This is a genomic window from Acidobacteriota bacterium, from assembly GCA_003225175.1.
In the GTDB taxonomy this organism is placed as follows: domain Bacteria; phylum Acidobacteriota; class Terriglobia; order Terriglobales; family Acidobacteriaceae; genus Gp1-AA112.
On record QIBA01000062.1, the window covers coordinates 1 to 57,671 of the forward strand.

Genomic DNA, 57,671 nt, shown 5'->3' on the forward strand with positions numbered 1-57,671 from the left:
GTGAGGATTACGTGTGAATCGAACGTGCTGCCGAAGAGCTTTTCCAGTTTGCCCAAGCCGTGTTCCACCTGCTTGCGCACCGCGGGAGTGACTTCATACTGCCTTCCGGTGTACTCGACGTTCATTAACTCCCTCCTGAATACGTTGGTCCTCGTGGATCGAAAGGCTTTGCTGCGCTCTGTTACATGTGTCTGTAGGTTCCAGTTCCTCCTCTCGTAGAGATGCGCAGCACGCTGCGTCTCCACTTTGTGCACGGACAAACAGTCAGTTTCGTCTTTCCTGCTTGCATCGACAGACGCAGCATGCTGCGTCTCTACCAGTTCTGCAACCGTCAAAATCGCCAGTTCTAATCCTTCACGCGTCTCTGATGCGTGCTGGGAATTTTCATATCCTCACGATACTTGGCTACGGTGCGCCGTGTCACGTTGATTCCTTGCGATTGCAGAATGCGCGTGATTTGCTCGTCGGTGAGCGGACGGCGCGAATCTTCTTCTTCGATCAGCTTCTTCACCCGCCGCTTCAGGATCATCAGCGATGTGCCGCCGCCTTCGGGGCCATTCACGCTTTCGCTGAAGAAGTAGCGCAGCTCGTAGACACCCTGCGGCGTGTGCACATACTTGTTGGCAACCGCTCGGCTCACGGTGGAAGGATGCACGCCAATTTCCTCGGCCACTTCCTTGATCATCATTGGTTTTAGCTGGTCGATGCCAAGGTCGAGGAACTCGCGCTGGCGTCCGATGATCGCGTAGCAGGTCTTCAGGATTGTCTGCTTGCGTTGCTCGATGTTCTTCATGAGCTGAATAGCAGATTTATACCGCTCTTTCACATAATTGCGAACATCTTTTTCGGCGGCATCACGGTTGAGCAACTTTTTGTAGCCGGGATTCAGGCGAAGCACAGGAACGTCGTCTTCGTTCATCAGCACGAAGTACTCATCGCCCTGTTTCACGAAGGCAACGTCGGGCTCGATCAGCCGCGGCTCTACCTGGTTGTAGCGCTGACCCGGTTTGGGATCCAGTGTCTTGATGAAGTTCAGCGCATCCATCACCGACTCCAGCGGTCGTTGAATGGCGCGCGCAATATCCTTGTACTGCCGGTTTTGTACGTTGCGCAGTTGGGTTTCAACAATCGCGGTTGTTGTTTGAATCTGTGCGAGGTGCTGGTTTTGGACCTCGGAATCACCGTTCAGAACGCGATTGTTTACCTGATGCTCTAGATCCCGCAATTGCAGAAGCAGGCACTCGCGAAGATCACGAGCAGCGACTCCGACCGGATCCATTTGGCGTATAAGGTCGATTCCCTCGCGCAGATCTTCAATCGTGAAAGGAGCTTCAACCGGTTTCGCGCGCTCGACGCGGCTTACCGACGCCGGATTTGGTGCGACCGAAGGTTTGAGAGCCGGCGATGCAGCCGTCGCCATTGGCTTGGCGCCGACGTAGCTCCCAACCAGAACTTCCGCGGCTTCTTCAACGAAGGGATCGTCGTCCTCAGTATCAAGCGCAGCAGGAGCGGCAGAGCCTGTTCCGTTGACCGTCGGTGCCGGCGGAGCAATCTCGGATCCGGACGTCTCAAGTTCAATGCTTTCGCCGCGGGAAGCAGCCATCAGCTCTTCATCGGAGGCGACAAGATAACCGTCATCGTTCAAGTTGCCAATGACGAGTTCGGCCGCAGCGCGAACTTCCGGACTCACACTCATTGCTCCGAGCTGCCACATCAGGTGATCGGTCAAATTGCCTGGCTTGGAGAGAAAATTCTCAAACGAAGGACGATCGGAGCTTTCAAAGTCCTGTGGACTGCGGAATCCAGGATCGAGGTAGTCCTTGAAGTAAGTGCCGAAATCGATCTCATCGAACGGATCTTTTTTCTCACCAGCCTGCTCTCCCGCCGTAAGCGGTGGCTGTTCAGGAGCTTCCGCGCGCTCGCGATCAGCTTCGCGGCCTGCAACTTGATCGATTAGCGGAATATTGGATTCGAGTTCCTCCAGAACAGGATTCTCGACGATCTCTGCATTGATCATCTCCTTGAGCTCGAGTTTGTTCAGCGCAAGGACGCTGACCATCTGCACGAGCCCCGGTGTGAGGATCTGCTTCTGAGAGACCTTGAGATTAAGTTTGTTCTGAAGTAGGACCATTAGCCTTGAACGAGTGCTCCCGATCTGAATCTACGTGCTCTGCCCATTCGCTCTAATCACTGTTGTCCTGAGCCGAGGGCTCAGGATGACGGTTTTTAGGACTTGCAACAAAGTCGATACACCTCACACCAAAGAGAAGCTCTCTCCCAGATAAATTCTCTTTACCTCAGGATCATTGCCTAACTGTTCCGGCGTCCCCGAGCGGAAGATCTTGCCTTGATTGATGATGTAAGCGCGATCGGTCACCGACAGCGTCTCTCGTACGTTGTGGTCCGTGATCAGCACTCCAATTCCACTGGCCTTTAGATCAAAAATGATCTTCTGCAGGTCCAGCACGGCGATCGGATCAATTCCGGAAAACGGCTCGTCCAGCAGAATGAACGTCGGGCGAATGCAGAGGCATCTCGCGATTTCCACTCGCCGTCTTTCGCCGCCTGACAGCGCATACCCCCGCGTCTTCCGGATATGTCCGAGTCCGAGCTGTTCGATCAGGGTCTCCATGCGGCTGCGCCGGTTCTCCCAGGAGAGCGGCTGGGCCTCAAGGATGGCCATAATGTTTTCCTCGACCGTCAGCTTGCGGAAGACCGAGGGCTCCTGCGGAAGGTAGCTAATGCCGTAGTTGCGTGCCCGCAAGTACATTGGGACATCAGTGATGTCCGCCCCATCGATCGCAATTCGGCCCGTATCCGGCGCCACCAGCCCGACGATCATGTAGAAGCTTGTTGTCTTGCCAGCCCCATTCGGGCCTAACAAGCCCACTACCTCACCCTGATTTATGTGGAGAGTGACCCCGTTCACTACCCTCCGACCTCTGTAGGCTTTGCCTATCTGGTCGGTCGAGAGGGTTTGTTGCATCATTTCTTGAACCGAGTCTGAGTTATGGACGTTGAATTGCTACTATCCACGAGAACTCTACCATCGCGGTTAAAGAAGGTCAACGAAACTCCCGTAACTTGACCGTGTTCGGCATCAAAAATGCTAGGCGGAACGCCGGGCGATCCGGTTAGCACGAATTTCCCTTCATCGGCGGTATATATAAGGTGTGCGCCTAGAGCCTTTCGACCGGGTTGCTCGAGATGGATATCGCCCTCCGCATCAATCGTTTGCACTTCGCTTGGGGCACCTTGATCCGACGCTTTAGGAGTTCGCGCTTTCGCGTCTTCGGCTCCGGTCCGCGGCTTCAACGTGATGACGGCTTTGTTCGCGCGAAGCGTCGAATCGGCGCTGCGGACGAGAATGGAACCCTCGAAAATTGCTTTTCTTTGCGCGTCTTCATAATGCAGATGGTCCGCTTTCACCTCGACCGGAACGTCTTTCCCATTCTTGTCTGGCTGTACAAAAACTGTGGAAACCGGCTCACTGCTCTGGGTCCGGGCATCCAATGTTCGCCCATTTCGATTGAACTCCAAAACGGGAGCCTGGACGATGTTTCCACCCTGCCAGAGACGCGCGCGCCCTGAATATCGAGCGGAACCGGTGGAGTTCCTGGCAACCATCTGCTCGGCTGTCGCGTGAACCGCCTGGGAGGCGGAGAGCATCCCTCCTGACTCCGGTGTTTTTTGCTCGGCATATGTTGTTTTTACGTCTCCACTGGCCGAGGTTTCGCCGGTCGTACGATTCAGAATCAAACTGTTGCTGGTAAGTGCAGAGCCCGTGGACTCGTCCTTGTAACGGACATTGCCTTTGAGGCTCATAGAATCGGCAGCCTGGCTGTAGGTAGCTTGATCGGCCGTAGCGATTCTCTTGCCCTCCTGAATTTGCACGTTGCCGGTTTGAATCACATCTTCGAGGGTCTGAGTTTTGCCCTTGGTGAATGTCGCCAACATGTCCTGGCTCTGGCTAATTCGGTCGGGTTGGCCAGGCGTGCTGGAAATGATTTTTACCGGCGAGCTCCCGGCAAGGGTGGAAATGCGATTGTCGTCAGAGAATTTAACCTCAAGACGGCTGGCCGTGATCGTTGTCTTCCCGCTCTGGGGCTGAGAGCCAGTTTGGCCCGATTTCTGCACGGTAGGTAGCGCGATTTGGGCAGTTCCCACGCTGGTCGCTGTCTGCAGCCGGGTCCCATTGAGGATAACGAGATCAAGCCCATCACCGCGAAACTGTGTTCCCCGAGGCGCGAGTGCTTCTTGTTGCGCGACCGTGGTCGTGTTTGGCTGCTTGTCCACGAGCGACATATTTTTTCGCATTTCCGATTCTTGTTTGCCATTCTGGGATGCGGGAACCTGAACGAGATCGACGTTATCTCTGAGTTCCGCCGATTTAACCTGATTATCTGATCCGAAGCTAAGTATTATCCGTCCGGCATTTCCTCGCGATGCCGTCGAACCACTCGTTTCCCATGTGACGCCTCCGAAGAGATGTCCGCTGCTTGCCTGATTCTGCGGACCAAACGTGAAACTCGCTTGAGCGGTATGAAGCTGAGCCCGCCGCAATCCGCGAACGAGCGCATCGACTCCGCCGCCGGCATCAGCGCGCTCAACTGTCTTGTCGTCGCGCAGGTGCAACACAACATTCTGTGCCTGGAGTTTGCGAATAGCCGACTCGGCCCGAAGATCTTTTAGCCTCAATTCCTGTGATTCCTGAGCATAGAGAGCGCTGCCGGCTTGCAGCTTCGTTGGCTTTGGCCCATTAGTGAGGAGGTGGATGTCGGAGTGAAGCTGAAAAATGTTCTGCTTCGAATCATAAGTAGCGCCCAGCGCCGACCCAGTTCCTTGTGGCAAGGAGAAGTTTATTTTCTGAGTCGTCTTCGCAATGCCGCTGTTCTTGTTGAATGTCAGTCCGCTGGTTTCGAGGTGAAGGGGACTTCCGACCTTTTTGGGACTGGAGCCTGGAGCTGAGGTCGCCGGCTGCACTGCCTGAAGTTCAATCGAGACCCTTCCCTTGGCGGTGATGTCTCCGCTTTGCGCGTCATATTCAAAGTCGTCGCCCGAGATCTCATCCAGACGGTCCGATTGGCGCCCATATGACAGGATTTTGACCTTGTGTAATTCGGCTCTTCCGCCTTGCTTGTATCGAATCGCGTTAGCCGCACTCACGGAAAAGATCGTGTGCCCGCCAGCAGCCTGCGAATAAGTGAAACCCTCGGTGTTCTGCTGAATGTTCACCCCTAATTTTGTCGGGAGGTCATGGATTGCCCTCTGTACGCGATACCGCGCATAGATGTAGAAGCCGGCGACCACTGCGACCATGAGCAGCGCCGAGAATCCTAACCAAAATCGCAGACGGGTGAAAATTGAGGGCACCAGATGAGGTTACAGGTTACAGAGAACAGGGTACAGCGCGCGGAATGAGAGAGTCTCTAATTGAGGTACTATTCGTTTGTTCTTTGCTGTTCGGAGAATCGATGCGAGGCGCAAGCATGACTCAGTCAGATGTCCGCGAATACAAAGCTCAGGCAGGTTCAACCGGGATTTTTGGGCGAGTAATCGGTAGTGCACGGCATCATCATTTCGTTGTAGACGGACCGGTGCAGAATGGCTGCCCCGGCGAGGCAATTACTCCCGCAGAACTATTCCTTTCCGGTGTAGCTGCTTGCGGCGTCGAGTTGGTGCAAGTGCTCGCGAAGTCGGAGGCTATCCCAGTGAAGGGAATTGCCGTTGATATCCGGGGCACTATTGATCGCTCTCGCCCGCCACGCAAGGACGTCTCGCTCTTCAACTCGGTGAAACTGAGTTTCCGAATGAAAGGTATAAGCGAGCAGCAAGGCCGGCGTTTGGTCGATCTGTTCAAGGGCAGATGACCGCTCTATGGCACGGTCGCAGTTGCGACCGAAGACGTCCAAGTCAACCTCATTGTCGAAGCTTAACGGCCAACAATGCTTTTCGGGAAGACGCGTATGTGCCGCTGGTGATTTATCCTTCCCCGCATGTTCAAAGGATCTACTGCCTTCCTGATCTCTATGTTCGCAATCTGCAGCGCTATTGCGCAGAATGCGCCTCAAGCCGCTCGGGAGTGGACCGCCGCTCATCGTCAGCAGATTCAGGATCAATTTACCAACCTGTTGGCCATTCCAAACATTGCCAGTGATACTGCGAATATTCGCCGCAACGCTGAGACTCTTGTCGGAATGCTTAAGGAGCGCGATGTCGACGCGCGGCTTTTATCCATCCCGGACGCTCCTCCGGTTGTGTACGGAGAGATTCATGTCCCTAAGGCGCAGCACATGATCGTCTTCTATGCGCACTATGATGGCCAGCCAGTGACGCCGGCCGACTGGGTGGGCGGAAATCCATTCAAACCTGCATTCCGCCTCGAGAATGGCGAGACCCGCATTTACGCGCGATCTGCCTCCGACGATAAAGCCGCGATCCTCGCGCAATTGACGGCCATTGATGCCCTTCACGCAGCTCACATTCCGCTAAAGTCGAGCATTCGCTTCGTGTGGGAAGGGGAAGAGGAGGCCGGATCACCTCATCTCGAGCAAATTCTCGACGCGAATCGCAATCTGATCGCTGGAGACGTGTGGCTGGTCTGTGATGGTCCTGTCGATCAGAGTGGCGCGCAGTCTGTGGTCTTTGGAGCGCGTGGGGATACGCATCTCGAAATTACTGTGTATGGCCCGCGGCGCGAATTGCATAGTGGACATTACGGCAATTGGGCTCCGAACCCCGCAATGATGCTCGCGCAACTGCTCGCGGGCATGAAAGATGACGGTGGTCGAGTTCTGATTCCTCACTTCTACGACGGGATTACTGCGCTAAGCCCGCTCGAACAGGACGCGATCGCAAGGGCGCCAAAGAATGACGAGAAGCTAAAGCAGGAACTCTGGCTAGGTCACGTGGATGGCGGAGGCAAGCCCCTGCTCGAAGTGCTGAACTATCCCACGCTGAACATCAACGGAATTTCTTCTGGACGCACCGGTCCGCGGGCCAACAACATCATTCCCGCTACGGCTACTGTCGATCTGGATCTGCGTCTGGTAGTGGGAATCGATTGGCACGAACAGCAGGATCGCGTGATTGATTACATCCGGTCGCAGGGATACTACGTCACCGATCGCGAACCCGACGCGCAGACTTTGATGACGCATCGTAGAGTGGCATTCGTAAAACGTGACTCCGGCTACAACGCCGTGCGCACACCCATGGATTTACCGATTGCTAAAGAAGTGATCAAGGCGGTCGAAACCGCCGACCAACCGGTTGTCCTCTGGCCAACGATGGGAGGCAGCGTCCCCTTAGGAGCAATCGAACGCGCAGCCTCGACGCACACAATTACCGTCCCCATCGCAAACTACGATAACAATCAGCACAGCGCGAACGAGAATATCCGCCTGCAGAACTTATGGGACGGAATCGAGACAATGGCTGCGTTGATGGCGATGGATTAGCTGGACCTAATTCCAGGAACAACTGTGGCTGCGTCTACTGCGTCACTGTGAGGTTCAACTTTACCGTGTGCTGAATGGATCCAGAGATTCCGGTAATGGTAACGCTGAAGTTCCCGGTCGCCGCAGTCGGAGTGTTGGTTGTACCCCCTGTACCGCCGGTTACGGGGGAGCCCGAAGATCCCGAGAGCGTTGGGGAACTCCCACCGCCTCCGCAACCGAGGAACAATGTAAAGAGAAGCAGCAGCAATCCTAGTGTCATGTGCTTGTGAAGTCTTCTTACGGGCCTTGGCAGTGCGACAAGCAGCAATCCCACTATGGGAACTACCGTCGCGAGTGAGGCGCTCAGAGGCAGCGCCATGGAGGACGAGGATGCGGCTTTTGCAGTGAAGGTCATCATGGCGAATCCGCCCGCTAAGATCCTCCCGGGATCGAAGCTGCAGGTTACACTCGCCGGAAGCCCGCTGCACGAGAGCGTGATACCGGCCTGGAACGCCGGATTGGGATACGCGTAGATCGTCGCCGTAGTGGATTGCCCAATCTTCACCGTTCCAGTCGAAGCGGAGGCGCTAAGGGCAAAATCTGGCGTATTGATCGGAAATGTAATTGGCTGAGCAGGACCTCCCCCAGGAGCTCCGTTGAAGACCGACATCTGCAATGTCGTGCCTGCCGTAATCAGGTTGGAAGCGGGTACTTCGAGTATCAAGTCGGTTGAACTGAAGACAAACGTCGGCACCGGCGCTCCATTTACCAGTCCAATTGCTGTGTAATTGAACTGTTTGCCGGTCAGCTCCACATAAATGTCGGAAATATCCGTGACCCAGGATTTTGGAGACACTGCGGTTATGCTTGGCACAAGGTTCGTCAGCAGCGTCGATTTCCAGGTTACAGCCGAGTTCGACGTCAGACTCGGGGACTTGAAGCTGAGCTGCTGCGCGACTTTCGCCGTGGCCTGCACTCCAACGCCGGCTGTGGCTCCGTTATCGCTCGCTGTGCAGCTTCCTCCGAATGCCGTTTGGGCATAGTTGAACAGCAGATCGGTGGTGTTCTCAAAAAACAGTACTTCGAACGACACAGTTTCGGTTCCGTCCGTTTTGCAGCCGGCATGGGCCATGTTGCGCCATTCAATCACCAGTTCCCGATTCGGAGCCGTTCCATTCACCGTCCAAAAAACGTTTCCCGTGGCGGTTGGGACGAGGTTGTCCCAATATGGAGCAATCAGAGTGTTTGCATAAGCATAAGGCAAAGCTAATGGAGCTGAAGGAGCATAGCTGTCGAGGCTGAGCCAACCATTGTCGCTGACTAACACGCCCTCGTAAGCTCCCCCGGCAAAAGAAATCGGAAACGGTGACTGCACAAATGCAAGGCTCTCGTCGGTCAGCTTCAAACTCGTTCCAGTGAAGGAGCGGTATTGAAACGGTGTTGACGCGAAGGCGTATGGATCCGCGGCCACCTGGATTTGCTGGCCGCCGGGAAATGCCACGGTGTACACGCCAGCCTGGTTGGGCGTGAACTGGCCGGAAAAGATACCATCGCCAGGGTCCTGGTCAGGCGCAGTGCCATCATCATGCAAGCTAACCTGCTGGCCTGTCGGAGTCACGGCTAATGCCACTGGGCCGGCCGGTGATGCGCAACTGATGTTTAACAGTGCGATGTCGACCGGCTGTCCTGAACTGGCAAGAACGTTGGCCGATTGCGGTTTTAAGGGAGCGCTCACGGTGCGGCCCTGACAAGTAAGAGAATTCAGCGCGTTCAACCTGCTCTGGGTGACGCTCGCCGCCACCGTCGACAGCTTGTCACCGCCGGCAAGGATCAGATTGCGGATCGCCTTCCAGTCCCGAGTTGGGTCTTGGGCTTTCAGCAACGCGGCAACTCCGGTCACATGCGGCGTTGCCATGGAAGTGCCGCTGAAGACGCTGTAAGTATTGTCGGGCGTCGTGCTCAGAATCTCATCGCCGGGAGCAGAAATCGATACAGAATGTGCCCCAAAGCTGGAGTAATAGCTTTGAGTGTCGGTAAAGTCGTTGGCCGCAACCGCGATGATATTGTCGAGGGCAAAGGTGGCGGGATACAACGGATATATTCCGTCGTTGTCGCTGTTGGAATTTCCGGCCGCGGCGATCACGAGGATTCCGCGCTTGCGGACTCCGTCAATGGCGTCGTAGAGCGCCTGAGAATATCCGTATCCTCCCCAACTATTACTGGTGGCGATAATATTCACGCCACGATCCCTCATCATGGCCATGTAGTTGAAACATCCGATCGCGCCCGCATCGGTACCGCCATTCAACCCCAGGAACTTGCAGGTGAGAATTTTTGCCTTCCAATTCACCCCTGCGACGCCACGTCCGTTGTTGCCGGCTGCACCTAGAATGCCGGCAACGTGTGTACCGTGATGCACGATGTCGGTAAGGTCGCTGTTATTATCGAGAGTGTTGATCCCGTTGCAGTCGTCAACGTAGCCATTGCCGTCATCGTCGATTCCGTTGTTGTTGCAATCGGCTTCGTTTCGATACACATTGGCGCTGAGGTCCTCGTGGTTGATATCCAGTCCGGTATCGATGAGGCCGATAACAAGGTCACTGCTCCCGGTCGTAATGCTCCATGCTTCGAGCGCGTGAATATCCGCACCCGGCTTTCCCGATGTGGGACCTTGAAAAAATGGGTAAGGAAACAAAATCGGCTGCCCGGTATTGTGCATGTTCCACAGGTCGTGAAAATACGGGTCATTCGGCGGACCATCGAGCGCCTTGCGGATGTAGTTCGGCTCGGCATACAGCACAGATGGATCGCTTCGGTAAGAGCCCAGTGCCGAATTGAAATCGACTCCGGGAGCGAGCTGTACAAGCTGCAACCCGGGGAGCGTCGTGAAACTGCCCATCACCTTACCGGCAGCAGTCGCACGCGATTGCGAACTGGACATCTGCGCTGTCGATGGGCGATACCGAACCAGAAGCTGGTTGGGAACGTACTGCGGTGTGCGATCCCGCATGCCGCTTCCAGCGAGATCCGCCTGTTGCGCCGCTACATTGATAGAGAACGCTACGAGAAGAGAAGAAAAGACAATCCGAGGAGTGGGGCGCATGGGGAGGACTCCTGACAAACGTGCCAGGAAGGCACGTCAACAAGCCGGAGATAATATCGAAAGATTTGAGCGAAGGTCAAAGGTTACTGTTTAGTAATAGTTCCAGTTTAGAACAAACTCTGTGCTCTACAAGCGCAAAGATTAAAATGGGATTAAGATTCCGCAGTTAGAAGCACTCTATGTGGGCTATGCATGCCTTGCCTTGGCTATCGGTACGATCGAGTCAGCCACAAAACCAACGAGAGAAGCATGAACGTCCGAGGCCTTTGCTTCCGGTTCCCATCTTGGTTTTGCTTGAATCGACGCAAAATCAGGTAGCCTGTTTTCGTGCCGAAGGAAGCAGCCAAAGAAGTGCTCTCTCTCGAGGGGCATGAAGTCACTATAAGCAATCCGGATAAGCTGTATTTTTCATCGCAGGCGCGAGTCTCTAAGTTCGACCTCGTAGGTTACTACCTGTCGGTTGCACCCGGTGCGCTCGCCGGCATTCGGGATCGCCCGATTGTGCTCAAACGATTCGTGAATGGAGCCGAGGCGGAGGCGTTTTATCAGAAGCGCGCACCCGCTCAGCGGCCCTCCTGGCTGCGAACCGTTACGCTATCGTTCCCTTCCGGCCGAACTGCAGAAGAGATTGTCGTAGATGATGCGGCTGGCCTCGTCTGGATCGTGAATCTCGGGTGCATCGAGCTACACCCACATGCGATTCGCTCCAGCACTCTTGAACATCCGGATGAATTGCGCATCGATCTCGATCCGGTGCCGGGCGTGAGCTGGGCCGATGTGTGCCGCGTCGCTCTCGAAGCACAGGCCTTGCTCGAAGAGGTGGGACTTCGCGGCTGGCCGAAGACGAGCGGTTCACGCGGGATGCATGTAAATGTACGCATTGAACCGCGCTGGACGTTCACTGAAGTACGGCGCGCGGCGGTCGCATTGTCGCGCGCAGTGGAGCGGCGTGCGCCCGCTCTGGCCAGTTCGAAGTGGTGGAAAGAAGAGCGACATGGCGTCTTCCTTGATTACAACCAGAATGCGAAGGACCGGACCACCTGCTCGGCATATTCGGTACGTCCGCTTCCCGACGCTCGTGTCTCGACTCCGCTTCATTGGCACGAAGTCCCAAATTGCGACCCCGCCGACTTCACGATATTCACTGTTCCGGAGCGCTTCGCGAAAATCGGCAATCCACATGTGGAGATGGATGCCACAGCTGGTTCGCTTGAAAAACTACTCGAACTCGCGGAACGCGACGAAGCCGCCGGCCTCGGCGACGCACCCTGGCCGCCGCACTTTCGCAAGACGGCAGGGGAAGCATCTCGAGTAGCTCCGTCCCGCGCTAAATCAGCTGTAAAGAAGCCGCGCATCAAGATGCCTCTTATCGTTGTTGCGAATTCGCCAGATAAGACCTCCGCCCTCGCGGGTCTCGAAAGGTGGAAGGCGAAACACGCCCAGATAGCCGGTTTTCTCGCGATCGACGACGTCCTAGTCGACTCGATGCGAGGCCGGTCATCAACCTGGACGCGCATCCGAATTAACTTGCGCCATGTACCGGAAACGCTTCGGCCGCCGCAGGAAACTCCCGACCCCGATGATGATCCCACACGGGATTGGCGCGAATTGCGCAAACATGGCTAAGCGGTCAGCACGCAGCAATCAGCGCCCGTGCGGGAAGATCTCTGCCAGTTCTTGCGGTGGAACCACTTCGAGCTGGGCATATGTGCAGTCGCTCGGCTTTTTGTCAGTTCGCCATCGGCGGAACTGCGCGATATGGCGGAAGCGGTTGCCTTGCATGTGATCGTAGGCAACTTCGACTACCAATTCGGGACGCACTGGTTCCCACGACAAGTCCTTTCCTTGGCTCCAGCGACTCTGGCCGCCAGGCATGCGCTTCGGGACCTCGACTCCGCTTTCCCCAGGATCGCTTGCAAACTCCGCCCAGTCCTTCCATGGATGGGACGCGAGCGCCTCGATGCGATAAGGATCGAGAAATTTAGCCAGTTCCCGGCGCTTCTCAGCGCTGAAGCTGGAACAAACTCCGACGTGCTGCAAGGAGCCGCCATGGTCAAAGAGTCCCAGGAGCAACGAGCCGATGAGAGTGCGATCACCCTTCTTGTACCAGCGAAATCCTGCCACGACACAGTCGCAGTCGCGCTCGTGCTTCACCTTAAGCATCACGCGTTTGTTGGGTTCGTACGTTCCTGAAACGGGCTTGGCTATCACGCCGTCCAGACCTGCGCCCTCAAAGCGACCGAACCAGTCGGATGCGATGCGGTGATCCGAAGTCGCCGGTGTCAGGTGAATCGGTGGAGGCGCAGATGAAATTAGGGACTCCAGTTCGCGCCGTCGGGTCTGGAATGGCTCGCCTCGCAGATCCCGGTTATCCCGGCACAGCAGATCGAAAAAAACAAACGACGCGGGAGTCTTTCTGGAAAGAAGATTCACACGGGAAGCGGCTGGATGCAGGCGCAGCTGCAAGGCGTCGAAGTCAAGACCGTCATTCTTAACAATGACAATCTCCCCATCAAGGACAGACCGAGAGGGCAACGCAGAGCGCAACGGCTCAAGCAGCTCGGGAAAATACCGGTTAAGCGGTTTTTCGTCGCGGCTCTGGATCAGGATCTCATCGCCATCGCGAAACACGAGCGCGCGAAAGCCATCCCACTTCGGCTCGAAAATCCAGTCTCCGTCGGCGGGTAATTCACTCACCCGCTTCGCAAGCATCGGCAATACCGGCGGATTTACAGGAAGGTTCACGCCTAATGGTATTCCGCGCAAACCAGCTTGCGCTTGATGAAGCTTGAGCTTTTTTAGAGGCTCGAAGTTGAGCCCTGAAAAGGGGCCTTCTTAGCCCTGGCCACTTCCGGTTCAATCGTCAAAAGTCGGACGCGCGGCGGTTCCGCATGAGCGACTGGTCTCTCCCATAAGAAAAAGGTGAACTCAGGATCCGCCTACTCGAAGCGCAGTGCTTCCATCGGATCCACGCGCAGCGCGCGATGCGCTGGGATGGCTGCGGCAATCAGCGTGATGATGATGGTGAACACACCAGCCAGGCTGTAGACCAGCGGATCAGTCGGGCTTACTGCGACCAGGACTGACGAAACTACGCGAGCCAACGCGGAAGCGACCAACGCGCCGACGAACAACCCCGCAACAGCGAATCCCATACCTTGCCGGATTACCATCTGCATGATGTCGCGTGGTTGGGCTCCGAGCGTTACCCGGATGCCGATCTCACTCGTTCTCTGCGCCACCGAGTAGGCCATCACACCATAGAGACCGATCGTTGCCAGCAGTAGTCCTAATCCGCTGAGCACGCTCAGGAGACTTGCGGCGATCTTTGCGCCAAAAAGCGACGCGGAGATGTACTCAGTCATCGGCTCGGCGTCGAAGATGGTGAGCCCTGGGTCGATGCCTGCCGCTTCACGTCGCACTGCGGCAATAGCTTCGTTCACTGATCCAGTGGTGCGCACATGGAAGGTAAGACCATACTCCGGGCGGAAGATCTGGCGGATAGGAATATAGAAATATGGCTGCGGATTCTCAGTGACGCGATGGTATTTGCTGTTCTTCACCACGCCGACAATGGTGAACCACTGGCCCCAGCCACGCACTTTGTGTCCGAGAGCATCGCGGTTGGCGAGGAAGCGGCGCACGAACTCCTGGTTGACGATCATCACTTTCAGAGAGGTGGGATCGTCGCGCAAATCAAAATCGCGGCCTTCGATCAGCGGAATCTTCATCGAGTTGAAGAAGCCTGGCGAGACCAGATCGCGATAGATCTTCATGTTCTCGCTTGGAGCCTGTATAAAACCTTCCACTTCGAGGCCTTCCCAGTTCCCGCCGCTGAAGCCCAAGGGCACTGAGTCGTCGTAGCTGACTGCGGTGACTCCAGGCTGTTGTTCCAGCCGCTCGCGCAGTCGGAGGCAAAAAGCGTCGATCTGTTGTGCGTTGTAATTTGCGGTGGAGAAATCGAATTGCGCGAGAGCGACTCCATCGGGGGAGAATCCCGGATCCATGGCGCGCGCGGTCTGAAAGCTCTTAAGGAAGAGTCCGGCTCCGACCAGGGCAACTACGGCGAGCGCTACTTCGGAGCTGACTAGCAATCCTCGCAGACGCTGGGAATGAGTACCCATGGCTCCGCTGCGTCCGCCCTGCTTGAGGGCTTCGTTCACGTTAGCTCGCGTCGCATGCACAGCGGGAACCAGGCCGGACAGGATTACGACGCCGAATGCCAAGGCGGTAGTGTAGGCGAGTACTTGACCATCGAGAGGAGGCTGCAGCATTGCCGGACGGGCGACTGCCGGCAGAAGCCATTGGATCGCACCTCCGAGTAGGCTGGCCAGCGCGAGACCGCAGCCGGCGCCGGCCGTAGCGACTAAGAGCGTCTCGGTTAAAAGCTGTCCTGCCAATCGCACGGGAGCCGCGCCAAGTGCAAGGCGGATGCCGAATTCCTTCTGCCGTCCAGTGGCGCGGGCTAAGAGCAGGTTTGCGAGATTGGCGCAGACAATCAGGAGGACGACGCCGCTCACGCCCATGAGGATCGCAATCGGCGTGAGCAGAACCGATTGTGTTCCGAAATGGGATTGCCATATGGGCAACAATGTAGCCCCGACACCCTGGTTGGTATCGGCATCGACCACGGACATGCGGCTGGCGAGCGCTTGCACTTCGTCTCGCGCCTGCTCGATGGTCGCGCCAGGCGCCAGCCTAGCCAAAGCTCGTAATCGAATCCGGTGCGCGTGCCGTGGAAGCTTGCAGGAGCTAGTCCGATAATCGTCAGCACCGTGTCGTTCAGGCGCAGGGTAGATCCGATTGCGGAAGCATCCGGGTGGTAATGGTTCGTCCAGTAGCCGTGGCTGATGACTACAACCGGGTGCGCATTCTGCGTGTCATCGCTTTCCGCGCCGGAGAAAAAGCGTCCGGCTTCGGGCTTGAGCCCCAGCGTGTCGAAGAAGTTGCCGGAAACCATCTCGCCCCAAACACGCTCGGTCTTGGGACCATCTCCGACGGCGAAAACATTTCCAATCCGAGCCGACACGAAATTGACCAGCCGCAGATGATCGCGAAAATCGGTGAAGTCGAGGTAGGAGGTTGTAAGCGGCTCGCGGTCGGCTGCCATGTTCTCGATGGCCACGATGCGTTCGGGCTGCGCGGCTCCGGGTATAGGATTCAGAACCATTGACCGCATCCAGCTGAAGACGGTGGTATTGGCGCCGATGCCGATCGCTATCGTAAAAATGGCAATCGCGGTGAAGCCGGGGTTCCGCACTAACGCTCGCAGGCCGTAGCGTAGGTCACGTACGAGGTTGGTCATGGCAGCTAGTCAGAGCGCAAAACGCTCGCCGTTTCAACCTGTTGATAACACGTATGATTGCCTGATGTGATTCGCCTGGAGTGTCCGTTCTTGGGAAAAGCTGTTCGGACGGCGCGGCCGCGGCGCGCCTCGCAGAGGTTTTGGGGTTAGGACGAAGCTGCTGAGTGGACTAATGGTCCTGCTTCCGTTCACGATGGCCGACTTTTTGTCATTGCGCGATCTCAGTGACTTCCTTGCCGCTGGCTTACGTTGGCCCGACCAAAAACTCGCGCGGCGGTCTCTAAGAATCTCAGCGCTCGAACGCCTGCATCTCGTGGTCGTACAATCAAATAGGATTCAGTTCACCCGATGACCCGATCACTCGATCATTTGATTACACTCCCGGCCGATTTCCCAATGTTTTATGTCCTTTAGATCCGGCTTCGTCTCCATTATCGGTCGTCCCAATGCGGGAAAGTCTACGCTGCTGAATGCGCTGGTTGGCGAAAAGGTCGCGATCGTTACGCACAAGCCGCAGACTACGCGGCATCGCATCCAGGGATACGTCAACGTGAAGGGCGGGAAGGGAAGACCGCCGGGACAGATTGTGCTGATCGATACTCCTGGCGTGCATAAGCCCGATTCGCCTCTGGGCAGCCGGATGATGCGTGAAGTGAGCGCTGCGCTCCAAGAGCGCGATGTGGCTCTTCTGATCGTTGATGCTACGCAGCCGTTCGGCAAGGGCGACCAGTTTGTTCTCGAGCTGTTCAAGAACGTGAGTTCGCCGGTGATCTTGCTCTTGAATAAGATCGATCTTATTGACAAGCGGAAGTTGCTCGAGATTATCGATCGTTACTCCAAACTGCGCGATTTCGCTGAGATCATTCCCATTTCGGCAGTGAAACATAACGGATTGGACGAGTTAGTCGATGCGTTGCTCAAGCGACTGCCGGAAGGTCCGCGTTATTTCGAGAAAGATCAGGTCACCGATCAGCCCGAACGAGTGCTTGTCGCCGAGATGATTCGCGAACGCGTTCTCATCGAAACCGGCCAGGAAGTGCCCTATGCCGTAGCGGTGAAGGTTGAACAATTCGAAGAAGGCGACAAGCTGACCCGCGTTGCCGCAGCGATTTATTGCGAGCGTGAAGGACAGAAGGCGATTCTGATTGGCAAAAGTGGAGCGATGTTGAAGCGTATCGGAACATCCGCGCGCAAGCAGATCGAACGTCTGCTGGGTAAACAGGTATTTCTTGAGCTGTTCGTGAAAGTCCGAGAGAACTGGCGCAATTCAGAGGCGGCTCTGGACGATCTGGATTGGCGGAATCGAGTGAGTTGAGCGCTCTTCCCAATAGACTTTTCTTTTCCAGCACGCGATCAAAAAAGCTTTTGGTTTTTCTAAACATTCAATTTAAAAGGTTTTAGTCTTGACTGAGGAATCAGTTTCCTCCTAGGCTCGTCAAGCCGTTTTACATCGTGGAAGGGACGTTTAAGCAGCGAGCCTTTCCTGCGGCATTCATCTTTTTCGAGGTGTGTTCAATGAAGAACAGCATCCGGGCTTGCCGTGTGGCGCTTGCATTCACAGGGTTTCTTTTCTCTAGCCTCGGCATATTTGGCCAGGAGAGCCGAGGAACGATCAGCGGCTCGGTGCTGGATCCGGCGGGAGCCGCGATTCCCGCCGCAAATGTGACCGCGACGGAAATGCGCACCGGCGTGCAGACGCCGACGAAGTCTGACGCAAGCGGTCACTACAACCTGCCGTTCCTTCCTCCAGGTGAATATCAGATTGAAGCTGCGGCGGCGGGATTCCGGTCTTTTGTGCGCAGGGGGATCACGCTTGCGTCGAGCGATCATCCGTTGATCGATTTACGACTGGAGGTCGGGCAAGCGAGCCAGACAGTGACTGTGAGTGCTGACGCTCCGATGCTGGAAGTTGCGAACAGTTCCATTAGCCAGAGCATTACCACAAAAGAAGTCGAGGATTTTCCGCTCAATGGCCGTAATCCGATGATGGTGGCTCAACTCGCAATCGGCGTGATTGCCACTGGACAACCCTCTCTCGTGCATCCATTTGATAATGGCGCAGCCTCGGCGTGGAGCATTGGTGGTACACCATCGCAGACGGCGGAAATCCTGATGGATGGCGCTCCGAACGCTACCTGGGACAATCGGGTTGCGTATGCGCCGCCTCAGGACGCGGTGCAGGAAGTGAAGGTGAAGGCCTTCGATGGCGATGCATCGTATGGGCACACCGGTAGCGGCACGATCAACCAGGTGATGAAGACCGGAACCAACAACATGCACGGTTCCGTCTACTGGTTCTCTCAACCTTCAGCGTTGGCAGCCAATAGTTTCTTTAATAATCGAGCAGGAATTGCTGCCGCAGAGACTAAGTTGAACCAGTATGGCTTCACGGCTGGAGGTCCAGTAGATGTTCCGAAGGTTTACAGCGGAAAAAACAAGCTCTTCTGGTTCGCGGCGTTCGAAAGACTCACCGATAGTCAGCCCAACACGAAACTTCTGACGGTTCCAACAGCAGCAGAGAGGAATGGCGATTTTTCTGCGCTGCTAAATCTCGGCAGTTCTTTCCAGATCTACAATCCTTACAGCGGCGTAACTAGCGGCTCGACCGTTGCGCGGAAATCCTTCTTCTGCGACGCGGCCGGAAATCCGATCACGCCGAATCTCACGCCTGGGGCAGGCTTCGGTACACAGGCCACTGGAACTCCTTGCAACAAGATCCCGCAACAACTTTTGAGTCCGGTGGCTTCGAAGTATCTGCAGTTTTATCCGCAGCCAAACCTTTCAGGAAACTCGACTGGCTACGGTAATTTCGCTAATTCCGTTACGACGGATGACAATTACAGCAACGAACTGGGGCGTATCGATTGGGCGATGAGCGATCGCAGCCGGCTCGCGTTTAACGTTCGGCACAACAACCAGCTGCAATCGAAGAACAACTACTTCAACAACAACACGACTGGCTCGCAGCTGGTTCGACAAAACTGGGGTGGCTCAGTCGACGAGGTGTTCACATTTAGTCCAACGACAGTGCTGGATGTGCGGGCGAACTACACGCGCCTGAGAGAGGCGCATCCGTCGCCCAATGCGGGATTTGATCCAACAACGCTTGGTTTCCCGGCCTACACGGTGAGCAACAGTCGCTATCTGCAGCTTCCTGCGATCAGCTTCGGCACCAGCTGCGGTAGCGATACTACGCAGGCTGCCAGCTTCGATTGCTTCGGAGCTACGACCTCTGACTTGATTCCGTCTGAGTCGTATCAGATCTACGGCAACGTTGTGAAGCAGCTCAGTGCGCATACTTTGAAGTTCGGCGTGGACGCGCGTCGTTACTTGCTGGACGCGCAGACGTTCGGAGCGTCAAGCGGAACTTACAGTTTCAACAATTCCTGGACAAATGGACCGAATGCCAACTCTCCGGCCTCGAACTTCGGACAGGATTTTGCTGCGTTCATGCTCGGCGTTCCGACCTCTGGTTCTTACGACGTGAACACTCGCGGTACTTACACTTCCTATTACTACGCGCTGTTTGTGCAGGACGATTGGCGCATCAAGCACAACCTCACCATTAATATTGGTTTGCGGTACGACCGCGATAATCCTTACTCGGAGAAGTTGGGAAGAACTGTAAACGGTTTCGACACCACGTCGGCGAATCCGATCGCAGCTGCCGCCATCGCTGCGTACAGCAAGAAGCCGATTCCGCAGATTCCAGCCGGAAGCTTCGCGGTCCCGGGAGGCCTAACGTTTGCCACACCGCAGGATGGATCGATTTGGGACAACACTTCGAATCTCGTCAGTCCGCGCGTCGGCTTCGCCTGGAGTCCTGACAAATTCGGAGGCAAGACTGTATTTCGCGGCGGCTTCGGAATGTTCGTGCAGCCGATCGCGATGTCGAATCTGAATCCCACCGGCTCGTATTCGAGCAGCCCGATCGTCACGCAGGAGGGTTTCAGCGCGACAACACCGGTAGTAATCCCGAGCAATTTCCTCGTTCCCAGTGCGACGCTGAGCAATCCCTTCCCGACTGGCTTTCTGCAGCCGACTGGTTCTGCCAGCGGGCTGGCGACGTTTAACGGTCAGAACATCACCTTTTTCGACGGCAAAATGCAGAACCCCTATTCCGAACGCTGGACGTTTGGCATTCAGCAGGAGCTGTCGCCGAACCTCGTGATGGAGATTGCCTATATCGGCAACCACGCGGTTCACCTTCCCCTCGCATTTACCCAGTTCAATGGAATTCCACGGCAATACCTGAGTACGCTGCCTTACCGCGACACCGCCGTGAACAGCGCGCTGACTGCCTCAGTCGCCAATCCATTTGCCGGGCTGATTCCAGGTACGAGTCTGAACGGCTCTACAACAACCGTACGGCAACTTCTGGCTCCGTTCCCGGAGTTTCCTGTGGTTGACTCGACGACGTTCAGCTCGGGCGTTACGGAACGCAATGCCAATGTGGGAAGCTCAAATTTTCACAGTTTGAGCGCGCGAGTGGAGAAGCGGCTCTCGCAGGGACTGTCGTTAATTGGCGTGTATACCTGGTCGAAGCTCATGGAGCGTGACGAGTGGCTGAACGCGACTGATCTTGCGCCGGAAAAACGCGTCTCGCCCTTCGATCACACCAATCATTTCGTGCTCGCAGCGAATTATGAGCTGCCGATTGGAAGAGGCAAGTTGATCAATCTGGAATCAGGCTGGGTAAACAGTCTGTTAGGGGGATGGAGCACGAATGCCATTTACACCTACCAGACAGGCGCTCCGATTCTGTGGATGAACGGCAGCACGAACAATCCGGGAGATTATCCGCTCTGCGCGGTTGCAACGGTCGCGGGCGCGTGTCCGAATGGCGGCAGTGGTGTGCCGCAGGCTGCAACAACGTTTCCGCTGACGAGTGTCGACAGCCGCCAAGTGAACGGAGCCTCGTTCGACATGTCACATTTCGTTACTGCCTCAGGGCAGCAGTTCCAATTCCATCTGCGCACACTCCCAACCACGTACAGTAATCTGAGGCAGGACGGCATCAACAATTTCGACGCATCGGTGATCAAGAGATTTGTGATCACCGAGAGTAAGTACTTCCAGTTCCGCATGGAAGCATTCAATGTGCTGAATCATCCGACGTTTGGAGCGCCGAATACTCAGGTGACGAGTGCGAACTTCGGTCTGATTACTACCCAGGCCAATCGAGCGCGACAGCTGCAGATTGGATTGCGCTTCGTCTTCTAGGCTATTCGTACCCGACGAGGGGATTAAGGAAGGGCACGGCTCAATCCGTGCCTTTTTCCTAATCGGGCTACTCTAAGCGTTGAAGTTGCACCACAATTTATCTTGCACATCGCACGCAATAGGCTCTTCTCATCTCCGACCATTTCGGGAATTGGCGTCTGGTTGTTCGCAGTAGCCAATTCGCTGCTTCTGATTTCTCCAGTGCTGGCGCAAGATACGCGCACCGTAACTGAGCCGCATATTCCTGCCGTCTGCGCAACCTTGACAGCTGCTCTGTCGGCGAAGGCTGGCGTCCTTGCAGAAGCTGACGAACAAAAACTCGACACAGTTCGGCTTCAAGAGGCAATTGACTCCTGCGCTCCAGGTAAGGCTATAGAGCTGCGTGGCGAAGCGGGAAAGAACGCGTTCCTTTCTGGGCCTTTGGAGTTGCGGCATGCCGTTACCCTTCTGATCGATTCCGGCGTAACGCTCCTCGCATCGCGAGATCCGCGCCTGTTTGATGTCTATCCTGGCGTATGTGGAACAGTGACAGCTCAGCAGCGGCGAGGTTGCAAGCCGCTCATCCACGTAGCGGACACCGCCGCTGCCGTGATGGGCGACGGAATCATCGACGGTCGCGGTGGCTCAAAGTTGCTGAATGCGGCGACGAGCTGGTGGGATCTTGCGCAAGAAGCGAAGGTAAAGAACGCATATCAGAATTGCCCGAGGATCATCGTTGCCGAGCGAGCGGACAATTTCATTCTGTATCGCATCACGCTGAAGAACTCCCCGAATTTCCACGTGATCGTCAGCCGCACGAACGGCTTCACTGCCTGGGAAGTGAAGATCGACTCGCCTAAGACGGCGCGCAACACCGACGGCATCGATCCATCATCATCAACGAATGTGAGCATCCTGCATTCCTACATTCATGCAGGAGACGACAACGTTGCTATCAAGGCAGGCTCGGCTGGTCCCGCGTCGCACATTACGATCGCAGACGATCACTTCTACACCGGTCATGGAATGTCGATCGGCAGCGAGACGAATGGTGGTGTGGAGGCGATCGAGGTTCGCGACTTAACGATTGACGGAGCTGACAATGGAATTCGCATCAAGTCGAACTCGACTCGCGGCGGCGTGGTTCGCAACGTGTCCTATTCGAATGTCTGCATTCGCAACGTGAAGGAGCCTCTGGTTTTCGATCCGTACTACAGCACGGAGCGCGGCACTGATGTTCCAAGCTTCGAGGGCATCAAGCTGAACAGTGTTCACGTGATGACTCTCGGTAAGATGACTTTCGTCGGCAGCGATCTTCAGCATCTCCTGAGAATTCGCCTCGATGGGGTTCGGGCTGACTCCTACGACCCAAAGCAAGTTCGTGCTGCGAATGCGAGGATTGCCATCGGTCCCCGCGGAACCAACTTCGTGCCAAGCGGAGAGAACGTGATCGTCGATGGAAAGGCAGGCGCTCCGGAAGCTCCGAGCTGCGATGGCCGGTTCGTTCCCTTTCCCGCGCCGGCCACAGGCCCATCGCAAAAGCAGGCAACTTCTGACCATCCGATCATCGTTGCTCCGGACGGTTCGGGTGATTACAAGTCCATTCAGGAAGCCATCAATTCACTTCCCGAAACAGGAGGCACGATCCATGTGCGCCCAGGCACGTATCGTGAGGTGGTCGAGATCTCGAAAGCGAATGTTCGATTGATTGGCGATGAAAAGATTCCCTCCACGACAGTCATTGTCTTTGACAAGAGCGCGGGCAGTGCTGGCGGAACATTCAAGAGCGCGACGGTCAACGTGACCGGCGACAATTTCTATGCCGAAGGAATTACATTCCAGAACGATTTCAGCCAAAGAAGTCCCACGACAACCCAAGGCGCGCAGGCGGTCGCGCTCTCGGTTCAGGGCGATCGAGCAGTCTTCCGCCGCGTGCGTCTTCTGGGAGCGCAGGACACCTTATTTGCGGCGGCCAAATCGTGCGCGTCGGATACGGGTCCGTGCATTCCCGCACGACAGTACTTTGAAGATTGCTACATTGAGGGGCACGTCGACTTTATCTTTGGTGACAGCAAGGCGCTGTTTCGCAACTGCGAAATCCACGCAATTGCGCACAAAACCGTGTACCTCACGGCGCAAAGCAAACGCTATCCCGGTCAGGAAAGTGGATACATTTTTGACCATTGCAGAGTAACTGCGGCCGAGGGCGTGGGCGAGCTGTGGTTGGGAAGACCCTGGCGTGCGTATGCTTCTGTAGTCTTTCTCAATACGGAGCTGCAGGCTCAAGTTGCGCCAAAAGGATGGAGCGAATGGCATTCGGGCGAGACCCACTCGCTGGAGACTGCATACTACGCAGAGTATCGCTCGTCAGGACCGGGAGCGAATTCAACAAGCCGCGATTCACACTCACGTCAGCTGAGCGCCGGCGATGCGGAGCGGCTGTTGGCCAGTAGTCTCAAAATAGGAAACGATAACTGGAACTCGGCCGCGGTTCGTTGAAGCAAAGCAAACCATAGGTCTAAGTGACCGGTGGGCATTCGTCCAATCGCAAGTCGTTTTACCCGTGGGTTTTCCCGCGGCGGCGGAAGATCAGTATGTAGCCAGGGCCGGAGCTTCCTCACGCGTCGCAACGGACTCTGACTTTTTCCTGGAATCACTATCGTTCGTCGAGAAATGCGCCTTGGGATCAGGGAGGCGCATGTCCACTTTTCCGTGGTAGTACGCGCCGTACTCGATGCTGATTCGTCCGGCGCACACGTTGCCGGTCAGGCTGCCGCCGCTGTGAACTTCCACGCGATCACTGGCGGTAACGTTCCCGTCGACCGTCCCTCGGATGATCACTTCGCCGGCTTGCATGTTCGAACTGACAACGGCGTCACGTCCAACGTTTATGTGGCAATCGCGCAGTGAAATCGGGCCTTCGATCTTGCCTTCAATGTGGATCGGTTCCGAGCCGCTGACCTCTCCCTTGATGACAAGGGATTTTCCGATATAGGTGATCCGCTCATCGGAACGTGGACTTTTCACAGCTGGAGCGGAGCTCACAGTCGTGGAAGTAGGCTTGGGCTCTGGTGCTGAGGGTTGCGATGGACTGCCGTTCGGACGTGAGGGACTCCACATGGGGGCATGATCCTCTTAACAAAAGATGTTGGTGAGGATGTTCTATCTCGGAGTTGAACTTCTGAATAGGTGCCGTAAGGTCATGGCCGGAGATTGGTCGGCACAATGACGGAGGCCTTACTTCCTAAGGAGTTAAGAGAGAGTTTCAAATCTCATTGCTACCAGATGGTTCTTACCGCATGAGCTCTTTGAATGACTTCATCGGCTGTAACTAGAGATAGGTCCTCGACCAAGGCAGTAGCACCAATAATCCGATCCATTGGGTCTTTCGGATAGGCACTTGGGAGTTGAAGCGATCGTGCCGCGATATGGCGATTGATTGGCACGATCGTGAAGCGCGACTCGACCTCGCCTAAGAATGACTCCAAGGAGACACTTAGCCCAATCGCTTTCGCGCGATTAGATTAGCAATTTCGAACAGAGAAACATCGGAGACGAAAAGGCCGCTTGCGCGCTTTCTGGCATGTTCGATCGCTGCCGTCGCTTTTCTCGACAGCCGTGTCGGCTCGGCCAAGACCAGGACGTGCGTATCGAGGACCAGCACTAGTCCGTTTCCCACTCGTCGTCAGGAATCACTGGCCCGATTATGTCACCAAGAATCTTGACTTTGCCCTTCATGACCCCGTAGAAGTCATGTTGATCGGGATCCACAGGCACGAGTTTCGCAACAGGCTTTCCATGTTTCGTGATGATGACGGACTCGCACTTTGCCTGCACCTCGTCCATGACGGCCAGACACTTGTTCTTGAATTCGCCCGCCGGCATGCTCTTAGTCTTCATAATTCCGGGGTGTCCCCTAGCATCATCCTGAACTCTAGACTATGGTCATAATGCCATAGCCAGAACGACCGGATTTGGTTCGGGCAGGCGTCGTAGATGGAAATACGCTGCCATGCTGCTGGAGGACCTGCGTTCTGGCTATCAGTTACTCTCTCCTAAGCGCGAGGAAATCAAAGCATTTATGGCGCGAAGTTTCGAATATCAACGACGATCGGGCGCGCCAGTCTTTGTGCAGGAATCATCTCGCTTCGGCAGGCACAAACTAGCCGTTTACATCGACAGAGCGCGCCGCGCCGAGTCCTTGGGCCCGAAAAATACCAGGACTGCGAGCCGCTCGGTGATGTCGTAGAACAAATGATGCTCTCGAGCCGGCACGAAGATGATCGTGCCCGGACCTACATTGAAACTCCTGATGTCATCTCCGGCGCCAACCTTCATTTTCGCGCGTCCACTGGCAACGTAATAAACTTCGTCCTCCGCATGCGGAATCTGCTTATCGGCGTCTCCTTCATCTAATACATAGATGCCGACGCTGAACGACGGAACTCGCACGAATTCCAGGTATCTCTGATTGGAGCTTGCCAGTAATTCTGAAAATTCAAACATGTTCACATGCATAATGGGCGGGACCTAAAAGGTGTACGAAAGACCAGCGAGCGGGACTACTTTGGCACGTAAACCACCATCGTCAAGAGTAAAAAAGATGTTTCCGGTGAGTAGAAGGTTTCGATAAATACCATACTTCGCACCAACTGAAAGATTGTTCATCAGGAACGAGCCTTTTGAGGGCTGGATGTCTGCGATATCGTTGTGCACGGCACCTTGCATGTCGGTGAAAGGAACCGTGCTCAAGCGTTCCCCTCCCAGCACTCTTTGCCCGAGAAGGTCGGTCGCAAGCGTGACGCGTGACGTGAGTCGTACATCCACGCCGCCTGAATAATAAAGCTGATTAGGCAACCGCGCGGTTTTTCCAGTGGAAATGTCTCCAGCTAATATCGAATCACCATTCCATCCATAGCCGAAGTTCACGTGCGGAGATACACGCGCACGGTAAGAAGCGGCTATGAACGGTCTGATACCCCAAGCTCCGGAACCCAGGAAATTCAGTTCATCACCGCTGGGCACGCGGCCGTCGATTCCGCCGGCGATCGCCAGACGTTCTCGCGAGACTAATGTGCCCTTAAGCCGAAAGACTACATCGCCAAGTCCTGCTGCGCTTCGTGCCGTCGTGAAAGTGTGATCGGTGCTGCCGAACGGATTGTTGGCGTCGAAGAAGTGATATTCGCCTCCGAACGAGGAACGGTCATTGCAGTTACCCGCCAATTCGCAGGCCGGAATGCGCACAATGTGCGCGCTCGACGCTACACCCATGCGCACATCCAGGATGGGAATCGCAACCGAGACATCGATCCTGTTGGTGAGTCCAAAGGTGCCAAACATCGTGAACTGGTGCAGCTTGAGATCAATTCGATTGGTCGTGACGATGTAGTCTTTCTCGAACTCCGGGAATTGTCCGTTGATCTGGAATTCAATGTGCTTGAAATCTGCGGGCAGATGCTTCAAATCGATCCCATCGAGCTTATCGAATGAGAAGAATTGATAGTTTGCGCCAAGATAGAGTCGGTGTCGGCCGATGGTTTCGGCTCGTTCGCCGAAAATGGGACCATAGCTTTCGGTTGTCCGCGTGAACACTCCCAGAGCTTTATCGAAGGTGAAAGTAATCGCGGAAGCCGGCGAAGCGAGCGGCAGGATCGAGAGTTCCTGGCTTAGAGCAGAGTTGAGTGGCGTGAAGCTTTGTTGAAAGCTCGCCTGAAAATGAGCCTGGTGATTCGGATTTGGCAGTATGAGCCCAGCCGGACCATACAGCTGGGGAATCCCGCATATCAATTTTCCCGAATTGGTACTGGACGGACAGACTTGTGCTTCTATAAATGGATCAGCTAAGGACAGCGCCAACACACACATCATCACGCGAAGCGTGGTCTTCACCGTAAGTCCCCTGAATAGGCTTACTGCACAGACTCAATCATCCACTGCCCGGCCTGCTTGCCCAACTGAATTGTGACAGTACTGGATTCCGATTTCCGAATGCCGCCTTTAAAGATGTACTGGAGGGAGCGCAAGCATGTCACAGTGGCATGCGCTCCGTCAATTTGGGGATCGGAAAACTTCAGGTCCATCTGAATGGACTCGGCGTCGCGGAAGGAGGTCCTTATTTTGTTGAGTTCCTGCTTGTGCAGACTGGGCCACACGGCTGCCAGTTGATTCGCGTCTTTTTGCGTAAAGGCCTGGGAGAACCGCATCAACGTTGCTCGAACCGCTTGTGCGTCATCCGAATGAACTGGAGCGGCTGCTGTGGAAACGGTTTGCAGTTTGCGAAGCTCCGCTCGCGCATCTTCCACATATGGACTCTCTGGATAGGTCTTAAGGAATGCCTGCAAAGCGCCAGGATCCTTCCCATTGTGGGCGGTTCTCCAATCAAATTCTTCCTGCTGCAGCCTGGCAGCCAATGCGCGAGCCGCCGAGTTGTAGCGTCCCTGCGGATACTTATTCAGGAAGCGGTCGAGCGCAACCAGATCCCTGGTGTTGCGGAGAGTGTTCCACTCGAGTTCCTCGCCCCGGGCGCGGGCCTGGTCTGCAAATCGTCCGCTTGGATAGGTGCGTAAATAGGCTTCGAGGGCAGAAGGATCGTGACTATTTGCCAGCGCCAGCCAGTTCTGGAGTTCGACATCGGGACGCAACTGTCCATCAAGAACGACCTGCTTGCCGAGCAAGAACTCCTGATTGATCTGCCGCGAGAGATAGCCATCTTTCGCAAACGTGAGGGCGTGCATCCCAGGTCGAACATCAGCAGAGAAGGTTCCATCCGGCTGGACAGTGCCTACGTCCACGGCATCGATCGAGATCTTCGCGCCTGGCACTCCCTGCCGAACTGCGAGCGCGGTGCTGAGGACGATTTGCTTCTGCAGCTTAAAGAGAAGCTGCGTCTCTTTGTTTGCCAGCACCTCCGCCGTTTGAACGACGCTTTGAAATTGCGGCTTCTCTACTCTGACCGTGTATTTGCCGGGTTGCAGGACTTGGAGCAAGAGCGTGCCGGAGTGACTTGTACGTCCATATTCACGATCGTTGATAAAGACAAGGGCATTGCCTTCGCTGCTCTTCACCAGGAGAGCTCCCGTTTCGGCAGCGACGGCGCTGGGCGGAGTAAACGATGCCCAGAACACAGGCGGTTCCGGCGCTTTGGCGCGATACGGCTCGATGGTTGTTTTCACGCGATACACGCTGAGGTAGGCGTAGACAGCGATTCCCAAAATGAGTGGGACCGCGATTGCCATAGCCAATTTCAATCCGCGCAGATACGCGGCGCGCTGACGCCGGACCTCGGCGCCAGGCAAATTTGTCTGCACCCATTCGCGGTCGAAGGTGTGCCGGTACACACGATTGCGAACTTCCACCGTTCCAGAGTGGGAACGAGTGATTCCGGAGAGCCGCAGTACGGAAATGAGCGGATCAGTTTCGTCATCGCGTACGCGCTTACCGCTCCAGATGTTGGCGTATAGCGTGAGCAGGCTGATGGCGTCAACTTCGCTGCGCAGGATGCGTTCGCGCACAAAGGTCAGGTTGTCGTCGTGCTGGCGCGCTCTCTGCGACAGAAACAGCTCCTGACAAATCCGATCGACTGCGGCAGGAGTGCTGGCACGCTCTTGAGCCAGGGTTAAACAAAGCCGCTGCGTCAGATAAGGATGTCCGCCTGTCCAGTGCAGCACTCGCTTAAGCAGTCGGCGAGCAGTATCAGGATTTGCGGACAGTCCTTCGCACAAGGGGGCGGCATCGTGTTCGGTAAAGTCGGTAAGCTGAATGCGATGCCCGATGTTAAAGGGCGTGGTGCGCGTGTCCCGAATCAGGTCCGATGGAGTTGCTACGCCGAGCAGGCAGAAGGTCAGGCGATTCAGCTCAGCATCATGCGTTCGGCGATTGTAGAGTTCGCGAATGCCGGCAAAAAACTCATCGGCTGAGAACGGCAAGCTGCGGACGGAGTCGATTTCATCGACAAAGATGACGATTTTTCCCGGACAGCGCGGCAGCACAACCTCGCGCAGGGCAGCCATCCATCGCTGCATGGCGCCAATATGCTTGTGATCGAACCAGAATTCTTCAAGCTCGTCTTCGAGCTCAAGCTGCTGCGCGATGCGCTCCAGCAAACCGTTGTACCACTGCTCGGAGCTCAGGTTCTGGCCGAGTCCGGTGAGGTCGAGCACAGTGATGGAGAATCCTTCTTCGCGGAGGCGCGCCGCCGTGCGGACCATCAACGACGATTTGCCCATTTGCCTCGAAGTGAGCACATAGCAGATTGCGCCACGATGGAGTGCGGAATAGAGATCCTCGTCGGCCGCGCGGGCCACATAACAGGCGGCATCGCGACGCAGCGTACCTCCGGCGATGAAGAAGCTGTCACTCGAAATGGCGGCGCGCGTGCTCATAACAGGTGTTGTTTTAGATAGCTCTCATAGAGCCGGCAGCGTATTCGCATGTCGTGCCCTGGTTCTCCGAGCACGATGCCGGAACTGCGCAAGCGGTAAAAGTCTTCGGGCGTTCCTGACTGTCGGCCCGCGAGCATGGACCGCACGACTTCGCAGATCGACGGCTCCTGCGCGAGCATCACAAGAACTCTGCGTAGATGATCCCCAAACGGTCCCTCGTCGCGTCCAGCACGCGCAGAAAATTTATCGAAGAACGCAGAATGGGCCGTCATCTCATGCAGGCCGCGGCGCGTGAGATATGGATGGCCTCCCAGTAGCTCGTAAAATCCAGTGAGCTCGGCGGAATTCTTCAGCGGATGTCCGTATCTGCGATTCAGCTCGGCAACTTGCTCGGGAGTGAAGTCCTCGAGATAAAGCCTAGTGCCGACATTAAAGGGCGATTGATTAATGTCAGTAATAAAGAGGTGTGCTTCCGTCGCATACGCTATCGCCATGGTGAGCTTTTGCCACGGACCAGTCGGATCGAGCGAACGTTCGTTGTGCCACGAGCGAAACAGACCGAACGCTTCGCTGGCGAACTTGCAGGAGAAGAGCCGGTCGACTTCATCCATCCCCCACACCAGGCGCGTTTCCACACGACTGAGAATCTCGCGCCGCAGAAAGCGATCTAAGTTCATGCTTGGACCGCGTCTGGGGTTCCAGGACTGCTCGGGAACAATGTCGTCGAACCCGAGTTGCTCGGCGATGGCGTCGGCGAGCGCGAGGAAAAAGGAATCGATCGATTCCAGATGAGCGGCGTTCAGCTTCTGAAAGTCGGTGAGCACAACTTTGGCTCGGGATTTTCGTGCTTCCGAGAGGCCGCGCGCGAGGAGGGAAGTCTTGCCCATCTGGCGCGCGCCCTTGATGAGGACAATGCTGTCCTCGCGAGCGATCGCGGAAAGAAAGTCGTCATCTGTGGGGCGCACGATGTAGAAGGCCGAATCCAGAGGGACCGCGCCGCCGACGGCCTCCAGCTTGAGCGGACTCCGCTCCTGGCGAGGATTCCGCAATGAATCGAGTACCGCCAGCGTGAGTGCCGAATTGTCTGCCGGACTCTTCCACTCGGCATACTGCAGAGGATTGAGATTGGCCGACATCGTGTCCGGGAAAGGGTCGAAGTAATTCACGCGTATCGGCAAAATACGCGGTTTCCCCTTTTGGCGCTGAGCCGCCTCGTGCGCAATTTCTATCTCGTAGGCCAGCATCTCGCTCTTAACAGAAGACTCAGAGAGCAGAGGAATCACCGCCTCAGCCTGACAAATGCGCCGTTCGATCTCGCGCGCCCACTCCATGCCTACGAGCAGGTGACGATCAATGAACACGCGATAACTGTTCCGTACCAATTCGGTTTCGAGCAGCCGCAGGATCTGCTCGTCGGGTTCAGCATTGCGCTTGTAAAGAATCGCAATTTCGCCCGTCGCTGTGGCCACCGGAGACACAGCCGGTGAGATCGATTTGTGGCGAAGGTCGGCGGCAAGGTTCTGCAAATCGAGGCCGATGTCGGCCGCTGTCTGATATCGAAGGGCGCGATCCTTGTGCAGCGCTCGCTCGATGATCTGTTGCAATTCGCGCGGCACGGCAGGATTCACAGTCGCTGGCGAGGGCGCCGTGCGATTCAGAATGCCGTCAAAGATTACCGCCGAGGTATCTCCGCGAAACGGCAGCACTCCCGTAGCCATCTGATACAGAACCACGCCAAATGAGAAGAGATCCGAGCGGCCATCGAGTTCCTCGCCGCGAGCCTGCTCCGGCGACATATAAGCAACGGTGCCGACGAATTCGCCAGAACTTGTCGCACTCTCCTCGGCAGTCACTGTCGCTAAACCGCCATTGCCACCCATACCCACTCGGGCGACAGCCCCGCGTCTGCGCTCAACTTTCGCCAGACCAAAGTCCAGGACTTTGATCTGTCCCTGGGCATTTACAAAAATGTTCGCAGGCTTCACATCACGGTGGACAATTCCGCGCCCATGTGCCGCTTCCAATGCCTGTGCGATCTCAGTCCCATATTGCAACACTTTCTCAATCGGCAGCGGCTCGCGCGCCATCAGCTCCTTGAGCGTCCAGCCCTCGAGAAGCTCCATCACAATAAAGTGCCATCCCTTCCACTCGCCAACGTCATGGATGGTGCAGATATTCGTGTGATTCAGCGCGGAAGCAGAGCGAGCTTCGCGCTGGAAGCGCTCCAAATGCGAGCGGTGATTCGACAACTCGCGCGCAAGGAATTTAATCGCGATATTGCGGTCAAGACGAATGTCTTTTGCTTTGTAGACCACTCCCATGCCGCCCGCGCCAAGCCGCTCCAGCACCAGGTAATGGTTCACGCTCCTGCCAATGAGCGGATCCTTTGCCTCGGTTTTGGGATGGAGAAAGCGCTCTGGGGTGGAATGGTTTCCCAAGCCGCCTTTGCATAGATTAGAGACCTGCAGCTGGATTCCATTAGCGAGTTCGAACTCACCAGCCGGGTGCATCATTTCCGACCAACGTCCAAACTGGCTCAGCAGATCGGCAGCCGCATTGGAAACCAGAATGTGACCTGCGTCCCCACACTCCATGATCTGTCGAGCAACCGCGAGGCTGATTCCGGAAATTTGAGGAGAGTCACCGCCGGATTCACAATGAATTGGGCCGGTGTGAAGGCCAAGACGTATTTTCGGAGATGCGATCCGAGCCAGGGGAGAGACGAGTTCCAGTGCACAACAAGCGGCGCTTTCCGGGGAATCAAAAAAGACGACCGCCAGATCATGCTTAAAGGCAAGAAAAAGTGCGTCGCCCCGCCTCTGACAGCGCTGAAACTTGGGCGTGCCTTGAAGAGCTTCCATCAAGCGATGAACAACCCGCTGCTCTTCCGGAGCACCGGAACCCGCGTCCGCTACGCCCACCGCCAGCACGTGCGCAATACGCACGTCCGGCAAGTTCATGGATTGCACCCCCATTAGAGCCCCTGATAGCTATGTGTCCAGTGAAGTCGCCCATTATGACCGAAAATGGGGGTGCTGGCTATCTCGCTGGAGCTTCGGGTGTCCATGCTCCATCTGCGACTAAAGCAGCCTATGCGGCTGGTGGATGGCTTGTACTTCGTCGCCGAGCACGATGACCATCACCTGGCAACGATCTGGGAAGCACTAGACAGATAAAAGCTCAGTAGGGCCGCACTAGTGGCTGGGTAAACGTCGGTCGGCCTGCGTCGGCTTTACTGATCACCACGCCAGTTTTTCGGGCAGGAACTCCGCGAACAGATCATCGTAGTAAGGCTTCAGTTCCTTCACGTCTGGCTTGGTATGACCTTTCGAGTACAGGTCATAGGGATTGAATTTCTTCACCCATTCGAGCATCGCCCGATCTTTTTCGTTTTCCAGGTGCTGATAAGCGCCATGGCGGTGCCACGCGTAGAACGAGTGGAAGCGAAGCATATAGAGAGCTTCGTCGCGCAGGTATGGCTTCATGACTTCGGCGATGTAGCCGTCGTGGCCGAAAGACATGTGTACATTTTCCAGTCCGCAGTTTGGCTCGTAGATTCCGTACTGCGTCTGGTACTTCGGAGCATTCCGGTCGGGGTTGTTGGCGAAGTACTCGGGAAAGACGATCTGGTCGGACCATGCGCAGCCTACTGGAAATGTGTCTCCAACTACGCCCCATTGTGGTTCCCCGTAAAGGCACAGACATTTGCCCAGATCGTGGACGAAGCCCACGAGCACCATCCACCTCGGATGGCCGTCACGACGAATGGCCTCGGAGGTTTGCAGAAGGTGCTCGAGCTGTGTGAGGTCCGTATCGGGGTCGCTATCATCCACTAAGGTGTTCAAATATTCGGCGGCTTCCCACACGCTCTTGACGCCACGTTTCAGGCCGAAATATTCCTTCTCTTTTTGGAGCACATAATCGAGCGTCTGATACTGATGGTTCAGCCGATAGAACTCAGCAACTCCCGGGTTCGCCTGAGCGTCGTACTGACGGAATTGCGATTCCGATTTGCCTTCTTTGTAGCGACCCTCCACGAAGTCATCCCACTGTTCCAAATTGGAAAGCGGCTCGGTCGCTGGACGAGTGCTCGATGTGGTCATGGCGATTTGCCTCTCCGGAATTGCCGAAACGTTTCGGTATTTATTGTAGGCCTATCCGAACAGATTCACCAGCGGCATTCGCCCAGGTGCTGCTTACGCAAGTGTCTTTGGATAGATGGCTGAAACAGCTTTGTTTCCAGCAACTTATGCTTGCCAGTCGGCTTACGTCACATGGTCACGATGCTTTGCAGATGCATTTGGTCCCCAAAGGCTTGCATGTATTCCGAGAGGACTGCTCCGGCGACTTCCTTGCGTCCGACAAGAGGATTTGTAACCAATGCCGCCAAGGCAGCTTCGTTTGATCTGTTTACCGAGGCGCGCACCGTGAGACGTTCGTATTCCTTTACTTGCAGCAGCAGCCCACGGACGGCTGCTGGAGCACGTCCCACTTTGCGAGGGTTGACTCCTGCAGAGGAAACGTCACATGGCAGCTCGACCGCATCGTTGGCATCAAGATCTTCGATGGCGCTGTTGTTTCGGACAGTTAGCGGTATTGGTATGGTTGAGTCCGAATGGAGCGCTTGAAGAACCAGTGTGGCTATGCGTTCATATCCCGAGAATTGCGAGTAGAGCGCCTGGCCTCCCTCGCGACGTTCTCCTGCTGTTGCCTCGATGCTGAAATATGAGGCATTTCGTTCGCGCAGATAATTTTCATAGATCTCGATCAATTGAGATTCGGCAGCGTGCGCTAATTTGCTGAAGAGAGCTTGATTCATCAATGAAATGGCTTGCCCGCGTGATTGTCCGCTTCGCTTGGTGTTGCGATAGGCCGCATCGGGAAAGTAGTAGAAGTAGAGATACTCTGTCGGAAGCAGTCCCAAGTGCTGAATAAATTCGACGGGGAACAAGCCATGCCGGTAACACTTCTGAATCAACTTGGGGGACGAGAGGAGCTTCGGAAGCAGTTCTGTTTTGTCTCGATCACGAACGCCACGCACCCAGCCAAGATGATTTAGTCCCAGATAATCGAATTCAAGCTCGAACGGATCTCTGCCGAGTGCAGTTGCGATCAGTTCAAAGGTCTCCAGGGGAGTGTCGCAGACGCCGACGATCTTCACTGTTGAGTGATTCAGAAGGCCCTGGGAGATGATTCCCACGGGATTCGTGAAATTGACGACGGTCGCGCGTGGAGCAACTCGTTCGATGAGCCGGGCATACTCCAGCATTACTGCAAGATTTCGCATAGCGCAGGCGAATCCGCCAGCGCCTACGGTCTCCTGGCCGACGAGTCCGTGTGCCAGCGCAATGTTTTCATCCTTCACGCGCGCTTCAATTCCACCTGCGCGCACGCTGGTAATCACATACGTCGCGCCAGCGACGGCTTGTTCTGGATTGGAACAAACACTTAATTTCGCTGCGAGACCGCTCCGCTTCGCCATTGCAGCTGAGACTCGGCCCATCGTTCTTAGACGTTCGGAATCTGTATCCCAAAATGCAAGTTCATCGATGCCAAGTTTTGACCGGGCTTCTGCAAGCCCATGTATGAGAAGGGGAGTTCTGACCCCCGCAGCTCCGATGATTGCGATCTTCATGACGGTGATGTTGTCGTGGCCTAGCTAATCTAAATGGATACTGGCTTCAACTCAATGCGCAGTCGTCTTCATCAGCCGCTTCAATTGCCTTTGCGTCGGTATCGCAGAGGAGCCGCCGGCAGCGGTGGTCGCGAGTGCGCCGCAAACATTGCCGGCTCGCAGACACTCCTCAAGATCCCATCCTGCAAGATAGCCGTGAAGAAAGCCTCCATTGAAAGCGTCGCCGGCGCCGGTCGCGTCGATCGAGCGAACGCGAATGGATTTCGCCCGCACAATCCTCCCGTTCTGAAATGCAATGGAACCACCTTCGCCAAGCTTGATAACGGGAACTCGGACCGACCGAGCGATCTTTTTGAGCGCGCTTTCGATGCTTCGTTCCTGTGTCATGGCGCGAGCCTCCATCTCATTGGGAAACGTAAACTCGAGTTCTTCCAGCAAACGAGGAAGCTCGCGCGATTGAAACATCTCAGGATTCCATCCGATGTCGGCGGAGAGAGTGAGTCCCTGGGAGCGCAGACGCCGGATTGCAGGGAGCCAGGCTCTAATTGGCCAAAGGGCGCAAGCCAAATGAACGTGTTTAGACGCCCGAAGCTGTGTTCTCACCTTCGGCAAATCGAGCAGGCTGCGCAAGTTCTCATTGATGGCGTCATGAGTAATCATCATTCGGTCGCCGTTATAAGAGGCGCATACGGTTCGCGCGGTCGGAAGCTGCGAAGAGGATTCGCATGCTTCAACAGAGACTTTGCTCTTAACTAACCTCTGCCACGCCGGGCTCAGACGTGCATCCTGTCCTATCCTGGTAACTACGGCAGTAAGTGTGCCCAATCCAGCGGCTACCAGCGCCGTAGTTGCTAATCCTCCTCCGGGTAGTTCTGCGAAACTGCGAGTTTTGACCTCCTCTCCCAATCTGGGAACATCCGGTAGATCGTAAAAGACCAAGTCAAGATAGAACTCCCCGAAGATGAGTAATTGTTGAGGAGAACGCGCGAAGGCAAGCGCCATTACGCGAAAATCATAACAGCTGAGCTAAGGGCTGAAGTCTTCTGTTGCGAAAGAGGACCCGGATACCCTGCCATGTCAGATTTCCAAGAGTCCGAGTATGCTTTTGCAACACGACTTCAAAGGCCAATCGGGTGCAGCGTTGCGATCGAAGGAAAAGAAAGACCGGCGACACATCACCATTCGCGAGGTAGCGAAAGCGGCGGGAGCTTCCGTGGCCACCATCTCGGCCGCGCTAAACAATTCGGACTATGTCAGCGCCGAGATGCGCGGTCGTATTCAGGATGCCATCAAGCAGCTGAAATACCGCCCTAATGATTTGGCTCGCGGGCTTCGCCTGCAAAAGACCCATTCGATCGCCATTATTGTCCCCGATCTTTCCAACAATTTTTACGTCGACGTGGTTCGCGGAGCGAAGGACTATTCGGCCTCGGCGAATTACACGATTCTGATTGGCGACTCGCGTGAAAGTTGGGAAGAGGAGCGCAACTATCTGGATTCGTTTCATCGGCGGCGTGTGGATGGCGTTGTGCGTGTTCCTGCAATGGATGCAGTTGCCAAGAAAGCCACGCCCATTTTGGGCAACATACCGGTGGTTTATGCCGATCGATATCCGGCTGTTCGCGATTCGTCCGTCGGGCGCGTTGGTGTGGATAATGCGCTGGCGGCAGACAATGCCACCCGTTACCTTCTTAGCCTCGGACATCGAATGATCGGCATCATTTCGGGAGATACGTCCAGTGGCACTTCGGCGGATCGATTGAAGGGGTTTCTGCATGCTCTGAGCAGCGTCAAGATTCGCCCGGACCGCTCAATGATCCACACCGGAAATAACGATATGGAGAGCGGACATCAGCATGCCATGCAATTGCTGACGCGCGCGCGACGCCCTACAGCGATTTTCTGCACGAACAACATGATGGCGCTTGGGGCACTGGCTGCCATTCAGGAGATCGGTCTGGCATGCCCGGAGGAAATCAGTCTGCTTGGCTTTGACGATTTCTATTGGTCAACTCTGCTGCGTCCGAGGCTTACAGTTGTCCGTCAACCGGCGCGCGAGGTCGGGATGATAGCGGCCAGAATGCTCATCGACCACGTCGAGGGCCGTCCCAGCGTTGCTAGCCCTGTTCTGCTGGCGACGCAACTCGTCGTGCGCGATTCCTGCAGTCCTCCAAAGCAGAACAATTCCTAACCAGCGGACGTTGATCGATTTTCGACCTGTGCTTCGAGCGGCCATGACCGGATAGTCCGGGCCCGCAGCAGATAGGCAACTAGACCCAAGAGCAAAAGAATGGCCGCGCTGCCGACGTATTGCCTTTGGTCAGGAGTCGATGCAACGTAGGTCCAGCCCACAAGTGCCACGATGGCTGGGACGGGATAGAGCCACATACTGAACGGGCGAGGGATGTCCTTCCGATACCAACGCATCGCGAACAGCGCGAATATCTGCGGAATGAACTGAAAGATGATCTGCGTAATCATCAATGCCAAGAGAAGCCGTTCGAGGGTCAACCAGCAAAGAGGCACAGCCATCAGGCTGATCGCAATCAGTGAGACTGTCGGAAAGTGCCCCTTCGAATGAACCCGGCCAAAGATCTTGAAAAAGTTTCCTTCTGCGCCTGCGGCATACAGAATCCGCGAGTAGCCAAGCGTCATCGTGAAAATCCCGCCAAGCGTTGCGGCCAGAATCAACACGGTCATCACTGCGGCCGCGCGTGAACCGTAGAGCTTGCCGATAAATTCCGAAACGACGGCGCTGGAGACGGCTGCATCGCGCCACGGGATCGTTCCAATAATTGTCACGCTCATGAAGAGATACAGGACTGCGACAAGCAACACTGACAGGACGATTGCTCGCGGAATGTTCTTCGAGGCGTTCTTTACCTCGGCGCCAAGATAAGTAATGTTGTTGTATCCGCCATAGTTGTACATCGCAATGAGAGTGGCACTCGCGAGGCCATAGAAGAATCGCTTCGAGAGATGAAAAGCGCCGGGAGGGAAATCGAACGCTATGCTGGGATTCATATGAATCACCCCTGCACCAATCACCCAAAACATCGCGGTAAAAACGATCCCCAGCATGATTACGGAGAGCCGTCCGACTGTTTTGATTGGGCGATACAAAAGAAAGGCTATGAGAAGACTTATGAAGGCGGCGAGTAAACCTACGCCGGCGTGAGTCAAGCCAGGGAAAAAATAGTGAGAGTACTCGGCAAACCCAACGCACGCGGCGGATATGGATAGCGGCGCAGCGAAAATGGTTTCCCACAGAAATAGAAAAGAAATCAGACGGCCCCAGGTACGCGGATTGAATGCTTCGCGAAAATAAATGTATGCGCCACCTGCCCCCGGCATGGCGGCGCCCAATTCGGCATAAACCATGCCATCGCAAATGGAAAAAATCGCCCCCAGAAGCCACCCGAGAATCGCCTGCGGTCCACCCATCGCAGAAAGAATGACTCCGATGGTGATGAAGGGCCCGATTCCAATCATCTCCAGCATGTTGACTGCAGTGGATTGAAGCAACCCCATGCCGCGGACTAACTTGTCGGAGGTGGCGGCTATTTCAGACGGAAGATGCGGTGTAGAGTTGTCGACCAATTCCAGAATCCTGCTTACCTGAGCGCTTGTAAAGGTGAGCCGCAATATAGCACGTCAACGTTGTGCAGATGACGGTGGAGAGCGCATGAAAGAGCTGGTAACGCTGAGAGGCAGGAGAATGTGTTCCCTTTTGGGATCAAGAAAAATTCTCCCGCTTCATTGTTCCATATGCCTCTCCGTACTTTGCCTGATAACTGGTGTCGGTGCTCGAGAGCATCGTGCTTCGCCAACAGTCGGGTCGAGTGGAGTCATCGCGTCTGCACAATCTTCTCTCGCCTCAGGGAATCCAACAGAAGCGATACAGGTCCTTTCGACTCACCTTCAGGCGCACCCTAAAGACACTGCAGCGCGTCTGTTGCTGGGGGAGGCTTTTACAGCCAGGAGAGAACTCGGCCAGGCTGAGCAGCAATATCAGGAAATTCTGAAATACGCGCCCGACAACTACCTGGCGCTCGCCGGTCTGGGCGAGATCTATGACCGCGCAGGCGATCCTGCGAAGGCAGAAGCAATTCTGGCCCATGCCGCCAAGGTGAGCCACGGCGTACCGAAGGTACAAACCGCATGGGCGGTGGTGCTTGCTCGATTGCATCGTTACAGCGAAGCGTCCCACGCTCTGTCGGAGGTTCCACCGCCGAAATCGCCCGAAAAGCGGCTCTCCTTCCATCGACTCAAGGCGTCCATTGCCGCTGGCTTGGTAGATCCTGCCGGCGCAGCAGCGGAAATGGAGAACGCATTAGCGCTCTCGCCCAATCAAGCTGGACTCCAGATGGCTACTGCAGCTGCTGAAACTGAGGCAAAGCATTGGGAGCGGGCCGCGAAATTAGCTGGTCCGCTGTTTGCTCGCACTCATGACCCAGCTTTGGGATTGATGCTGCTGGAAGCACAGTTGGGAAGTGGCGATGAGATTCGTCATACGTTGGAACAGCTTCGCACATTGACTTTGTCGCAAGAACAGGAAGTAGTCTTCCGCCAACGACTGGCGGAAGTACTCATCGCACATGAACGCTTCTCCGAATCAGCAGACGAACTCAAGAGAGCAGTCGAACTCGATCCGAGTCGCGCCGAGGTGAGATTCAATCTCGCTCTTTCTCAATTCAAATCGGGCGGGTTGGACGATGCCTTGGCAACTGCAGAAAGCATGCAGACGACTGCTGACAGCGCTGAACTTGAAGATCTAATCGGAGACATTCAGGAAGCTCGCGGAGACGAGCTCTCGGCGGTGCGTAGCTATCAGGCTGCAATCGCGCTTGCACCGAATGAGGAGAAATACCGACTCTCGCTTGCGTTCGATCTTATCCGGCACAAGAGCTTCGAACCTGCTCGCGTGGTCCTGACGCAAGCTCAGGAATCGCATTCGAACTCCTGGCGGATCCAGGTTGCGTTGGGAATGGTCGAATATTTTTCCGGAAGCGCTGAAGAGGCGACCAAAACTCTTCTGAACGGTGCAGGCATGGCACCAGATCCCGAATTGGCGCTCCGATATGTCGGCGACGTTCAGATGGACGAATCAGGCCCGCCTAATCCTGCTGCATTGACTCGTCTTTGCGAGTATGGCGACGCTCATTCCAAGTCCGGAATGCTACAGTTCTACTGCGCTGCGTTGCTATTCCGTAGAGATTATCTTTCTAATGATCGCTCGCATACGGAGGAGATTCTTCGTCGGCTAAACACAGCAACTGAGAAGCTTCCCAACGAAGCCTCTCCTCATTGTCAACTGGGGAAGGCATACCGCTGGATCGAGCGTTGGCAGGATGCGCTTCGCGAATCGGAGACCTGCGCGCGAATGGAGCCGAACTCGCCGGACGCGCATTACCGGCTTGCTCAGATTTACCAGCATCTCGGTCAACAACATCGGTCTGAACAGGAGATGAAACTGTATCAAACGGCATCGGCACGTCTGGCCGACGAGAATGCCAGACGCGATGAGACCATCAAAACTTTTCTTTATTCAATTCAGGGCCAGGCGCAGGACCGCAAGTAAAAGCATCTGCGCTTCGCGTCCATCCCAGTGGTTTACCGCTTCGGCTTGTCCAGCGACGCGCGTTGTTTTCCCGATTGGGTACTGGCGAGCTGCGGACTCTTACCCAGGCTGATCATATTCGCGAACAACCGGTAGGCTCCCGGAACACCCTCGGGCATCTGGCGATAGAAGGCATAGGCGTTGTAGATGTACACGCCCTTCCCATATTTCGCGTAAACCAGCCCGCCTTTTTGCGGCTCCTGACCCGCATCGTGTGTTTCGAGAAGAGGCTGATAATTGGTATCCCACGACTGCAGGAACTTCGATCCCCGCTCCTCTACCCAGTTGTCGAAATCCTTGCTTGTGATCTTGTTTGGCCAGGTAAAGACAGCATTCGCAGGTTCGAGGATTTCCATTTTGGAATGCTCGTCGGTTACCTCCTCCGGATTTGAGCCCATCTTGTAGGGATATGGACCATAATTGTGATCGTATTCCGGCGTGTTGTACTGCACGATGACAACTCCGCCATTTTTTGCGTAGTCGAGGATCCGACTGTTGTAGGTCTTTAGATCATCGCGAACCGCATAGGCGCGCACGCCGACAACAATCGCATCGTACTTCGACAGATCACCGCCGGCGAGGTCTCCCGGCGAGAGGAAGTGAACATTGATTCCCAGGTTCACTAATGAGAGGGGCACGTCATCGCCCGCGCCTACGATATATCCAACGTTCAGACCCGGCGCAATCTTTACGTCGACGCCAGTCGTGCGATATGCGGAGGCGCGATACAGATTGTACGGACGCAGGTCAGGATATCCGACAGTGTGATAGCCCTCTTTGTACTCGCGGCCATCATAGGTGGCGACTGCGGTGATGGTGTAAGGCTTCTCCTCGATTCGCCCAGGCACGACGTGAAATTTGAGAATCTGATCGTCGCCATCCTTAGCTGTCAAAAATGCTTGCTGCTCCGATTTCCATCCCACTGGCAGATCGAGTCTCACGGTTCCTTTGGCTGGTCCCTTGACATTGCTGTGGACCCTGACCGTCAGGTCAAACGCCTTTGAGCTGAGAGGAACTATTCCAGCCTGTGGCGCGATGGCAACCGACACAGCAGGACCAATCACCAGAGGCTCAAGAACAGTCCCCGGTCCCGTGACGCGCTTCACGGACTGCACGACTTGCGAAATCTCGAAAGGCACTCCATCGAAGCTGAATTGCACCTTGGCTAACAGAGGGTATGGTGCAAGCGGCATGTTCAGGAATTGCGGTTCTTGAACGTCGTAGTAAGGCTGCTCGATATCTGGTCGTGCGAAGTAGGGACGCGTATAGCCCGCGTTCTGCGGTGCGTGAATCGCAAAGCGCGTGTCCATTGACTGATTGGATTTTAACGTTCCGCTGGTTTGCGATTCCGGATCAACCTTCCACTGCTCGCCTTGAGGCGTTTCGATAGCTACGCTCCCGACTTGCACAGGCAAATTCGTCGGATTCGTGGTATGAACCTTTACCCAAAATTGCTGCCCCGGAATGGCGACCTGGAAGGTCTCCGGATTTCGAAAAAAACGCGCAAAGGGGCCGGTAGGTTCTTTCTCCGGAGCAACAGCAGCAAGGACTGATAACCCCAGCGCCTCTCCGAGAGCGTTCCCGAATTGGACTTGCTTTACTTTTAATTCATGAGCAACATCATATTTTGAATCGTCGCTCAGGCTGCTCGCGGCAACCTTCTCAATCAAATCGTTGGTCGCTTTTAGTCCCTCGGCCAAAGTAGAAGCAATAGTCTCCGGACGCGGTGCTGAAAAATCGTGGATTGCCTTCTCCACGAGCGAGTTGATGCTTGCCAGCCTCTCCTTGAGAAATGCCGAGTCTGCTCCCTGGCTCAGACTGGCGATGCCCATGAGCGAAACATCAATGCCGTCAAAGAATGTGGATTCCTTTTCTGGGACTGAGGCCAGCGAAGCAAAGCGATGATACGGGCTCATTTGTTCCTCGGCTGGAGGCATACCGGTTCCGCCGTTTTGCGATCTCTGGTGGCCGAGTCCAAGGCGCGACACCTGTTCGTAAGTCAAGCCCAGGAGCGGGTTGTACTCGCCTTCGGGAATCTCGACTGCGGGTGAGAGTTCTCCCTTAGTGATAGTTCCGTCAGTGTAGTTGTGAAATTCGGCCGGATAGTACTTTCCGTCTGCGTAGTCATATATGCCTTTGTCGGTGATTCGCGCGAAAGGCACGCGGGCATAATCCTTGACCGGCTTCCACGGCCGCAGACCCTCCTTCAATTGCTCAGGAAACATCGCCGGGTCTCCTGCCGCCTTGAAAGCTTCCTGTGCCATCTGGCCGGCCGTTTGGTGATTCCCGTGGCCGTCTGTACGGCCGCCGACAAAAACTGAAGTGATTACCAACGGGCGCGTCATGCGGACTACGCGCACAACATCGGCAAGCACGCGATCATGACCCCAGTTGTCCAGGCTTTCCTCTTTGGTTTTTGAAAAACCGTAATCGATCACACGTGTCCAAAACTGTTGTGTGCCGTAGTAATGATCGGCCGCGAGAAGTTCTTCCGTGCGCACGAGTCCGAGCGCGTCGAAGTAGTCTGACGACATCACGTTGGCGCCCCCTTCACCGCGGTTCAAAGTCAGCAGGGCGACGCGAGCTCCCTGGCCGCGCGATGCATAGGTGAGCATTCCGCCATCTTCATCATCAGGATGAGCAGTCACCATTAGCAAACTGGCGCGCGTGCGCAACTTTTGCAGACTTTGCCAAAGAGCACTTGCGCCGCGATCAAACGGTATGGGCTGCGCAGTCACTTCGGGCGCGGTGCTGACGGCAGTCGGGGACTGCGCCTTTGCTGAGGAGACTGGAAAGAATAGGGGCAATATGCAGGCGAGGACCACAAGCAGAGCGAAAATACGATTTGATCTGAATGCCATAGATCTCCTTTGCACATTCCGAACCTGTTGAGGCGATGATAGGGTCGCCGAGCGGCGGAAGGATTTAGGTGAAGACACCAAAGCAGCCATAAAGCAACGGAATTGTACGGTCTGTAGCGAGAAATACCAAAACGTTTTGGCATTTCCTCACTTCGGATGCGGTTCTCTACTCACAGACGCTATTGCGCCGGCGCTTGCATTAGGTGAATGTAATCGTGTGGATAAGTTCTTCGATAAGTCTTGACAGTAAGAATTTGTCAGGTGTTAGATGTGAACCCAACCAGACCGAATCGTTTCGATATTTTATGAGGTCCTTACATGGCGATAACTTCACTCCGCCCGCTACGCTTCACGAATTTTTTGCGGGTTCGAGAATGGGTTCAGAGTGAGATCGCCAGGGATGAATCGCTTGGTGAAGTAATGCAGGAGGCTGCAATGAATCTTCGATGGGAAACGAAGAGACGTTTTCTCCACAGTGCTTTCGGGTTTGTGATTCTCGTTATTACCGCTCTCTCCGCCTATGCGCAGATTGATCGCGGGGCGATCGTCGGCAGGGTAGTGGACGCCTCTGGCGCTGTCGTTCCCAGAGCGGCTGTGACGGTAACCAACAAGGGAACTGGAGTGGCAGTCAACACTACGACGAACGACACCGGAGAATATCAGGTTTTGGCACTGATCCCGGGCACTTATTCGGTGCGCGTCAGTTCACAAGGATTCGACACTGTTGTTCGGGACAGTCTCGAGCTGCATGTGCAGGATCGTCTTTCCATTGAAGTGGCATTGCGCGTCGGATCAGTCAATCAAGAGGTCGTCGTCACTGGCAGCGAGCCGTTGTTGCAAACCGAGTCGGCGGACATCGGCAATGTAGTCGACTCACGACAGATTAACGATCTTCCCCTAAACGGACGCCGCTATGCAGACCTCGCGCTCCTGGAACCGGGAGTGCAAAAGTTCTACGGAGCCGCAAATCCAGCTCCAGACCGCTTCAGCGTAAACGGAAATCTCGAGCTTCAGAACAATTTCCGGCTGAATGGCATCGACAACAATTCCTGGTCGGAGAATCTTCAGGAATTCTCCGTGCAGGTGGTACAGCCGCCGCCAGACGCCGTGCAGGAATTTCGTGTGCAGACACGAACCTACTCCTCAGAGTTCGGGAACTCCGCCGGAGCTGTAATCAATACTGCGATCAAGTCCGGCACAAACGGTTATCACGGCAATCTATTTGAATACGTTCGCAATAGCATCTTCGACGCCAATTCATGGGCAAACAATAACGCAACTCCGCGTAAGCCAAAGGGCCGTTTCTCTCAGAATCAGTTTGGAGGCACGTTCGGCGGTCCCATCATCAAGGACAAAACCTTCTTCTTCTTCGACCTGCAGCGTTTCACTAGCCGTCGTTCCACGCCGATAAAGAGCACAGTTCCCACTCCACTGATGAAGCAGGGGAACTTTACTGAGCTTAAGAACACGCTCAATGATTCTCCCGTAGCGGGCCAATCCGGCTGCGTGGCGGGAAACATCATTCAGTCGAGATGCATCGATCCGGTGGGCGCCAAGATCGCTGCGCTTTTCCCCGATCCGAACATTACTTTTCCAGTTCCTCTTGGGACGCCTGGAAGTTGGACGGGGGCTCAAAACTACATCTTTTCTACTGTCGTCCCCAATGACACGTGGTCGCTCGATGGCCGTGTCGATCACACTTTGAACCAAAAGGATCACATCACGGGCAGTTACAGCTACTACCACGTGAGCCGCCAGGATCCACCCTGGACGAGCGATCCCGTTCCGGGAAATGGAAATTTCGCCACGCAATATCGCACACACACTCAGCTTGTGTCATTGGGCTGGACACACAACCTTTCGAATAACTTCCTGAGCGATGCGCGATTTGGCTTCAACCGCGATTACGCTCACAGCGATCCAGTTGGTCTAACGCTTGGCAAGTCCCTGGCGCCCGACTTCGGTCTTAACGGCATTCCCAACACACCCAACACGGCAGGTTTGCCGCCAATCGAGATTAATGGCCTTACGCGGCTAGGCACGTCGCCATGGCGCCCGCAGTACCAGATCTCGCAGGCGTGGAACCTGATCGAGAATCTCAGCTGGCTCAAAGGCAGCCACAGCTTCAAGTTCGGCTACGAGTACGTCAAGCGCGGCGACAACTTCCTCGATATACGAGCTCCACAGGGAGAGCCGATGATAACCGGTATCTACACTGCCGCCAGCTCGTTTGGCTTGCCCGACTTTTTGTTAGGCGACGTAGACGCGACACGCTTCACCACGCCTCTCGTCGTCCACTACTTCCAACCCGGACACTCGTTCTATGCCATGGACACGTGGCGAGCGACTTCCAAGCTGAACCTCACCTATGGCGTGCGCTATGAGGTGTTTGCTCCCATCATGAGCCGCGACAACCTGGTCTCCAACTTCACTTCGGCGAATGGTGGAGGTATCGTCAGCGCCCCGGGCAACGCATCGGGTTGGGCCAACCGGGCATTGATCCAACCAGACAAAAATGATTTCGCTCCGCGCGTCGGAGTCGCCTACCAGTTCACGAAGAAAATGGTCGTCCGTGGCGGCTATGGGATCTTCTACCAGCACTACAACCGCATCGGATCGGAGAGCCTGCTCGAACTCAATCCGCCGTTCCTGCAGGACATACAGCTCAATCAGGGCACCGGAAGCTCGACTCCAATCTTCCAGCTCAAGAATGGATTCCCGTTGAGCACCATCACCGGCACGGCGCTTGATCTCACCAAGCTGCAACTACGCGCTCAAGATCCCAACCAGCGGTCAGGTTACGTAGAACAGGCAAGCTTCGGTCCGGAATATGAGCTCTTCCAGGACACTGTGCTTGCGGCGACATACGTCGGGAATTGGGGCCGGAAGATGAACCGCCTCAGGAACGGCAATCAGGGTCTCATCACCGGCGCCGACAGCGGATGTCCCATTGTGCAATTCCCGTTTGCGAACCTGAATACCATCTCAAACATTGATACGCTAAATCCTGACCCGGTTGCACGCGTGAAAACGCCATGCGTTCTCAACGGTCAGCATGGCTTCCTTGAACTCGCCACGAACGATGGCAATACGGACTATAACGGCCTCGACTTATCCCTTCGCAAGCGCATGTCGAAGGGATTTGGCTACGCCGTCAACTACACCTACAGCCATGGACTTGCAAATTTCCAGGACAATCTAACCGGAGGCTCCACACCGGCCAATGCATACAACTACGGCGCCGAAATGAGCAACTCGCCGTTTGACGTTCGCCATCGCCTTGTCAGCAACTTCACCTGGGATCTGCCCATCGGCAGAGGGAAGCGATTCGTATCGGGCGACAACTTGGCGAGCAATCTGCTCGGCGGATGGCAGTTCAACGGAATCGTCACTCTGCAAACTGGAACGCCCTTCAGCGTGACGACGCCGGACGTGAGCTTCACCGGCTCGAACCACGCTTCTTACCCAAATTGCGTAGGCGATCCCTTTGCGGGCGCTACCAGCGACCCTGCCAGCTACACCAGCACAGGCTTCTTTATCAATCCTACGGCGTTTGCATTCCCGGCCAGAGGAACATTCGGCACGTGCAGACCGCGCGCATTCCACGGTCCTGGGATTCAGACTACCGATCTGAGCCTGTTCAAGATGTTTCGCATGACCGAACGTTTTACCTGGCAGTTCCGGGCTGAATTCTTCAACGCATTCAATCATCCAAACTTCGCTAACCCAAATGCGAGCTTCACACTCGCCAATAGCGGTACCGGCGGCTCCTTCGGCAAGGTTTCAAATACGCTGAATCCGATTTTGGGAACGGGATCGGGAGGACCGGGTGATCCGCGGGAGATTCAGTTGGCACTGAAGCTTTATTTCTGAGAACCACAATACCCATTATGGGAGCCGACGAAAGTCGGCTCCTTTTTTTGGGAGAATTGGCCTGTCCCGCGGACGCCCTTCGTTTCTATTTGACGCGTGGCGTGTCGGGAATTCTAATGCAAGGCTCCATGGAGAGTTCCAACTTACAAGTAACAATTCCCGGAGCTGAGATTCTAGAGAGACCAAGGCGGTCTTATTCGAGCGGCTGAGGAGCCAGATAAGAATTTGCTGCACGATGAATAAGGATTAGCTGCGGAAAAGCAATGCCGTGGCGAGCAGTTCAGTGGCGCCGGATATTTACCGTCTCGTTGGGCCTCACAGTAAATTTTTCTTCGCGTCCTGAACTTAGCTTCAGCAACACGTTCGCTGGAGCTTCGGCGATTCCGATCGCGTGTTTCAAGTTTCCGTGCTCGTCGCTGACCAGGCGAACTGTACTGCTCGTCCGGCACAAGTCGCGATTGTTAATTCTGAGGTAGGCGACGCCCGCCGAATAGCGCAGCTTCGCTATTCGAGTGGGAACGAGCTTCCAGCTGTAACTCGCTCGCAGGTCTGGCGGCATCGGACGCACATTCCATTCAAGATCTTTTCCCTGCTTGCGCACTCCAGCGAGTCTCCAGGTGAAATCAAAAAAAACCAGGGCTGCCGGAGAATAGTCGGCCTCTCCCATCGTGAAACTGCCGTTGAGCGGGTCCATCTGTTGCAGAAACTTGTCGACCTTCAATATGGCTTCTAGCCATCGCTGCATCAGGTGCGCCAGATCGGCGGGTTTCCCGTAATGCTCCATCCATCTTGGCGCACGCAGTGCGGTTAAAGCTTGAGCGGCCCCTCCCCACGAGTTTGGCGGAATCGGCCGTACAAAAGCGGGATCATCGAGCGCGATCGAAGGGAACGGATAAGGCACCCAGAAGGCGGATGGATTGTGAATTTGGTGTCGATAAACGGTGTCGAACAGGTTTTGATCGACCACGTGCTCGCTAAGCACTCGAGTGATCACATCTCCGCGAATGCGCACGAACTGATCCTGCGCGTCACGGTCATAAAATGCGGCGTCCTCTTCCGAATACAGGCGTGTCAGGATCGCAGTGCGAATTGCGTCCGCATCCGCCAGCCAGCGGTCGTGCTCCGCTGTCATTCCCAGCGCGTTTGCCATAGCAGCAAGCGCGATGCGACCTCCGTAAACAGTGGCGGAGAGATCGGGCGACAGCCGAGGCAGCGACGGAAGCGGCGGACACTTGCGCGCATCACCATCCGGACAACGGTTCGGCATTCCCGCCCATCTTGGGCTGTTGTCATGGCCGGTATCGTATGTGCAGAATCCTTCGCACAACCGCGTCTGCCGCGTATCGCGATACTTCTGCAACCATTGATCCCATTTGCTGCATGCGTTGTACGCTTTCTCGAGAAGCTCACTGTCGCCGTTCTGCTGAGCAACCTCCCACGCCGTTGCGGCGATCGGGACGACCATCTGAATCTGAGCGAATCCCACAGCTCCCTTGCGAACCCAGCAGGGCATCTGCCCGTCCTCACGTTGCAGGGCAAAAAAGAGAAGATGATTGTTGCGCGCTACATCGGCTCGAATCGGAGCATATACGAGCGCCTCGTGCGGAGCGCACTCCAGCCAGGCGCCTTGATAATTGGCGCCTTCGATCAATACTGGCTTCGGATAATTTGCAAGTCGTACGATGTTCGCTCGAAGTGTCCGGAGCGCATGCGAATACACGGCTTGGTATCGCGCATCGCTAGTTTCAAAGAGAGCGATTTCAAGCGAATTAAAGTCGGAGTCAGCGTTCTCCGGGAAGGCAAATGCGTGGGAGCAGTGCCATAGGAAAGACGCGCCAGCGAGCACTGAACTCGTTTTGATGAAGTCCCGCCGCTTCACTTTTGGCCTGGTGTAAGTCTTGCTTCAATTGAGCCGGAGCTTGTCTCGCGTGATCCACACTGCGACGCCATAAACTCCAACTCTGTGCCCCAGCAACGAAAGGCGCGTTGTCGGGGACCCGACCGCCGGTACTACTGTCATCCCGAAACGAAGTGACGGATCTGCTGTTTGCTTCAACGCCAAAACAGCAGATCCCTCGCGCCAACGTCAGGCGCTTCGCAATGAAAGTCCATAGGCCTCGGCGAGATCAAAGCGATCAAGGTTCATCACCTTGTTCCATACGGCGATGAAGTCATGAACAAACTGCTCTTTAGCGTCGTCACATGCATAGACTTCCGCGATCGCTCGGAGCTGCGAGTTCGAACCAAACAGCAGATCGACGCGCGTCGCGGTCCATTTGAGTTCGCCGGTCGCGCGATCGCGTCCTTCATAGACGCCGCCGGTGCCGTTGGTTCCCGGCTGCCACTTCGTCTTCATGTCGAGCAGGTTGACGAAGAAATCGTTGGTCAGCGTCTCCGGACGCTTGGTGAACACTCCGTGCTTCGACTGCCCGAAGTTCGCATTCAATCCGCGGAGTCCACCCACGAGTACCGTCATCTCTGGCGCGGTCAGAGTTAGCAACTGCGCGCGATCCAACAACAACTCCTCCGCGGATCTTTGCTCTCCCTTGCGGCGATAGTTGCGGAACGCATCTGCCGCCGGCTCCAGCACAGCGAAGGAGTGCACATCAGTCTGCTCTTGAGAAGCATCCGTGCGACCCGGCGAAAAGGTTACCTTCACGTTGTGTCCGGCCTTTTTCGCAGCTTGTTCAACCGCTGCGTTGCCTCCCAGAACGATCAGGTCCGCCAGCGAGATTTTCTTTCCTTTGCTCCCATTTGTCTGCGAGCTGTTGAATTCTTTCTGGATTGTTTCCAGCTTTTGCAGAACTTTCCCTAACTGGGCCGGCTGGTTCACCTCCCAATCCTTCTGTGGAGCCAGGCGAATGCGAGCTCCATTCGCGCCACCGCGTTTGTCGGAGCCGCGGAAAGTTGAGGCCGACGCCCACGCTGTCGTCACCAGTTCTGAGATCGATAGACCAGACGCGAGAATCTTAGCCTTCAGAGCAGCAGCGTCTTTGTCGCCGATCAGCTTGTGATTCACTTTGGGAACGGGATCCTGCCACAACTGCGGCTCCTTAGGAACGAGTGGGCCCAAGTAGCGGGAGATTGGACCCATATCGCGGTGGGTCAGCTTAAACCACGCTTTGGCGAACGCCTCGCCGAGTTCCTGCGGATGATCGTGGAAGCGTTTCGCAATTGGGCCATAAATAGGATCCATTCTCAGGGCCAAGTCTGTCGTAAGCATGAAAGGCGCGTGCCGCTTCGACGGATCATGGGCATCCGGAACACTGGCTGCCCCAGCTCCATTCTTTGGAGTCCACTGGTTCGCGCCTGCCGGGCTCTTCGTGAGCTCCCACTCAAAGCCGAACAGGTTTTTCAGATAGTTGTTGCTCCACTTCGTAGGGGTCTGGGTCCATGCGCCTTCCAGCCCGCTAGTGATCGTGTGCGCGCCTCTGCCGCTGCCGAACTTGTTGCTCCAGCCGAGACCTTGCTCCTCGACGTCGGCGCCCTCAGGTTCGGAGCCTACGTACTCTGGCGGAGCCGCGGCGCCATGGGTTTTGCCGAAGGTGTGGCCTCCAGCAATCAGCGCAACGGTCTCTTCATCGTTCATCGCCATGCGCGCGAATGTCTCGCGGATGTCGCGTGCCGAAGCGATTGGATCCGGCTTGCCATTCGGACCTTCGGGATTGACGTAGATCAGTCCCATCTGCACCGCGCCGAGATGACCTGCGAGCTCGCGATCGCCGCTGTAGCGCTCGTCCGCCAGCCACTTGCCCTCAGGGCCCCAGTAGATGTCCTCTTCCGGCTCCCAAACATCCGGACGCCCGCCGCCGAAACCGAAGGTCTTAAATCCCATCGACTCTAACGCCACGTTTCCGGCAAGAATCATGAGGTCGGCCCATGAGATCTTGCGCCCATATTTCTGCTTGATCGGCCACAGGAGCCGGCGCGACTTGTCGAGGTTCGCATTGTCCGGCCAGCTGTTGAGCGGAGCAAACCGCTGCGCGCCAGAGCCAGCCCCGCCGCGCCCGTCGCCGATGCGATACGTGCCCGCGCTATGCCAGGCCATGCGAATGAAGAACGGACCATAATGACCGTAATCCGCCGGCCACCACTCCTGCGACGTCATCATTAAGGCATGAAGGTCTTTGATCACGGCCTGCAAATCGAGGGTCTTGAATTCTTCGGCGTAATTGAACGTCTCCCCCATGGGATCAGAGAGCGGCGAATTCTGGTGAAGGACTTTCAGACTAAGTTGGTTCGGCCACCAATCCGCGTTGGTGTGGGCACGGCGAGCGCCATGCGCGACCGGGCACTTGGCCTCGGTTGAAATGGTTTGCTCAAGAGTTTGGGTACCAGCCCCGGCTGCGACGGCAAGTTCTTTTTCCATGTCTCTCCATCTTCTCCCCTCAGAAGGCATAGGTAAAATATATCTTTCCTATGACTTCCATAGGATTTGGGTCTTAATCCGCCGCTAAGGTTCCGGGAAGTTCAGCGGCCCGGTTATTTCTGCGCCAATTCCAACTACCCCTACGGCATGTATCTTGCGAGCAACGGATTCAGCCTGAATCTGGCTAAATTCACTGGTGTTCGCGGATCAGCGAATTTATCAGCGAATTTAACAGCGAATTTTTTCTAAGCAGGTAGGCGAGCAACGGACGATTCCGCGCAACCGCCTGCCACGTCAGGAATTACGGAAACTCGCAATTTTGATCCGCCACAAAGAACAGTGAATAACAGTGAATAAGCAGTGAATTAAGGATTTCGCATCCGTTGCTCGCACCACCGAGTCCGGTGATTCCGACGAGCAATCTCCGGCAGCCGCGCGAGTTCCAAAATGAAATTCCCGTTGACTCGTAATCTTGACTCGTGGTAGCACCGAACCAGGTTCGGTGTGACGGGAAGGCACGGTCGTCGTCCGGAACGCTTGCTGAATCGGAAGTCGATGGGTGCGTCCCGTCTGTCTTCCCGCCTCCGAGTACTCCATGCCTCCGTGGTGAACCCGGTCCTGGATTCAGTGTGCTTTGTAATCTACAAACAAATCAGGAAACTGTTCTTTCAGGGCGCTGATCTTCGGGCGATCGCAGACCAGGATGTAGGGATTGTCAGGATGATGGAGCGCATAATCCTGGTGGTAGTCTTCGGCGCGGTAGAAGCCTTTCAGCGGTGTCACCTCGGTGACAATCGCTTTGGGGAAAACCTTGGCGGCATCGAGCTGCGAGATGTAGGCGGTGGCAATGCGCCGCTGCTCGTCATTCGCGTAGAAGATCGCGGAACGATACGACGTACCCACATCCGGCCCCTGCCGGTTAAGCTGCGTGGGATCGTGAGCGACAGAAAAGAAGATGCGCAGCAACTGTCCATAGGTGATCTTCGAGGGATCGTACACAACCTCCACCGATTCGGCGTGCCCAGTCGTTTCGGTTGTCACCTGATCGTAGCTTGCGGTCGATTTGGAGCCGCCGGCATATCCCGCCGTTGTTTTGATCACGCCTTTCACTCGTTGGAACACCGACTGAGTTCCCCAAAAACAACCGCCGGCAAATACCGCTGACTGCTTGCCTGAAACCGCGGTAAGCGAAGCGTCCGCTGTTGGCGCAGGAATCGGCGCCTTCGGAGCCGCATTGGCGGTGCAGGAGAGAAGGGAAACCGTGACTCCCAGAGTCAAAGCACTAGATAGTAAGCGTGCGAGCATAAGGAAACATCTCCGCTTTCTAATTCATGATAGGACACCGCGTCGGCGTTGACTGTCCAATTTAGAAAATCGTCGAACTGTTCGCCTCGTCTCGTCAATCCTCCCCAATTCGAACCAGCAAAGATTGGAAATTCGTAAGAAAAAGCCTTGAATCATCCTTGACAATAAAAGTTGTCAAGCGTAGCATCCCCCTCGTGCTCGACATCCAGGTCATCGATGATCCGGCAGCGGCGACGGTGGCTTTGGAGCCCATGCGGAGTCGACTCCTCTCCGAGCTGGCCATGCCCGCCTCGGCGGCGACGTTGGCCACGCGGGTTGGCCTGGCGCGGCAGAAAGTCAACTACCACCTGCACGCGCTGGAGGCGCACCAGCTGGTGCGGCTGGCCCAGGAACGCAAGTGGGGCGGGCTGACGGAACGGCTGCTCGTGGCGACGGCCGCTTCCTACGTGGTTTCGCCGAGCGCTCTGGGTCCGGTCGCCGCGGATCCGAATCGGGAAATCGACAGGCTGTCCGCGAGCTATCTCATCGCGCTGGGCGCGCGGGTCGTCCGCGAGGTGGGCGATCTTGTTCGTCGTGCGAAAGCGGCGGGCAAACGTCTGGCGACCCTGGCGGTGGATACCGAGGTTCGCTTCCGGTCGGCGACCGACCGGGCGGCTTTCAGTAACGAACTCACCGAGGCCATAACGAAACTGGTTTCGAAGTACCACGATGTATCCGCCCCCGGCGGCCGCGCGCATCGCCTGGTGGTCGTGGCGTACCCTCTGCCGCAGAAATCTGATTCCAAGGAGCCATCATGAGCGTAAAGAAAGAAGCCTCCGGACGCCGTTCAATCCAGGTCGAAGTCGAGGTCCCCGGCACGCCGGAGGAAGTCTGGCGCGCCGTCGCCACTGGGCCGGGTATTTCGTCCTGGTTCGTGCCGGCGGAGTTCGAGGAGCGCGACGGAAAGCCGGTTGCGGTGAAGTTGAACTTCGGCCCGGGCATGGAATCCCGTTCCGTTGTGACGGCCTGGGATCCGCCGCGCAGGTTTGCCGCGCAGGGCGAGGGCTGGGGCGGCTCGCCGCCCATCGCAACCGAGTGGAGCGTCGAAGCGCGCGCGGGTGGTGTGTGCCTCGTCCGTGTGGTGAATAGCCTCTTCGCCAGCACCGACGACTGGGACAACCAGCTTGAAGGCACCGAATCCGGCTGGCCCGGCTTCTTCCGCACCCTGCGGATCTATCTCACGCACTTCCGCGGCCAACGCTCCGCGATCATGCAGTTCGTGGCTCCCGTCGCGGGAACCGAAGCGGAGGCCTGGGAAACGCTGACCGCGGCATTGGGACTGAAAGGCTTGAGCGTCGGGCAGCGTTGGACGGCGCCCGCGGGTGTCCCGGCGCTCAGCGGCGTGGCGGAGTACGTCAGCCAGAGTCCGTACGACGCCCTGCTGCGGCTCGACAAGCCGGGGCCGGGCGTAGCCGCCTTTGGCGCCTTCAACTTCGGCGGCCAGAGCATGGTTGCGCTGAACTTCTACCATTACGGCAATCAGGCGGCCGCGACCGTCGCCCGCGAGACACCGCTCTGGCAAGCCTGGATTCAAGAACGCTTCCCGGCGCCGTTGGAGACAATCAAGAGTGAATGATCGCTTGGTCATCGGAGTGCGTCATTTGCAAGAAATAATCGCGCAGTTCAGGCTTCCCCTTTTGGTCGAATGATCGCGTGGTCGATGATTCCAGCAACCAGACCTTGCGGATGGCGAGTTTTGTAATTTTGCGGGCGCTTAGGGAGTTGGTGTCCAGAGTTGGGAACCCCCGATTCAGGTTTTCAGGTGGGAGCCCCCGCATTCATGCGGGGGAACAACGCTTCAGCGTTGCAAAGAAGCGATCGCATAATAATTCTTGGGCTTTAGCCCCTGGGCTTCCCGATCTGAAACCCCACGGCTAAAGCCGGAGGAAAAAGAAGAATACGCGCGTTTGCGAGGCTTGAAAGCCTCTCCCCCGGATGAATCCGGGGGCTCCCACCCAAAGCCAAGAACATGGGCTACCGCCTGAAACCCAACCGAGGACTCCCACCTGAATGCGCTCCCGCCGAAATGCCGATCCCAACCCCGTCGTCCTCACGACTACCGAGGTTGTTGATTCCTGGTTCGGGAATCGTTTACTCCGACAGGCTCTCAGGCTGTCCCCATTTGGCCCCCATTTGGCCGCTCAGCTGATCTCGGCGATTTCGAGCGAGAAGTGGATCGAGATGTACGAACAATCGCGCTTGATGACGAGGGCGGGGAAGCAAGGCGCCCCATCGGCGAGCAAGCTGGCCGTCAAGCGCGTCGCCACAAAGCGTCGGCGGTAAACTTTCCCAGCATGACTCGCCGGTATCTCCCCTTGACAGAACTCGAATGGGATTCTGTGTTCTTGGGTTATTGCCTTAGCTGATTGCTGAGTGCTCATTGCTGCTCTTCTGTGGCCTGTCACGCCCGTTCGCCAGTCTGACGGAGAACCGCCGGCGGTAGCCGGTGGGTAAACTCCGAGTTGTGCGACACTTTGTGAAATGGGACGCCAAGCAAAGTGGCTGTGGCTGGTTACGGGAGCAAATCTCGCGGTTGCCATACTGCTGATCCTCATGCTGTATGCAGTCAGGCTGGCGCTGGCGGCCATGGCGCCGGAGATTACGACTTGGCCGCTGCTAGTCGCGCTTCTCGTTGGCTTTCCACTTGCGATCTTCGGACTGCTAATCGCACGACGGGTGTCATCGCGGATTTCGCGGTACGCTGCCTACCTTTTCAATGGTTGTGTCCTACTAATGTATGGTTCGCTGACACTCGGAGGAGCGATGTTATTTGCTCGTACCGTGAACGAGTCCTTTTTCATTCCTGACGGTTATCGCGGAGATGTTTACGTCATTTATGGCAGCCAAAACTGCGAACCTCTTGTCGAGAAAGATGGGGAGATCACCTATCGAATTCCAGGTGATGGAATCCTGCGGGTATGCGGGACGTTAGATCGGAAGACGACACGAACTCGATATTACTACTGGCGACGCGATGGAAGCAGTCAACGAATCAAGAGTCTTTGGTTAACGACGATTGAGAGAACGCCAGAGAATATAGCCGACGATTCGGAGGTTGGCGTATTCTTCCCGCGCACAGGTTCAACTGGAACATTTGCATCCACACCACCTAGTGTTTCGAGGCAATGTTCCGTGGACTTCCAGCAGTTCTATGTCGGGACAAAACATCATCTAATAACAAACTATCGAAAGACCGATCTCCACGCTTATTTGCGAGACCATCCTGTGGGGTGCAAAGGATCAGAGTAGCCAACTTAATTGCATAGCAAAACTCGCTCAGTTCAGGAGCCTGTCGGAGATAGATTTTCTGGAACGAAGAATCAACAACTTGCAAGGAGTGCTCTGTCTGTAAGTTGTTGATTCCTGGTTCGGGAATCGTTTACTCCGACAGGCTCTCAGGCTGTCCCATTTGGCCCTCGCGCACCGTAACGATTTCCTCTGTCGTTCTCCGTGTTCAAAGCCGTTGCTGTTGCCGTTGACTGAGCTAGCTGAAACACGATTTAAACGCACATTTGAAGCATATTGGCCACGCTTTTGCGGCAATCGGGGACAGGAATAACGGTCTTCCTAGCGCACTCTAACGATTTCCTCTGCGATCCTCCGTGTCCTCCGTGTTCAAAGCTGTTGGCGTTGACTTCGCTTATCGCTAATTGCCTTGACGTCTTTGATTGTCTTCACTCTCAACGCCGAAAGGTCCAGCGCAGTTTGACTGCAAATGTTTCGGAGTCGGGAGAGAGATGCAATTCGTGGGGAGTTAGATTGAGCTTCTGCCAGCCGCGGTTCCAGACGACAAAGAGGTCATTTCCCGGCCGAATCGTCCAACGCAGCCGGGTATTCGTGCCAACGTTCTCCGATTCCGTGTCGTACTGAACGAAGGTAGTCAGAACCAAGTTCGGATTCCATGCATAGCTGCCCTTGAGCTGCCACAGGCGCTGGACGAAGTTGCCTTCGCGCAGATGCGCGAAATCATTTTCCGTGCTGATATCGAACTGCCAATGCGCAGCCTTGGATGTCCATCGGATGTAGTTTTCCTGCTGCAGCAGGTCGCCATCGTAAAAGCTGCCGAACCATGTTGTCGTACCACCCTGGAGCGCACGATGCGGGCTTGATTGTGCTTCGAAGCGCCCGCGGGTGAAATGGTAAGAACCCGGCGGGATCACGACACCGGGAGAGATCTCGAACGGAGCCGGCAGAAATTCGAAGTGCGGATACCAATTGACCTCGAACCGGTCGCCCGTTTCCATTCTCACGTTCACCGGCGCCATGAAGTAGTTCCATGACTCCACCTGGCCATGCAGGTCGGTAATGTAGCGAAATTGATTTTCAAAGAACTCCTGCCGAATCCAGCGGAACGGACCGTCTTTCGAAGGCCGTGGTTGCCACGCACAGTATGTTTCCGATTGCCGCGTGCCGGGACGGGGCAAAAATCCCAATCCGGGATTGAGCGCCTCGCCGTACTGGTTGAGCGAAGTCGTGCAATCCCACAGGTCATTGGGATAATCGATTTTGAAGCCCCATCCCTGGCGCTCGCCGGGCCCA

34 protein-coding genes and 4 pseudogenes are annotated in these 57,671 nt (G+C 55.8%); 15 read left to right on the plus strand and 23 right to left on the minus strand.

Translation table 11 applies throughout. The features are described from left to right. The 4 genes from DMG62_18195 to DMG62_18210 all read right to left on the minus strand — a co-directional run. The coding region (locus tag DMG62_18195; protein PYY21475.1) for a ribosomal subunit interface protein at nucleotides 1-125 on the minus strand (125 nt) is incomplete at its 3' end. 221 nt (nucleotides 126-346) lie between these two features. After that, nucleotides 347-2,131, minus strand: a complete 1,785-nt coding sequence (gene rpoN, locus DMG62_18200) for an RNA polymerase sigma-54 factor (protein ID PYY21476.1) — start codon at nucleotides 2,129-2,131, stop codon at nucleotides 347-349. A 123-nt stretch (nucleotides 2,132-2,254) separates the two neighbouring features. Continuing rightward, on the minus strand, nucleotides 2,255-2,986 hold the full coding sequence (gene lptB, locus DMG62_18205) for an LPS export ABC transporter ATP-binding protein (GenBank protein PYY21506.1): 732 nt from the start codon (nucleotides 2,984-2,986) through the stop codon (nucleotides 2,255-2,257). After that, on the minus strand, nucleotides 2,986-5,319 hold the full coding sequence (locus tag DMG62_18210) for a hypothetical protein (GenBank protein PYY21477.1): 2,334 nt from the start codon (nucleotides 5,317-5,319) through the stop codon (nucleotides 2,986-2,988). Before DMG62_18210 ends, lptB begins: the two co-directional genes overlap by 1 nt. A gap of 98 nt (nucleotides 5,320-5,417) precedes the next feature. On the opposite strand from DMG62_18210, the gene DMG62_18215 reads away from it, so the two are divergent. Further along, nucleotides 5,418-5,870 (plus strand): hypothetical protein, encoded by a 453-nt coding sequence (locus DMG62_18215; protein PYY21478.1) that lies wholly within the window; start codon nucleotides 5,418-5,420, stop codon nucleotides 5,868-5,870. A 159-nt stretch (nucleotides 5,871-6,029) separates the two neighbouring features. After that, nucleotides 6,030-7,460 carry a peptidase M20 gene (locus DMG62_18220; GenBank protein PYY21507.1) on the plus strand — a complete coding sequence of 477 codons (1,431 nt, stop codon included), beginning with the start codon at nucleotides 6,030-6,032 and terminating at the stop codon, nucleotides 7,458-7,460. A 34-nt stretch (nucleotides 7,461-7,494) separates the two neighbouring features. On the opposite strand, the gene DMG62_18225 is transcribed toward DMG62_18220, so the two are convergent. Next, nucleotides 7,495-10,542, minus strand: a complete 3,048-nt coding sequence (locus tag DMG62_18225) for a hypothetical protein (GenBank protein PYY21479.1) — start codon at nucleotides 10,540-10,542, stop codon at nucleotides 7,495-7,497. A 327-nt stretch (nucleotides 10,543-10,869) separates the two neighbouring features. Between DMG62_18225 and DMG62_18230 the strand changes: the two genes are divergently transcribed. Further along, nucleotides 10,870-12,168, plus strand: a complete 1,299-nt coding sequence (locus DMG62_18230; protein ID PYY21480.1) for a DNA primase — start codon at nucleotides 10,870-10,872, stop codon at nucleotides 12,166-12,168. 18 nt (nucleotides 12,169-12,186) lie between these two features. On the opposite strand, the gene DMG62_18235 is transcribed toward DMG62_18230, so the two are convergent. Both DMG62_18235 and DMG62_18240 read right to left on the minus strand, forming a co-directional pair. After that, the gene (locus DMG62_18235) at nucleotides 12,187-13,287 is read right to left on the minus strand and encodes an ATP-dependent DNA ligase (protein ID PYY21481.1); all 1,101 of its coding nucleotides are present in this window, start codon (nucleotides 13,285-13,287) and stop codon (nucleotides 12,187-12,189) included. A gap of 194 nt (nucleotides 13,288-13,481) precedes the next feature. Continuing rightward, nucleotides 13,482-15,778 (minus strand): annotated as a pseudogene (locus tag DMG62_18240) (ABC transporter permease). Nucleotides 15,779-16,019: 241 nt separating this feature from the next. On the opposite strand from DMG62_18240, the gene DMG62_18245 reads away from it, so the two are divergent. The 4 genes and pseudogenes from DMG62_18245 (at nucleotide 16,020) to DMG62_18260 (ending at nucleotide 22,564) form a co-directional block, all read left to right on the plus strand. Further along, nucleotides 16,020-16,199: a hypothetical protein gene (locus DMG62_18245; protein PYY21482.1), complete on the plus strand. Its 180-nt coding sequence runs from the start codon at nucleotides 16,020-16,022 to the stop codon at nucleotides 16,197-16,199. A 51-nt stretch (nucleotides 16,200-16,250) separates the two neighbouring features. Next, a complete protein-coding gene (locus DMG62_18250; GenBank protein PYY21483.1) occupies nucleotides 16,251-17,162 on the plus strand; it encodes a GTPase Era in 912 nt (303 codons plus the stop codon). Nucleotides 17,163-17,362: 200 nt separating this feature from the next. Then, nucleotides 17,363-21,070 (plus strand): TonB-dependent receptor, encoded by a 3,708-nt coding sequence (locus tag DMG62_18255; GenBank protein PYY21508.1) that lies wholly within the window; start codon nucleotides 17,363-17,365, stop codon nucleotides 21,068-21,070. Between the two features lie 204 nt (nucleotides 21,071-21,274). Then, nucleotides 21,275-22,564: pseudogene (locus DMG62_18260) on the plus strand (glycoside hydrolase). Between the two features lie 1,074 nt (nucleotides 22,565-23,638). Here DMG62_18260 and DMG62_18265 read toward each other — a convergent pair. The 10 genes from DMG62_18265 to DMG62_18310 form a co-directional block, all read right to left on the minus strand. Beyond that, on the minus strand, nucleotides 23,639-24,169 hold the full coding sequence (locus tag DMG62_18265; protein ID PYY21484.1) for a cell shape determination protein CcmA: 531 nt from the start codon (nucleotides 24,167-24,169) through the stop codon (nucleotides 23,639-23,641). 158 nt (nucleotides 24,170-24,327) lie between these two features. Next, nucleotides 24,328-24,555 carry a hypothetical protein gene (locus DMG62_18270; GenBank protein PYY21485.1) on the minus strand — a complete coding sequence of 76 codons (228 nt, stop codon included), beginning with the start codon at nucleotides 24,553-24,555 and terminating at the stop codon, nucleotides 24,328-24,330. Nucleotides 24,556-24,712: 157 nt separating this feature from the next. Further along, nucleotides 24,713-24,949: a type II toxin-antitoxin system prevent-host-death family antitoxin gene (locus tag DMG62_18275; GenBank protein ID PYY21486.1), complete on the minus strand. Its 237-nt coding sequence runs from the start codon at nucleotides 24,947-24,949 to the stop codon at nucleotides 24,713-24,715. Nucleotides 24,950-25,219: 270 nt separating this feature from the next. After that, nucleotides 25,220-25,567, minus strand: a complete 348-nt coding sequence (locus DMG62_18280; GenBank protein ID PYY21487.1) for a cupin domain-containing protein — start codon at nucleotides 25,565-25,567, stop codon at nucleotides 25,220-25,222. 12 nt (nucleotides 25,568-25,579) lie between these two features. Further along, a complete protein-coding gene (locus DMG62_18285; protein ID PYY21488.1) occupies nucleotides 25,580-26,938 on the minus strand; it encodes a hypothetical protein in 1,359 nt (452 codons plus the stop codon). Between the two features lie 20 nt (nucleotides 26,939-26,958). Then, nucleotides 26,959-29,430 (minus strand): hypothetical protein, encoded by a 2,472-nt coding sequence (locus DMG62_18290; protein PYY21489.1) that lies wholly within the window; start codon nucleotides 29,428-29,430, stop codon nucleotides 26,959-26,961. After that, nucleotides 29,427-32,405: a hypothetical protein gene (locus tag DMG62_18295; protein ID PYY21490.1), complete on the minus strand. Its 2,979-nt coding sequence runs from the start codon at nucleotides 32,403-32,405 to the stop codon at nucleotides 29,427-29,429. The genes DMG62_18290 and DMG62_18295 overlap by 4 nt, the downstream gene beginning before the upstream one ends. A 264-nt stretch (nucleotides 32,406-32,669) precedes the next feature. Continuing rightward, nucleotides 32,670-33,533 carry an inositol oxygenase gene (locus tag DMG62_18300; GenBank protein PYY21491.1) on the minus strand — a complete coding sequence of 288 codons (864 nt, stop codon included), beginning with the start codon at nucleotides 33,531-33,533 and terminating at the stop codon, nucleotides 32,670-32,672. A gap of 167 nt (nucleotides 33,534-33,700) precedes the next feature. After that, complete coding sequence (locus DMG62_18305) at nucleotides 33,701-35,065, minus strand: 6-phospho-beta-glucosidase (GenBank protein ID PYY21492.1); 1,365 nt, start codon at nucleotides 35,063-35,065, stop codon at nucleotides 33,701-33,703. Nucleotides 35,066-35,116: 51 nt separating this feature from the next. Beyond that, nucleotides 35,117-36,067 (minus strand): hypothetical protein, encoded by a 951-nt coding sequence (locus DMG62_18310; GenBank protein PYY21493.1) that lies wholly within the window; start codon nucleotides 36,065-36,067, stop codon nucleotides 35,117-35,119. A 97-nt stretch (nucleotides 36,068-36,164) separates the two neighbouring features. Here DMG62_18310 and DMG62_18315 point away from each other — a divergent pair, with 97 nt between their 5' ends. Beyond that, the gene (locus DMG62_18315; GenBank protein ID PYY21494.1) at nucleotides 36,165-37,256 is read left to right on the plus strand and encodes a LacI family transcriptional regulator; all 1,092 of its coding nucleotides are present in this window, start codon (nucleotides 36,165-36,167) and stop codon (nucleotides 37,254-37,256) included. Here DMG62_18315 and DMG62_18320 read toward each other — a convergent pair. Next, nucleotides 37,253-38,596, minus strand: a complete 1,344-nt coding sequence (locus tag DMG62_18320; GenBank protein ID PYY21495.1) for an amino acid permease — start codon at nucleotides 38,594-38,596, stop codon at nucleotides 37,253-37,255. The genes DMG62_18315 and DMG62_18320 overlap by 4 nt on opposite strands. Before the next feature lie 154 nt (nucleotides 38,597-38,750). Here DMG62_18320 and DMG62_18325 point away from each other — a divergent pair, with 154 nt between their 5' ends. After that, entirely contained in the window at nucleotides 38,751-40,646 is a 1,896-nt protein-coding gene (locus DMG62_18325) for a hypothetical protein (GenBank protein PYY21496.1), read from the plus strand. 32 nt (nucleotides 40,647-40,678) lie between these two features. On the opposite strand, the gene DMG62_18330 is transcribed toward DMG62_18325, so the two are convergent. Beyond that, on the minus strand, nucleotides 40,679-43,546 hold the full coding sequence (locus tag DMG62_18330) for a GlcNAc-PI de-N-acetylase (protein PYY21497.1): 2,868 nt from the start codon (nucleotides 43,544-43,546) through the stop codon (nucleotides 40,679-40,681). A gap of 318 nt (nucleotides 43,547-43,864) precedes the next feature. Here DMG62_18330 and DMG62_18335 point away from each other — a divergent pair, with 318 nt between their 5' ends. Beyond that, nucleotides 43,865-47,419, plus strand: coding sequence for a hypothetical protein (locus tag DMG62_18335; protein PYY21498.1), 3,555 nt, complete (start codon nucleotides 43,865-43,867; stop codon nucleotides 47,417-47,419). Between the two features lie 604 nt (nucleotides 47,420-48,023). Here DMG62_18335 and DMG62_18340 read toward each other — a convergent pair. The 3 genes and pseudogenes from DMG62_18340 to msrA form a co-directional block, all read right to left on the minus strand. Continuing rightward, a pseudogene (locus DMG62_18340) lies at nucleotides 48,024-49,139 on the minus strand (alpha-L-rhamnosidase). Nucleotides 49,140-49,505: 366 nt separating this feature from the next. After that, a complete protein-coding gene (katG, locus tag DMG62_18345) occupies nucleotides 49,506-51,788 on the minus strand; it encodes a catalase/peroxidase HPI (protein PYY21499.1) in 2,283 nt (760 codons plus the stop codon). Nucleotides 51,789-52,412: 624 nt separating this feature from the next. Next, nucleotides 52,413-53,093 (minus strand): peptide-methionine (S)-S-oxide reductase, encoded by a 681-nt coding sequence (gene msrA, locus DMG62_18350; GenBank protein ID PYY21500.1) that lies wholly within the window; start codon nucleotides 53,091-53,093, stop codon nucleotides 52,413-52,415. 194 nt (nucleotides 53,094-53,287) lie between these two features. On the opposite strand from msrA, the gene DMG62_18355 reads away from it, so the two are divergent. Beyond that, a complete protein-coding gene (locus DMG62_18355; protein PYY21509.1) occupies nucleotides 53,288-53,890 on the plus strand; it encodes a transcriptional regulator in 603 nt (200 codons plus the stop codon). Then, nucleotides 53,887-54,708, plus strand: a complete 822-nt coding sequence (locus tag DMG62_18360) for an ATPase (protein PYY21501.1) — start codon at nucleotides 53,887-53,889, stop codon at nucleotides 54,706-54,708. The genes DMG62_18355 and DMG62_18360 overlap by 4 nt, the downstream gene beginning before the upstream one ends. Here DMG62_18360 and DMG62_18365 read toward each other — a convergent pair. Continuing rightward, nucleotides 54,695-54,910, minus strand: coding sequence for a hypothetical protein (locus DMG62_18365; GenBank protein PYY21502.1), 216 nt, complete (start codon nucleotides 54,908-54,910; stop codon nucleotides 54,695-54,697). The genes DMG62_18360 and DMG62_18365 overlap by 14 nt on opposite strands. Nucleotides 54,911-55,274: 364 nt before the next feature. On the opposite strand from DMG62_18365, the pseudogene DMG62_18370 reads away from it, so the two are divergent. The 3 genes and pseudogenes from DMG62_18370 to DMG62_18380 all read left to right on the plus strand — a co-directional run bounded on the left by DMG62_18370 (nucleotide 55,275) and on the right by DMG62_18380 (nucleotide 57,267). Then, a pseudogene (locus DMG62_18370) lies at nucleotides 55,275-55,415 on the plus strand (DUF1801 domain-containing protein). Nucleotides 55,416-55,613: 198 nt separating this feature from the next. After that, nucleotides 55,614-56,381 (plus strand): hypothetical protein, encoded by a 768-nt coding sequence (locus tag DMG62_18375; GenBank protein ID PYY21503.1) that lies wholly within the window; start codon nucleotides 55,614-55,616, stop codon nucleotides 56,379-56,381. Between the two features lie 760 nt (nucleotides 56,382-57,141). Next, the gene (locus tag DMG62_18380; GenBank protein PYY21510.1) at nucleotides 57,142-57,267 is read left to right on the plus strand and encodes a hypothetical protein; all 126 of its coding nucleotides are present in this window, start codon (nucleotides 57,142-57,144) and stop codon (nucleotides 57,265-57,267) included. Nucleotides 57,268-57,671: the final 404 nt, after the last annotated feature.

Coding starts and splice junctions, on each gene's coding strand:
- DMG62_18225 (PYY21479.1), bottom strand. CDS start 10,542: ATGCGCCCCACTCCTCGGATTGTCTTTTCTTCTCTTCTCGTAGCGTTC.
- lptB (PYY21506.1), bottom strand. CDS start 2,986: ATGCAACAAACCCTCTCGACCGACCAGATAGGCAAAGCCTACAGAGGT.
- DMG62_18330 (PYY21497.1), bottom strand. CDS start 43,546: ATGGCATTCAGATCAAATCGTATTTTCGCTCTGCTTGTGGTCCTCGCC.
- DMG62_18265 (PYY21484.1), bottom strand. CDS start 24,169: ATGTGGAGTCCCTCACGTCCGAACGGCAGTCCATCGCAACCCTCAGCA.
- DMG62_18365 (PYY21502.1), bottom strand. CDS start 54,910: ATGCGGGGGCTCCCACCTGAAAACCTGAATCGGGGGTTCCCAACTCTG.
- DMG62_18275 (PYY21486.1), bottom strand. CDS start 24,949: ATGAAGACTAAGAGCATGCCGGCGGGCGAATTCAAGAACAAGTGTCTG.
- DMG62_18310 (PYY21493.1), bottom strand. CDS start 36,067: ATGGCGCTTGCCTTCGCGCGTTCTCCTCAACAATTACTCATCTTCGGG.
- DMG62_18375 (PYY21503.1), top strand. CDS start 55,614: ATGGGACGCCAAGCAAAGTGGCTGTGGCTGGTTACGGGAGCAAATCTC.
- msrA (PYY21500.1), bottom strand. CDS start 53,093: ATGCTCGCACGCTTACTATCTAGTGCTTTGACTCTGGGAGTCACGGTT.
- DMG62_18300 (PYY21491.1), bottom strand. CDS start 33,533: ATGACCACATCGAGCACTCGTCCAGCGACCGAGCCGCTTTCCAATTTG.
- DMG62_18320 (PYY21495.1), bottom strand. CDS start 38,596: ATGGGGTTGCTTCAATCCACTGCAGTCAACATGCTGGAGATGATTGGA.
- DMG62_18325 (PYY21496.1), top strand. CDS start 38,751: ATGAAAGAGCTGGTAACGCTGAGAGGCAGGAGAATGTGTTCCCTTTTG.
- DMG62_18220 (PYY21507.1), top strand. CDS start 6,030: ATGTTCGCAATCTGCAGCGCTATTGCGCAGAATGCGCCTCAAGCCGCT.
- DMG62_18380 (PYY21510.1), top strand. CDS start 57,142: ATGTCCATCGGATGTAGTTTTCCTGCTGCAGCAGGTCGCCATCGTAAA.
- DMG62_18210 (PYY21477.1), bottom strand. CDS start 5,319: ATGGTCGCAGTGGTCGCCGGCTTCTACATCTATGCGCGGTATCGCGTA.
- DMG62_18245 (PYY21482.1), top strand. CDS start 16,020: ATGGTCCTGCTTCCGTTCACGATGGCCGACTTTTTGTCATTGCGCGAT.
- DMG62_18335 (PYY21498.1), top strand. CDS start 43,865: ATGGCGATAACTTCACTCCGCCCGCTACGCTTCACGAATTTTTTGCGG.
- DMG62_18295 (PYY21490.1), bottom strand. CDS start 32,405: ATGGGGGTGCAATCCATGAACTTGCCGGACGTGCGTATTGCGCACGTG.
- DMG62_18290 (PYY21489.1), bottom strand. CDS start 29,430: ATGAGCACGCGCGCCGCCATTTCGAGTGACAGCTTCTTCATCGCCGGA.
- DMG62_18255 (PYY21508.1), top strand. CDS start 17,363: ATGAAGAACAGCATCCGGGCTTGCCGTGTGGCGCTTGCATTCACAGGG.
- DMG62_18360 (PYY21501.1), top strand. CDS start 53,887: ATGAGCGTAAAGAAAGAAGCCTCCGGACGCCGTTCAATCCAGGTCGAA.
- DMG62_18280 (PYY21487.1), bottom strand. CDS start 25,567: ATGCATGTGAACATGTTTGAATTTTCAGAATTACTGGCAAGCTCCAAT.
- DMG62_18315 (PYY21494.1), top strand. CDS start 36,165: ATGCTTTTGCAACACGACTTCAAAGGCCAATCGGGTGCAGCGTTGCGA.
- rpoN (PYY21476.1), bottom strand. CDS start 2,131: ATGGTCCTACTTCAGAACAAACTTAATCTCAAGGTCTCTCAGAAGCAG.
- katG (PYY21499.1), bottom strand. CDS start 51,788: ATGGAAAAAGAACTTGCCGTCGCAGCCGGGGCTGGTACCCAAACTCTT.
- DMG62_18305 (PYY21492.1), bottom strand. CDS start 35,065: ATGAAGATCGCAATCATCGGAGCTGCGGGGGTCAGAACTCCCCTTCTC.
- DMG62_18215 (PYY21478.1), top strand. CDS start 5,418: ATGAGAGAGTCTCTAATTGAGGTACTATTCGTTTGTTCTTTGCTGTTC.
- DMG62_18250 (PYY21483.1), top strand. CDS start 16,251: ATGTCCTTTAGATCCGGCTTCGTCTCCATTATCGGTCGTCCCAATGCG.